Here is a 56380-nt window from a genome sequence, read left to right as displayed (position 1 = left end):
GGGTGGCGCTGCCCGGGTGCAGCTTGGCGGCCGGACTGGATGGACCGCTAGATCCACGTGGGCTTGGCGAAGACGGCTGCACGGATTCACTTGATTGCTGTTCTGATAAGGCGCTTCCAAAGGTGCCCGCAACGTCCTTTGCGACCTCCTTGAGGCCGTCCGAATTCAGCCCATGTTCCTCGGCGGCGCTTTTGAGCCGTTCGCCCGCCTTTGCTGTCGAGGACTTCAAGCGTTCCCCAGCTTTTTCAGCAGCATCCGTCAATCGCTCTCCTGCTGGGCCGAGCGTGCGCCTCTCGAGATCGCTGGCCGGCAAAGCAGCAGCTATAGCGGCACCAGCTGCGAAGCCGGCCAGAACAAAAGCCAATGGCTGTTCTTCCACCATGCGGCCAATCGTGTCTTGCAACGTTGATTGGGCTTGCTGCACCACGCGCCCTGACTTCTCGGATACGGAGCGACCGGCCTGTTCTGCGTATGACGCGGCGGATGATGCGTACTGACTTGCGGTTTCACTCACCTTCTCCCCAATGCCGGCTAAATTGTCGCGCATGGCCTCTGCTGTCTCGCTAGCCTCTTCCTGCGCTTTGGACGCCCCGCCGCTGGCGGTGCGTACGTGCGGAGCATTTTGGCGCCCGTCGGTTGCACGGGATTGCTCGCGATGCCCGGCACTTGAACTGCGGCTGCGCATTAGCAGCGCGCACCCTGCTGCGACGAGCAGAAGGCCTTCGGGATTGTTCCTAGCGGAGCTGAGAAGCCATTCTTTCGTTCCAAAATCCTGGACCTGTGAATTGCGGCTCATGTTAATTGCTCCTTGGTTGTCGCAATATCCTGCTTTATTTGGCTTATGGAGTGTGTCGGCAGAAGTTCTTTTTGCGCATCAGCGCGGCCCCGATAGTAGGCGAAAGCAGCGGCGAGGGCCGTTGCGGCCGCGACGATCAGACACGACCAGTGCAGGGCCATCCCTAAGCTGGCTATTCCAAGTACGAGGGCTTGCACTAGAAGCAGAGCGGCGACCACTCCCAGCACGCCAGCAGCAGACATCCACACACCTGCTTGGAGCTTCGTTGAGACGTTGGCGGACAGCTCCGCATGCGCCAGGCGCAACTCTTTTTGAAAGAGGTCCGCGACGTCCGCCAACACTGCCGACAGTGCTTGAGGGAGAGGCGAATTCTTCAGTTGTTCCTGTGCCATCAGATCAGTTCGCTCCCTGCCGCCTTCCCTTGTTGGACTCTGGTGCGGGAGGCGCGCTCTTCAGTGTGCGGAACGTCAAAAAGCCCGCTACGGCGGCCAGCCCAAACACCAAACCCGGCTTGCGCCTCGCCAAATCGGACGCTGCAAGAACCAGCTGATCGACGGACCTGTCTCGCAGGTCGTCTGCGTATCCATCAAGCCTATTCGCGAAGGTGCGCACGACCCCAGCGACTATCGGTGCGTTTGCGTCGAGGTCCTCGGCCGCACGCTTGGTCGAACTCGCCAGTTGGCCCATCACCTCGGCGCCGCTGCCGACCTGACGGTCCAACATCTCCTTCACCTGATTGGTCACGGTGGACGCGCCACCAACGGCCGCCCGTTTGGCGGTTTCCGCTGCCCCTTGCGCTATGTCGGACGCTTTGGATAACGTGCCGCTTACGGTCGCTCCTATGTCTTCCGAGGTACCGTCACCAGCTCTTACCGCAGTCGGGGGACGCCGTTCAGAATTCCGGTTGTTCATGGTTTCCTCCATTCGAGGAGCAAACGGAGGTAAGGCCCGTTGGTTCCCAATGAGTGACTATCTGGGGTGTCAAGTTGCGTTTGCGAACTCGTGGCGCGCATCGCGTGCTTTTGCATTGGGAATGATGGGTAGCTTGCGGGCGGGCGCAATGCGAATAGTCATCTTTTCCTTTCCTGTCTGAAGGCGCGGGGGGATCATATCTGGCGACGGTGAGCGCGATGAGGAAGAGGCTGGAGCGCGGACCTTTACGGCCGCCGCGCACCGGTCTTCGACCGCTGCGTCTGCCGCTGTCATTGGCGATCGGCGCCAAGCCCACGAGTTTGGCGATGGCCTTATTGGAAAGGTGTCAATCTCGGACAACTCGGCCATCAGGAGTACGCGGGGCCCTTGACCGAACCGAAGGCCTGATCGAGACAGGCCCACAGCGGATCGTCGTCGAGTAGCGAGGCGATCTCGCCCTTCAAGTCGGCGGCTCTGACGCTTGAGCAGAACAATGAACCTCGTCGAGGCTGGCGAGGTTTCGGCATCGGCGACGATGCTTTTGCGTTGCTTCTGGATGGTGAGACGCCAGTCACCTGGGCAAGCCGGGCGACCAGCGCCTTGAGCCGTTGCTCACGCTCGGCTGCAGCCGCTTGACGATGGCGTGCAAATTGATCTGCGCGCTACGCGTTGCGCTCGTCCAAACGCGACTGCTGGTCGGCGGCATCGGCCGGTCCGCCCAGTGTGTCGGCGACCGTGGCACCTCGCGCACCCATCGGCTGCTGCGCACCTGTGGTGGTGTCCATCGCTGTCTGATGCTCCATCTCGGAATTCAGCTCCGCACCTACAACCAGGATAATCACAGAAATCCAAGTCCACATCATCAAGCCGATGACTGCCCCAAGAGCTCCATACGTGGCGTTGTAGTTGGCGAAGTTTTCAAGATAATAGGAGAAGCCTATCGAGACTGCGATCCAGACCACAGCGGCGAGGAAGGCGCCCCATGTCGCCCATTGCCACTTTGCCCTTTCCCGGCTGGGTCCGTAGCGGTAAATCAGCGTGATCCCGACGCCCACCATGATCAGCATCATCGGCCACCGAAAGATCCGCACAAGGGCTTCGGTCCAGCCGCCGAGGTTCAGCAGCACAAGCATGGCCGGCACAATCCCCACCGAGATGATAAAGCCGATACCAATGAGGATGGCGCCAAGTGTGAAGCCCAAGGCCAGGAGATTCAGGTGGATGAAGCCGCGCTTTTCACTCTCCTCGTAGGCGATGTTCATGGCTTCGAATAGCGTCTTTATGCCGTTACTGGCGCTCCACAGTGCGACGGCAAGGCCGAAGATGAAGCCGAAGCTGAGCGCGCCAGCCTTCTGAGCGGCCAAGGACGCAAGCTGAGATCTGATAATATCCAGACCTCCCGAAGGCAGTACGCCGCCTAGGAACGCAATGTGCTCAGCGATGGTCTGAGGGTCGGCGACGAAACCATAGATGGACACGAACGCGGCAAGCGCTGGAAAGAGGGCAAGAAGCAGATAGAATGCAGCCCCCGCCGCGATCAGCATAACACGGTCCTCGGTTACCTCAGCAAAGACCCGCCACAGCACGTCCTTCCAGCCGCGGCTGGGAATCTCTGACGGCCATTCGGCATTGCGTCCGCGGCTCTCCCGTTCGGCCCGCCGCTCAAGTTGCACTTGACCTTCGTAAGCGTCCTCGGTTGGTTTCTTCGACATGGCCGCCGGTCCGGAGCATCTTCTTCGCGGGGCAAACGTATAATAGCGCCAAAGGATGCAGGTGCAGACCTGCGCTTACAAATAAACATCCGCCGGCTGCAGCAACACCTGCGCCATCCCCACTTGGCCCTTCGGCTCCCATGCCCATCGGCTGAGCGTGCATGTTGTCGGGACGACGCAGCCTGATCTAAATCCTCATTGCGCTGGATCACTTTAACGACACCCACGTTACCAGCCATGATCTCACTCGCGCCTGAACATCAGTTCGTCAACGCCGGAAGTATTCGGCTTCATGTCGTTCAGGCCGGGCCTGCCGAGGGTAAGCCGGTCATGCTCCTGCACGGCTTCCCGGACTTCTGGATCGGCTGGAGACGGCAGATCGGTACGCTCGCTTCCGCCGGATATCGGGTCATCGTTCCCGACCAGAGGGGCTACAACACCAGTGACAAGCCAGAGGGCATCCGCGAGTACACCCTCCCCAAGCTCCTCGGCGATGTCGTCGCCCTGGCCGACGCGCTCGGCATCGGAAGGTTTCACCTCGCCGGCCATGACTGGGGCGGCATCGTCGCTTGGGCCGCCGGGGCAAAGTTGCCTCATCGCCTGGACAAGCTCGTCATCCTGAATGCGCCCCATCCCGAGGTGCTGTTTACCCATGCCCTGCGATCTCCGACGCAGTTTCTGCGGAGCAGCTACGCGGTTTTCTTCCAGAGCCCCTTGCTGCCCGAAGCCGTTTTGGGTGCGCGCCGCTCGGCCTTGCTCGCACGAGCACTCAGGACATCCAGCCGGGAAGGCGCCTTCGAAGAAGAGGAGATTGCAGAATATCGGCAGGCTTGGGAGCGGCCGGGGGCGCTGACCAGCATGCTCAACTGGTATCGCGCCTTGCGCTTTCGCCCGAGCCTGAAGGAGCGGATCACGACGCCTACTCTTGTTATGTGGGGGATGCAGGACCAGGCTCTGGAATCCGGGCTGGCCAAGCGCAGTCTCGCCCTTTGCGACGATGGCCGCCTGCAGACTTTCGAGGAGGGGACGCATTGGGTTCAACGCGAAGAGAGCAACGCGGTGAATGCGGCGCTTCTGGCGTTCCTGGAGGGCTGAGGAACTCAAAAATGGATAGAAACTGGGGGCAGCGTCAGATGGAGCCGGAGGAGGCCTGCAGGGCATTCCTGGCTGCTGCAAAAGAGGAGGGGACATTACAACTAGCTAAGTTGGATTGCGGTATAAGGTTCTATTATCTCCGACCAACACCGCGCTTTGCGGAGCCCGCCGCCAGCAAGGAGAGGCGACGGACCCCCGCCACAGCGGCTGCACATCCGAAGAACGACCGCTGCAACCTCTAAACCCGCGAGGGGCCTACATCGTTCCCCTATCCGCGCCTACAGCTGGGTTGGTCAACGGGCTCTTCCCGCCTAAGTTCCCCCTCATGGCACTCCACTGGTTATCCCCTCCGGTCTACGTCAGGGCCAACCGACCTGGGCTCACCTACGGGGTGAGCCACGTCAAGGGAGCCGCCGAGGAACATGAAGTGGCCGAAGAGGGGACCGAAGTGGAAGCTGGCGATCCAGTCCTGCGCCGACGCATTTTAGGGGCGGCTGACCCCGGTGGAGGTCCGTCAGGCCTTCGAGGCTGCTGCCAAAGAGGCCAAGACGTTCCTTCCTGCTGATTAGCCATCGAGAACGATGCAGAGTGCCCCTCTTTGCGAATGCCGACGCCGGCACAGTCCCGGTTATCTTCGGTTCTCGTGCCGACCTGGCTGAACCATCTGACGGCCACCACCAGATTAGTTGCCACCGCCGCGACTTGGGTCCTGGCTGTCCCGGACGAAGCCAGGGCCTTCTCACGTCCAGGCTAATAGCCCGTTTGAGGCGTTTCGGCTGCCGCGGGAGAAGGCAGTATTTCGGGCTTCAAGTGGGGCGGCTCTTCAGTGTTAGCGAGGCCGGCATGACCTCACATCAGATCTTCAACCATCCGCGCAATTTTCCCCAGACCTGCGGTGGTCCCTCTTGTTCTAAGGAGTCCCTGTTCAGCCGCCGCCGCCTTGAAGGCCTCGAGCGCAGCTTGCTGGCTGCAATGCCCGGCGAGGGACTCCTCGACCATTCGGATCGCGTTGAGCCGCCCCGGCTTTCCCATTCTAGGCCATGGTTGCTGAAGCACCTTCATTGCGTCGGCTATGGACGCGACCACCGTCAGGTTGCGATTGAGGCAGATTGTAATTGGACTGAAGGCCCGCATTCTTGTCGCTCCCCACGATTGAACGCAGCTAAACGCGAAGACAAGGGCAGTGGTTGCATGAATGTGGATTACCGCGAATTCAAAGAACCGCTGGCCGATGCGATTGAGGCTGAGCAGGCTCTCCTTGGGCCCGGCTCTTTGCCTCGCCGGACCATCCTTCTCGTCGAACAACAGGACCCGACCGGCAAAAAGCATCTGTGCACCGTCCGACGCCGCGAACTATTTTTCGAGCTCGTCACGCCGCTTGCCCGACGGCTTCTCAAGCACACCGCGACGAATTCGACGGCTGTGAGGGAGGAGATGAAAAGATTATGGTCGTTTCGTTGGGCCGTCCTTTAGAGCAGGGGCTCCGAGGCGGTTTGTATCGAGCAGATGTCGCATCAGATCTTGACCTGGAGATCGGCTCCGGCAGCGGGATCGGCGCAGCGCGGCAAGGATGCCACGTTCCTTCGGCGGCTCACCGGCGATGGTCTGGCTGACGGCCCCGCGAAGGCGCGAAGCATCGAGGCCTTCTTCTGCCAGTCGGGCGAGCCAACTTTCTTTGGCTGGGAGGGCGGTGCAGTGCTTCGGCTCGGAACTGTTGACACATGCGCCAGACTGGCAGACCGGAAGCGGCGGCGTGCCCTGACGTCATGGAGACTAGCCTCGCTTCCGAAGCCGCAGATTGTGATCTCGTTGACTATGCAGAGCATCCAGCCGTCGTTTTGATCCGTTTCCGTCATCCAGAGCCAGCGACCATCCATGATCCGTCTCAACCGCTTAAAAGCCGGTCTTGCCCCGCCGCGACTGTGTGGAAATCAGCCATGTTTCAAAGTCGGAATGCTGGACGAACTCGCCAAGGAACTGGAGCGACGCAAGCACTGCTTCGTTCGCTACGCCGACGACTGCCCTCTATGTTCGCAGCGAGCGTGCGGGCGCACGGGTGATGGCCAGCGTCGAACACTTCCTCGACAGGCGTCTGAAGCTGCGGGTCAAGATACGGAAGAGCGCGGGTCAGCTTAGGCGAGGAGCGTTTCATAGTCTGGTGGGGCCTAATTCGCCTCGTAGTCCTAGTGGTCACCTATAGGCGCTCACCGGTCCCCTGAAGCGCCGGATAAACGCTCCGCTCACTGACCCCCAGTTCCTTTGGCTATCGCTGTTCTGGTCATGCCCTCGGCATCCAACTTCACGATCTTGTCGCGCTTCCCCATCGCTGCTGGCTTCCGTCCTGGGTACTTGGTCTTGTCGCCTTTGACGGCATCGATCCCGATCCGTTGGCGCTCCAGCATGACGCTACGCTAAAGGCCATCCGCCAGTATCTGGCGCCCTTCTACAAGTGGCGGCAGGCCGAGATCGTGGCGACGGCCGAGCCGCTGATGCCTGGCCCCCAGGCCTTTATGCGCATCATCAGCCGGCGCGATCAGGCCAGACCTTTGATACGCCTGTTCGTGGCCTCCACGCTCATATCGGCGCAGCGGGCGCTCGACATCACTAGAGCTCATTGGCAAGCAGCCCGCCGATATACACTGGCCGTGTCCAGGCGTGGGCGTGGCCTTTCCGCTTGGGTATAGGGTGCGGCCTGCCCGGTCGGCCGTCCCTCGATCGACCCTGAGTTGCTGATCCGCATGCGGATCGTCGGCAGCTCGTCCTCGACTCGATGCGCGAAGTCGTCGACGCCGTGCGCACCGGGAAGACAAGCCTGGAGCTGTAGCGGCCCCGCCTGTCCCGCCCCGGTGTCGTCGCTTCGCTGGCGCTAACGGTGAGACCGCATAGATCTGGTCCAGTATTTTCAGCATCAGAACGTTGAGCTGGCGGGAACTTGCTCGCCAGCCGAGTTGAGTTCAGGCGGTGGTCGGGGGAGATCAGCCAGCCACACGCTGGTGATTCCCAACCTGAGCCGATGTGCCAATCAGCAACCTTCGTCGGTCTTTTTCACCTGGCCCGGCGCGGCGGTGTTGGCTGTCGTGTCCTGCTGACCAGGCGCCGCCTGCTGAGCGCTGCCAGTCTGCTGGCCGGGCGCGCAGTCTCTGGCCGAGTTCGGATTTGTGGTGCCGCTGGTGGTGGTCGTGTCGGTGCCCTGATCGCCGGACATGTTGGTCCCGCTGCTCGTCGTGCCGGTGCCCTGATCCGTCGTGCTGGGCATGGTTGTGGTGGTCGAGGTTCCGCTCGAAGTTCCGCTCGTCGTCTGGGCAAAGGAAAGCCCGGCCGACACCGCCAGCACGGCCGAAGCCAAAAGGATGCGTTTCATCTTCTTTCTCCTGTCTGAATGCGCGGGATGCGCCTGGCAAATTGAACAGGCAGACAGAAGGAGTGTTCCCCGGTGAAGTTCAACTTTTGTAACTCTGGTCGTAGGTCAGCCTTAGGATGGCCGGCGTATATTAGAGGCCTCTTGAAGAAGACACTGCCCGCACCAGAATCCATGGCATGGCTCGGAGAATAGGCATTGGTGACCAGGTGGCGATTACGGCCAGGGTTCTGACGCGGGTAACAGAGGACCGCGTAAGGGTCTCGATCCCAGGTTACGACTTCCCACATTCCATCATCGACCACACCAAGGTGAACCGAGGCCAGCAAATCGACCTGAAAGGCGAGGTCACGCGCATCGACGAGGACACCGTGACTATCGGCCTCGGGCCGCTGGTCACGGTCGACCGTGACAAGGTCCGGCTAATGGAGAAATATCGGCCGCCAAAACGACGAAAGGCACTTGTCGTTGCCCCGGATTAGAACCGACAACATCGCGACAGGCTATGAGGGCAGGCCGCATGACGGGCCGGTAGAGGACGAGTCGAAGCACTTGGTCTACTGCCCAGTCTGCGGCCAAACGTTCGACGCGCGCGATCTTGGACAGGTGTTCCACCACGCTGAGCCGCAGCACGAGCCGCTTCCGGTCGAGCAATAGTCCAGCTAGTTGAGCTCCGGCGGCAGACCGACGTTGAGACCCTTCAGCGCGCCACCGACGTACGTTGGATGAGAAAAGGGTGCTGCGTGCACCGCGCCTTCCCCGCGCGCCGATGTTCCACCTGGACCGCAAAAAAGTCCCGCCGCACTGCCAGAACGGCGGGACCGATCAAACGCTTTGCACCAGGCGGGGGGATGCGGGGTGGGCTTGCCAAGTGAGCGCGGACCGTAACCAACCCTAAGCGCAACGGCGGCAACGCGTCCACCAACCGCCGGTTGGAGCGACAGGACGATTGAGCCGCCGGCAGGTCAGGTCATCCCGGGTCGCTATCGCTCGCAACCAGACGGTAGCGGAAATTGTTGCGGATGTGGTCGTTGAAATAGCGGCCCTTGGCGAACGCGGCCCGGAACGCGGCAAAGGTTTCCGGCGGTACCCCCTCAAACTCGTACCGCTTGCCGCTGGCGACGAACCACACCGAGAGGGTCCTTCTATCCAGATCATATTCCATCTTGCGGATCGAAGTAGATGGCATGAGCACCACAGGCCGAGGCCCGCGCCCTTGCGGGGAGCGCGGGCCGATCGGGATACCGATCTGCAGCAATACCTGGAGGGGAGGAATGGCTGCGTGCACCGAACTTGCGCGGCGGTCCCGTGTTCCAACCAGGATACACAAAAAGCTAGCCGCACCTTTCGGCATCATGCGGACGTTGGATTTCTGAGAAAGCGGGAGCGTCAATACCAACTTCTGGCGATGGAATTTTCCCGTGAGATAGGCACGCTCCACGGCGAAAGGAGTGCCCCGCCATGGCCGTCCTCGCCTATAACCTTGCCAATGACATCAAAGGATCGTGGAGGGTCGTCTTCGTGCCGGACGAACTGCATCTGTATGTGGAATTCAGCCAGCCAGACGCCGACACAAACCCGGCTGATTGGATGAGCGTTGATGATTTCCTTGCATGGCGGCCGAAAGGCGCACTCCACGAGCGAGCGCGCGACAGCTTGGTTTCGCTCATTTGCAAGGCGCTGACAGGGCGATGAGACACGGCAAACCCGCACCGAGATCGAGTGCGAGCGCCGCGAGTGGGCCTAGGGCCCCACCCGGCAAACCGCGGCGGGCGAGTGCCTCGGGGACACGATGGTAGATTGCCAATGCGTCCGCGTGTGGCCTTAAGTCGCAAACTATTGGCTTCAGAAGCAGGGCGTAGGGCTTCATTGATGGTGCTACCAACACCATATGGTGACCCATAGCCCTCCAAAACGAGAGAAGCTCGTCCCGACGGGTCGCACTGCGGCCGTCAGCTGGTAATTGCTACGAACTAGGAAACCATCATGCCTGAAAATCCTGAAAATATCAGACCAACTTCGAGAGACGTCCCCCTCATTCAGCTAGGCCTCTATCAGTGCCGCTTCCCGGTGAGCGAAGACGCTTCTGTACCTGGCGGTTATCGTTTTTGTGCTGGGCCAACTTCGCCGGATCGCGTCTACTGCGATCACCACCACAACATTGTGACCGCCGTGGACCCTCGTCGAGCCCGTTCGGGTCTTCACCTCGCTCAACGACGCGCCGCGTAAGCCTGACTGGCGGCGGCCTCCCGGCCAGGCGCTATGCGCTCCAAGGCCTTGGCTACGACCTTGCCGTCGGCTCGGTCTGGCCCATCCTGCCTTATGCCGTCTTCGCCGATGTATCCCCGTCGCCCGATTGAGAACGACGACTTCTCGCCGAGCCCTTCAGCTCGCTAATCGCACAAACGCGTCGGCTCCAAAGGTTTGTCTGTCAGCACATCTTCAATGTGCCCGCGCCTGAAGCCCCAACATCTTCTGCGACCAAACCGCGTACCTGGCACCGCCGATCGGTTGCTGCGGCGGATTTTTGCTGTTCGCAGCTGAACAATGCCTATCAACCTTGTCATCGCACCTAGTCGCACGTAGCGGCCGTTCGAATTCTCATCGCTCGGCGCGATGTTTGGTCCGTCTGCCCAGAAGAGCGGAGCAAGCCATTGACACCCACGAAGTTGCTGATTGGGCAGATCGCTGTCGTATTCGCAATTGTCATTCTTGGCGTGTGGACTGCAACCCAATGGTGCGCCCACATGCTCTCCTATCAGCCGCCACTGGGCGCGCCATGGTTTGTGACAGTCGGCTGGCCGATCTACCAGCCGTGGAAACTGTTCGAATGGTGGTTCCAATTTGACGCCTATGCGCCTGAAGTCTTCGACAAGGCTGGCATACTTGCCGGAGCCAGCGGGTTCCTGGGCTGTGCCGCCGCGATAGCTGGGTCCCTCTGGCGCGCACGGCAGCGGGGGTTGGTCACCACCTATGGGTCCTCACGATGGGCCATGAAGCTGGAAATCGAGAAGGCGGGGCTGTTTCAGCCGGCCGGCGTTTTCCTTGGCGGACTGAATTATCGCTATCTGCGCCATGACGGACCAGAACACGTCATGGCCTTTGCGCCGACACGTTCGGGCAAGGGCGTCGGACTCGTTGTTCCAACCCTTCTTTCCTGGACCGGCTCGGCCGTCATTCACGACATCAAAGGCGAGAACTGGCAGCTGACCTCTGGCTGGAGGTCGAAGTTCTCGCACTGTCTCTTGTTCAATCCGACCGATCCGAGATCGGCGCGGTACAACCCGCTGCTGGAAGTGCGCAAAGGTCCAGATGAGGTCCGCGACGTTCAGAATATCGCCGACATTCTCGTCGATCCGGAAGGCGCGCTGGAGCGGCGGAACCATTGGGAGAAGACCAGTCATTCACTCCTAGTTGGCGCCATCTTGCACGTGCTCTACGCCGAAGAGGAAAAGACACTCGCCCGTGTCGCCACCTTCCTGTCGGACCCGCAACGCTCATTCGCTGCGACACTGCAGCGGATGATGACCACAAACCACCTCGGCACGGTGGACAAGCCCCAGGTCCATCCGGTCGTGGCCTCGGCGGCTCGTGAGGTGCTGAACAAGTCAGAGAACGAGCGCTCAGGCGTTCTCTCGACCGCCATGTCGTTTCTCGGGCTCTATCGTGATCCAACGGTGGCCGCGGCAACATCGGCCTGCGACTGGCGCATTGCCGACCTTGTGGATGCCGAGCGACCGATGTCGCTGTATCTGGTCGTGCCGCCGTCGGATATCTCGCGCACTAAGCCCCTGGTGCGATTGGTGCTCAATCAAATCGGCCGGCGGCTGACCGAGCGCCTGGAGGGCGATCCAAAGAAGAGCCGCAAGCATCAGCTCCTGATGATGCTGGATGAATTTCCGGCGCTCGGTCGGCTCGACTTCTTCGAGACTGCGCTCGCCTTCATGGCAGGCTACGGCATCCGCGCTTATCTGATAGCGCAATCGTTGAACCAAATCTCCAAGGCCTATGGCGAGAACAACGCCATTCTCGACAATTGCCATGTGCGGATTGCCTTTTCCTCAAATGACGAGCGCACGGCCAAACGCATCTCGGACGCGCTCGGTACCGCGACGGAACTCAGATCGATGCGCAACTATGCCGGCCATCGGTTGGCGCCCTGGTTGTCCCACGTCATGGTAAGCCGCCAAGAGACCGCTCGCCCCCTGCTGACGCCGGGTGAGGTGATGCAGTTGCCGCAGGCTGACGAACTAATCCTGGTTTCGGGATTGCCGCCGATTCGCGCCAAGAAGTTGCGTTATTACCAGGATCCGAATTTCACGGAGCGAGTGCTGCCTTCGCCGGTGCTGCGCGACGGTGCCTACGCGGATCGGCCCACGTCGCGCCCGGACGATTGGAGCGGACAGGTGCGCGGCGTGGATCGGCGTCTTGCTGGCGATGACGACAGTGCCGGCGCGGCAATCGAAGACGGAGGTGTCCAGCAGCAGCGCCATCCGGGCCTGCGCGAAGAACGGACCCTCGTCGTCCAGGAGCCTGATCAGGGCGATCTGTTCACGCCCGCAGACGATGACTGCGAGACGCTCGCCGACAAGCGCGTCATGGATCGGATTTCCACCGCCGCACGTGCGTACGGCCTCAACGAGGGAATGGGCGACGACAAGGACATCGTGCCCGGCTTCTGAACGGCGCGCCATACGCGGGCGCATCTCAGCGTAGATAACGGCCGTAAGCGATTTCGAGGATCTCGACGATGCTCGTTCCCGTCGCCGGTGCATCAGCGCCGGTCAGAGGGAACGAGCAGCATGAAGCCCCACCGCATTCGTCACCAGTTTTTGCTTGAACCCGAGTTGAGCGAGAAGCTGGAGAACCTCAGCCGCAATCCATCGACCACCAAATCGGCCATTGTGGCGCACGCGGTCGAGATCTTTATCGAGCGGCGTGGGGAGAATGAACTCGACCAGCGCTACGGCAAGAGGCTCGACCGTCTTTCCCGCGACCTCGGACATGTCAGGCGCGATGTCGAGATGATCCTGGAGAGCCTGGCGCTCTTCATCCGCTTTTCGATCACGCTTCATGCTCACACGCCGGTGCCGGACAGGGCCACGCAAGCAATTGCCCAGGAGCGCTTCGACAAATTCGTCGAACAGGTCGGCCGCCAAATCGCTTCCGGGAAACGGTCACTTGGCACCGACGATCGCAGGGGAGGGGAAGGATGAGTTCTCATCCGGAAGCCGACCATCGCCGCCGCGTCATGCTGCGCACCGCCATGGGTCCGGCGATCACCGAAGCCCTTGCCGATCCGACCGTCATTGAGGTGATGGTCAATCCCGACGGTGCGCTGCGGCTCGACCGGTTGGGTGAAGGCCGGGTCGACACCGGCGTGCACATGCATCCTTCTGAGGCCGAACGCATCATCCGCCTGGTCGCCTCCCACGTGCGCGCCGAGGCGCATGCTGACAATCCGATTGTCAGCGCCGAATTGCCATCGGGCGAGCGCTTCGAGGGTCTGCTGCCGCCTGTCGTGCTGGGGCCATGCTTCGCCATCCGAAAGCCTGCGGCGAAACTCTACACGTTGGCCGACTATGTCGCCGACCGCGTCATGCTGCCGCTGCAGGCCGATGCGCTGAAGAAGGCGGTCCGCGAGCGGCGCAACATCCTGGTCGCCGGCGGCACGTCGTCGGGCAAGACAACACTTGCCAATGCGCTGCTGGCACAAGCCGCCGATTGCGACGAGCGGGTGATCCTGATCGAGGACACGCGCGAACTGCAATGCGCGGCGAAGGATTGCGTTGCCTTGAGGACGAGGCGGGGGTCGGTCACGCTCGCCGATCTCGTGCGCTCGACCCTGCGGCTCAGACCCGACCGCATCATCGTGGGCGAAGTCAGGGGCGCGGAAGCCCTGGACATGCTGAAGGCATGGAACACCGGGCATCCCGGCGGCATCGCGACGGTTCACGCCAATTCGGCGCGCTCCGCTCTCTACCGTATCGAGCAGCTCGCCCAGGAAGCCGTCGTCACCGTTCCCCGCCGCCTCATCGCTGATGCGGTAGATCTGATCGTCTTCATCGCTGGGCGCGGATCCTCGCGCCGCATTGACGCGATCGCTGAGGTCACCGGTCTCGACAGCAGCGGTGATTACGCCGTCACCCCGCTCACGCTTCCGCAACTCCAGCAGTTTTGAAAGGTCACCTCATGCTCAAGAAGCTTCGCTTCCTTTCGTCCACCGCGCTCGCGTTTCTTCTCACCGTCCCGGCCCACGCAGCGGGCTCCGGCATGCCTTGGGAACAGCCGCTGCAGCAGATCCTTGAGTCGGTGCAGGGACCGGTCGCCAAGATCGTCGCGGTGATCATCATCATCACCACCGGCCTGACCCTTGCTTTCGGTGACACGGCAGGCGGTTTTCGCCGGCTGATCCAGATTGTCTTCGGCCTGTCGATCGCCTTCGCGGCATCGAGCTTCTTTCTCTCCTTCTTCTCCTTCGGCGGCGGGGCACTCGTCTGATGGCCACCGGAGAGCAGCATGTCGAGGGTTTCGAAGTCCCCGTTCACAGGGCATTGACCGAGCCGATCCTGCTGGGCGGCGCGCCGCGAGCGGTGGCGATCCTCAACGGCACGGTGGCCGCGGCAATAGGCCTTGGCCTGCAGCAGTGGATCGCCGGACTGGCGCTCTGGATCGCCGGCCACACCCTCGCGGTCTTTGCCGCTCGCCGCGATCCGGACTTCGCCAGCGTGCTTGTCCGTCATCTTCGCCTGAAGGGGTGGCTTGCATGCTGAACCTTTCGGAGTATCGCGGCAAAGCCGATCGGCTTGCCGACCATCTGCCCTGGGCCGCTTTGGTCGCGCCCGGCATCGTGCTCAATAAAGACAGTAGCTTCCAGCGAACCTTCCGGTTCCGTGGCCCCGACCTTGAAAGCGCGACCGAAGCCGAGTTGGTCGGCATCTGCGCACGAGCCAACAATGCGCTACGAAGGTTGGGCTCCGGATGGGGGTTGTTTTTCGAGGCCGAGCGCGCTGAAGCGCTGGGCTATCCGAGCTCGGCTTTTCCCGATGCTGCCTCATGGCTGGTCGATGAGGAACGGCGCGCGGCCTTCGAGGGCAAGGTCGCGCACTTCGAGAGTCGCTATCATCTGACCTTGGTCTTCATGCCGGCGCCAGATGGCCAGGCGCGGGCGGAAAGCGCACTGGTCGACTCGCATCACTCGGGACGAGACTGGCGCCAGGAGGTGGCGTGGTTTCGCGACGAGACCGACCGCGTCCTGGATTTGCTGTCCGGCTTCATGCCGGAAGTGCGCGCCCTCGATGATGCCGAGACGCTAACCTATCTGCACGGCACAATCTCGACCTACCGCCATCCGGTCGCCATGCCGGAAACGCCAATGTATCTCGACGGTGTTCTGGTTGACGCGCCGCTTACCGGCGGCCTGGAGCCGATGCTGGGTGAGCAGCATCTGTGCACCCTCACCATCCTTGGTTTCCCGAACGTCACCCGGCCAGGGATCCTCGACGCGCTCAACCATCAGGATTTCGCCTATCGCTGGATGACGCGCTTCATCCCGCTCGACAAGACGGAAGCCACAAAGACACTGACCCGGTTGCGGCGGCAGTGGTTTGCCAAGCGCAAATCGATCGTCGCGATCCTCCGCGAGGTTGTGACCAACGAACCGGTCCCGCTCGTCGACAGCGATGCCGACAACAAGGCGCTTGATGCCGACGAAGCACTTCAGGCGTTGGGCGGCGATCATGTCGGCTTCGGCTATCTCACCACTACCGTGACGGTGTGGGACGAGGATCGCCAAGCCGCCGCGGAGAAACTTCGCGCGGTCGAGCGCATCGTCAACGGACTCGGCTTCACCACAATCCGTGAAAGCGTCAATGCGGTCGAGGCGTGGCTCGGCTCGTTGCCCGGCCATGTCTATGCCAACGTTCGCCAGCCGCTCATTCATACATTGAACCTTGCCCATCTCATGCCGCTATCGTCGGTTTGGGCCGGTCCGGCGACAAACGAGCATCTCGCGAAAGTCACCCGGATCGAAGCACCGTCGCTTCTTGTTGCCGAGACCAGCGGGTCGACCCCGTTTCGGCTTTCCACCCATGTCGACGATGTCGGTCACATGCTGATCGTTGGTCCAACTGGTGCCGGCAAGTCGGTTCTGCTTGCCCTCGTCGCTCTGCAGTTCCGCCGCTATGCCGGCGCACAGGTCTATGTCTTCGACAAGGGCAGCTCGGCTCGCGCGGCGACACTCGCCATGGGTGGAGAGCACCATGGGCTTGGTGCGGACGGTGCGCTTGCCTTCCAACCGCTGCGCAATGTCAACGACCGGGCTGTCCGCAGCTGGGCAGCCGAATGGATCGCCGGCCTCATCGCCCATGAGAATGTCACAGTCACGCCGGAGGTGAAGGAGGCAATCTGGTCGGCACTCACCAGCCTTGCCACCGCGCCGGCGCAGGAACGCACGCTGACGGGCCTGTCGGTTCTGCTTCAGTCCAATGGGCTCAAGGCCGCGTTGATGCCCTACACGCTCGACGGTCCCTTCGGCAAGCTGCTCGATGCCGATGAAGATCGGCTGGCTTTGTCGGATGTGCAGTGTTTCGAGACCGAAGAGCTGATGCACAGCCAAGGCGCTGTGCTGCCGGTGCTTACCTATCTCTTCCATCGCCTCGAGGAGCGGTTCGACGGCCGGCCAACATTGCTCATGCTCGACGAGGCTTGGGTCTATCTCGACAACCCGCTCTTTGCCGCCCGCATCCGCGAATGGCTGAAGGTGCTGCGAAAGAAGAACGTCTCCGTCATTTTCGCCACGCAGTCACTTGCAGACATCGCTGGCTCGTCGATCGCGCCGGCAATCATCGAGAGCTGCCCTCAGCGCATTTTTCTTCCCAATGACCGTGCCGTGGAACCGCAGGCGCGGGCAGCCTATGAGCGCTTCGGCCTGAACGAGCGGCAGATCGAATTGGTCGCCCGTGCCACACCGAAGCGCCAGTATTATCTGCAGTCGCGCCGCGGCAACCGCCTCTTCGAGCTCGGGCTCGGCCCGATCGCTCTTGCGCTCTGCGGCGCCTCTGATCCGGCCACGCAAGCTTTGATCGACACCGTCCTGTCAGAGCACGGGCAGGAGGGCTTTGCCTCCCGGTTCCTGAGTGCGCGCGGCCTCGATTGGGCTGCCGAGCTTCTCCAGCAATTCCCTCAACCAGACAAGGAGCAATCGTCATGATGCGGCGCCGCCTTCTCACAAGCCTGATCACCGTTTCCCTAATCGCAAAACCGATGGCCGACTACGTCCAGCCGGCCCACGCCCTAATCGTGTTCGATCCGTCGAATTATGCGCAGAACGTGCTGACAGCGGCACGTTCCCTGGAGCAGATAAACAACCAGATCCAGTCGCTTCAGAACCAGGCGACCATGCTGCAGAACATGGCGCGGAACCTTCAGCGCCTGGATTTTTCTTCCGTGGGCCAGCTCACAGGTTCGCTCCAACGGATCGACGGCCTGATGACCCAGGCCAGCGGCTTGAGCTTCGATCTCGACAAGCTTCAGAACCAGTGGCGTGTGCAATATCCGGAAAGCTACGACGCCACAATCGAGGTCAGCGATGTGGCGAGCGCCGCGCGCGAGCGCTGGCAAAACGCCATGCAGGCGTTCCGCCAAACCATGAGCGCGCAGTCACAGATCGTGGAGAACGTGCGGGCCGACGGCGACCTGCTTACCGATCTCGTCAACCGCAGTCAGGGCGCGGCAGGTGCCCTTGAGGCAAGCCAGGCCACCAATCAGCTGATCGCGCTTTCGACCAAGCAGCAGATGCAGATCCAGACGCTGCTCGCGACCCAGTTCCGGGCTGAAGCCGAAGATGCTGCCCGCAAGGCGCAGTCCGAGGAAGCCGCCCGCGAGACGACGAAGCGTTTCCTGGGCACCGGTACGGCCTATCCCGGCAACTGATCAGCAGTCTTCAAGACAACGAGGAAGACGGCGACATGAATGACCTCGGCGTCATCGATCGCTTTATGCAGACCTTCATCCGCTATATCGACAGCGGGTTCGGTCTGCTTTCGGGCGACGTCGCCTTTCTCACTACCATCCTGATCGGCATTGACATCGCGCTGGCGGGCCTGGTCTGGGCGTTCGGCGGCGAACCCAATATTCTCGGTCGGCTCGTCCGAAAGGTGCTCTATGTCGGCGCCTTCGCATTCATCCTGAACAATTTCAGAAGCCTTGCCGACATCATCTACCGCTCCTTTGCCGGGCTCGGCATCAACGCTTCGTCCGGCAATTTGTCCGCCGACAGTCTCCTGCGGCCAGGCCGCATTGCCGCGGCCGGCTTCGAGGGCGCCTGGCCGCTGCTCAATCAAGCGAGCCAGCTAGTCGGCTTCCCCGAGATCTTTGGCAACGCGCTGACCATCTTCGTGCTGCTTCTCGCCTGGTTCCTGGTCCTCATCGCCTTCTTCATCCTTTCCATCCAGCTTTTCATCACCATCCTGGAGTTCAAACTCACCACATTGGCCGGCTTTGTTCTGGTGCCCTTCGCGCTCTGGAACCGCTCGGCGTTTCTGGCCGAGCGCGTGCTCGGCAATGTGATCTCGTCGGGCATTAAGGTGATGGTGCTTGCCGTCATCGTCGGCATCGGCTCCACGCTCTTCGGCGAGTTCGCTTCCGCCCTGCAAGGCAAGGAGCCGGACTTGGCCGCGGCCATGTCACAGGTACTGGGCGCGTTGGCGCTGCTTGGGCTCGGCATTTTCGGGCCGGGAATTGCCTCAGGTCTTGTTTCCGGCGCGCCGCAGCTTGGCGCGGGAGCCGCACTCGGAACCACCGCGGCGGCCGCCGGATCAACGCTCGTTGCCGGAGGTGCGGCGCTTGCCGGCGCGCGCATGGCAACCGGCGGCGGTCTCGCCGCCGTTCGAGCCGGCACGGCCATGGGATCGGCTGCTTCCACAGCTTGGCAGATGGGGCGTGCAACATCGCCCGAGTCCGGCCTCTCCGGCGTAGCTGCTGGACTGCAGGGCGTTGCCGGCGCAGCTGGCGGCGCCGCGATGCGGGGAATGCGATCTGCAACAGAACCATTCCGGCGCAGCGCCGATGCCGGCCGCGATGCCGCCTGGACCGCGACGGGCGGCACCCCGACCGCATCAATGACCGGAAACCCTGCCGCGTCAGGTGCCAATGCCGCGCCGGCATGGGCGAGGCGCTTGCGTTCCGAACAGACCGCGCGCGCCCATCGCCACGCCGCCACGCAGGCCGTCCGCGATGGGGATCGGGGTGGAAGCGGGGCCAACCCCTCTCTCAACGATAAGGAAGACTAGATGCTCTTCAAGCGACCTGTTCAGCGTTACGGGAAGACGCCCCACCCCGTCACACCATACCAGAAGGCCGCCCAACTTTGGGACGAGCGCATCGGCACTGCGCGCGTGCAGGCAAGGAACTGGCGCCTGATGGCCTTTGGCTGCCTCGCTCTGGCCATCGGGCTCTCTGGTGGACTCTTGTGGCAGTCGATGCAGGGCCGCGTCGTGCCTTACGTTGTCGAGGTCGACCGCTTCGGTGAAACACGGGCTGTCGCGCCGGCAATCCAAACCTACGAGCCCGACGATGCCCAGATTGCCTGGCATCTCGGCCATTTCATCCAGAATGTCCGCTCCGTCTCCACCGATCCGGTGCTGGTGCGGCAGAATTGGCTCTCGGCCTACGACTTTGCCACCGACCGTGCAGCCCTCTTTCTCAACGAGTACGCTAAGGCCAATGATCCGTTCGGCAAGATCGGCACGCGCAGCGTCTCGGTGCAGGTGACGAGCGTGGTTCGAGCGTCCGACAGCTCCTTTCAAGTCAAATGGACCGAGCAGGTCTTTGAGCGCGGCAGCCTCGCCAGCACAACGCGTTGGACCGGGATCCTCACCATTGTGATCCGGCCGCCGAACAATACCGATCAGCTGCGCAAAAACCCGCTCGGCGTCTTCATCAATGCCATCGACTGGTCGCGCGAGCTCGACAGTGCCGCGCAGACTTCCGTTCCCCCAAAGGAGTCCGCCAATGATAAATAGACTCTCGTCGCTTCGCACTGCGCTGGTCCTGTCGACGTCGGCTGCGGTCATCTCCGCCTGTGCCTCGAAGCCGGTGCCGCCACCTCAGATTTCCTATGATGCTGCCAAATTCCAACCGGCGGCAATCGAGAAGGCGCCGGAGAAGCCCGTCAAGGTCGTGGAAGTGCCGAAACCGCTGCCGCTGCCCGGCCAGTTGCAGCCCGAGCCGGGCAAGGCTGCTGAAGACAAGCGCTCGCCTGAAGAACGTGTCGCCGATGCCAACAAGGCGGCGACGCAGCAACCCACCAAATATGGCTATGTGAATGCGGTGCAGGTTTACCCTTTTGCCGAAGGCGCGCTCTACCAGCTCTATGCCGCACCGGAGCGCGTCAGCGATATCGCTCTGCAGTCAGGCGAGAACCTCCAATCCGTGTCGGCCGGCGATACAGTGCGCTGGGTAATTGGCGACACCGTCAGTGGCTCCGGCGATAACCAGCGCACCCATGTGCTGGTGAAGCCCTTCGCGCCAGGACTTGCCACCAATCTGGTGATCACCACGGACCGGCGAAGCTATCACCTGCAGCTTCAAAGCACGAATAAGACCGCCATGGCGGCCATCTCCTGGACCTACAGCGAGGACCAGATCATCGCGCTACGCCGGCGCAATGCGCAGGCCGACGCCGCTATGCCAGTGGCGTCGAATGTGGCTCTCGAAAATATTCGCTTCCGCTATTCGATTACCGGCGACATGCCGCCCTGGAGGCCCACGCGCGCGTTCGATGATGGCAGCAAGGTCTGCATCGAGTTCCCGCGCCGCATCGATCAGGGCGAGGCCCCGCCGCTCTTCATCGTCGGTGCTGACGGGCACAACCAGCTCGTCAACTACCGCATACGGGGCAACTATTACATCGTCGATCGCCTCTTCGCCGCGGCCGAACTGCGCCTCGGCGCCAAGCAGCAGCAGGTGGTGCGCATCACGAGGACCGACGGCAGGCAAGCGCCGCGGCGGATATTGCTCTTTTCGCGTTCCAGCAGGTGAGGGACGGCCCATGACGGATACTTCCCGCTCCGATGCTCCACCGAAACTCGATCCAGAACAGCTGCAGCTGCGGGCCTCGCCTCGCCGCGCTGTGCGCTTCAAGCGCGGCATTATTGTCGCCATTGCTGCTGTTGGTTCCGGCAGCGTTCTAGGCGTCACCATGATGGCGCTGCAGGGACCGGCGCTGCGCATCAAAGAGCAGGCTGAAGAGCTTTACAACACTGAGCGGAAGCCAACCGCGGAGGCAATTGAAAGGCTGCCTAAGGACTATTCCGGGATCAAGCCCAAGCCTCCGGTGCTTGGACCACCGCTGCCCGGCGACCTCGGCCGCCCCATCCTTGAGCACCAACGCCAGCTGGGCATCGCGCCGGGCCAGGAGGTTTCGGCGGAGGAGCAGCGCCTTGCACAGCAGGCGATCGAGGCGCGCGAATCGCAAGTCTTCTTCCGGATCGAAAATCGACCCCGGCAAGCGGATGCCGCCGGCAACGGGCAGGGCGGGCGTCCACCCTTTGATGGAACGGCTCCACAATCCGATGCCGCACGCGATTCAGCTTCCGTTGCACCGGCCGAGGGCGACCAAAACAATCAACAGCGCAAGCTCGATTTTGTCAGCCAGCGGAACACAAGTGGAATCTACAATCTGCATGCACTGCAGACGCCGGCTTCGCCGTATCAGCTGATGGCCGGCAGCGTCATCGCAGCGAGCCTGATCACTGGCATCAATTCCGACTTGCCCGGCCTCGTCGTCGCACAGGTCACCGAGAATGTGCACGACACAGTCACCGGCAGCACCTTGCTCATTCCGCAAGGCTCTCGCCTGATTGGCACCTATGACAGCGTTGTTGCCTTTGGACAAAGGCGCGCGCTGCTGGTCTGGCAACGGATACTGCTGCCCGACGGCTCTTCGATCGAAATCGACAATCTGCCGGCGACGGACACCGCCGGCTATGCCGGGCTTGAGGACAAGGTGGATTTCCACACCTGGCAGCTGATGAAAGGCGTTGCGCTGGCCACGTTGCTAGGGGTCGGCACCGAGCTGAGCCTCGGGGAAGACGAAAGCGACCTGGTCAAAGCAATCCGCGAATCCGCTCAGCAGAACGTCAGTCAAGCTGGCCAGCGCATCACCGAGAAGAACCTCAATATTCAGCCCACGATCACCGTCCGCCCTGGTTGGCCACTGCGCGTCATCGTGCACAAGGATCTTGTGCTACGGCCGTACCCGAATTGACTGGAGTCATCATGACCAATCTGAAACTCGGCAAACTTCCGGATCGGACACCTTCGAAGATCACCATAAGCGTAAGTGCAGACCTGAACCAAGCACTGAAGGACTATGCGGCGCTTTATCGTCAGACCTATGGCGAGTCCGAATCGGTAGCGGAACTGATCCCGTTCATGCTGGCGGAGTTCCTGGAGAGCGATCGAGCGTTTGCCAAGGCCAGAAAGGAAGGGCTCCCTGTCGTCGACAAGTCAGAGAAATCGCGGCGGAAGGCAATTTCAGGGTCCGAATAAGTCACAGCGACCAGTGAGTCCGAGGGGGCACCTTTCTAGGCGGGCGAATGCATTCAAGCAACTTGCCGGCGGCAAGCCGAAACATAGGGCACAAAAGACGAGCTGATCTGCCCCGAACCAATGCCGGCTCTGCGCCTTTGACGGCCGTAAAGGTCCACTTCACAGCTTCTTAAAAGCAGACATCGCTGGCGATGCCCTCGAAGTCGACCATGCCCACTTCCGGACGTTGGCTTCTTGTTGGAAGCGGGCATTGGTTGGCAGGGCCAGAACTGCCGCTTGCGGCCCGTCGCGCTTGCTTTCATCAACCACAGATCGAGGCATTTGCGCCTCATGGCGCGCTCGCTTTGTCTGTCGCCTACTGACACCAACAAAACAGGCAGGCCGGGATCAGCCTGCCTGTTACGAGGGCTACTGCGGCGGCCCAAAGGAAGTGAACCGGGTCCAGACACGGCCCAGCGCAGACAGCACACGCTTCAGGAAGGACAGACGCGCGGGGTCGCCGTGCGCGTGGCGTTCGATCTGCTTGCGCATCACCGCTTGCGACGTGGCTGGATCGAAGGCGCGCAGCCACTCAACCTCGCCGACCGTAATGAAGTAATGCGAATTGCAGGGTGCATCGCAGACGGCAATCGAAGGGCGCACCGTCGCCATACCGCCTTGTTCAGTGACCTGGTGGCTGTCGGGCACCAGCAACGAAACACGATGACCACAGCCGCAAGCGCACAGCAGGGCCCCGATCTCGAACTCCTCGCTGTGATAGACGACGCCCGGCACCAAAGGCTTGGGCATGCGCTCGACCGCTTCATAGCGAAATCTCATCTAGACTCCCCCCGCCCGGTCCATTTCGAAGGTTACGGTATCGAAGATTATCGAGGTCGCATCACTCTCCCGGTCCAGCAACCCGAAATGCTGCTTGAACCGGATCACGGCCATGTTGGCATTCAGCGCATTGAGCTCGGGAATCTGCGCCTGCTTGCGATATTCGTCAGCCTTCGCGTTTTCGACCGGCAGACGCACCGTACCCCGATTGTTGTCGAAGGCGGCACGGTCGGTGCCCGTAATGCGCACGAAGCCGCTGAGCCCGACGGCCGAGCGGTTCAGGCCCATGCCGCAATCGACAAAGGGAATGTTGTTCGCACTCAGCCAGTCCACGATCAACAGGCGCGCCGGCCCCTCATCAACCGAGACGAAGACGAAATCGAACTCGCGGAGGCGAATAACATTGTCGGCCGTGATGCGTTCGGCGACCGGCACAATGCCCGCATGCCATTGATCATAGTGCATGGCAAGCGCCTCGACTTTCAGCTTGCCGATGGCGCCGGGGATAAAGCCCGGCCATCTGAAGATCGTGTGGAGATGGACCTTGTCATCATCGAACAGCGCAATCTGCTCAAGATGCGTACGAGCCACTGAATCGAGAATGAAGGAGCCAGTTCCGCCAAGGCCGACGATGGCGACCTTCTTGCCGCGCATGAGCGCTGAGAGATCATTGAGGTGATAGCGCGCGGACATGGTGTCGGGAAAGCGCAGCGGCGAACCCTGCGCGGCCGCCTTGACGGCGATCCCACGTAGGGGTGTAGCCTGAGGATAAGCATTGACCGCCGGCGTCGTGATCGTATCGATGTATGTCTGTACCTTTTCCTCGAACGACTGGTACGCGCGCAGCGCGCCCTGCTCATCCATCAACTTGTAAGAGAAGGAGCAGCTCATGACGAGATCAGGCGTCACCTCAACGGGATTGGGACCGCCGCCAAGCCTGAGCTCGCGTCCCTGCTGGTCGTGGGGTCGGCTGCCGCGCCACCAGGCTTGGTGATCGGCGGGGGGGCCGATGACCGGGCCGGTCAGACCAAGTGGGCAGGCCCAATCGCCGTGCTGCAAGCCGGCCTCGCTGTCGAGGTAGGGCAGACCGTATATAACGAAATAACCGCCCACGAAGTCGATCAGGTATCCCGTCTCGTCCAGATCACGAAGGAAGGGGTTATGATTCACCAGTTCCGGCAACTCGAAAGCGCATTCCATCCTTCACCTTCACCTTCTGACCCGGTGCGAGCGTGCCGCTCGGGTTCTCGACCGGACCGTGGGAGTATTTGACGAGATATTCGTTCGAGGGCTTTCCGCCCTGCCCGAGATAGAGATCGACCACGCGGGCGTAAGTGATCTGTTTGGTGTCGATCTCGTGGTCATCGCCATTAACCAGAATGTCGAAGACCTTCTGGCTGTAGAAATGCTGATCCTGCGTCAGATGGATCGGCGTGTCATCGCGCGGAATGCGCTCATCTTCCTCGTCGCCCGCGACCTCGCGGTAGAGCCTCTCGTGCTGCTTAATGTCGGCCAGCGCATAGAGCGCTTCACCGGTCGTTGGGTTGGGCGAATTGATCGCCACTCGATTGATGTGGATGCGCACGATGTGCGACGCAGCAATGTCCAGCATGACTTATATCCTTTCCCGCCTCTGGCGGCGCTTGCGTTTCGCCCCGACCGGTGGCATTTTGGTGTCCGGCCAGACAACAGAAGGGGTTCGAAAAAAGCCCTGGTCTAATTCACATCAGATCAGAGCCTGTTGTCCACACAGACAACAAATAGCGATTGAAAAAAATTTGTCAAGGAGGGCGAATGCCGGAAACAGCACTGGGTGTGTGGTTGAAAGGCCTAAGGGAAGAAAGAAAGCTGAGCCTAAGGGATCTCGGCCAGCGCAGCGAGGTCGATCACGCCTACATTCACCGGCTTGAAACGGGCGTAAAGGAAGCCCCATCCGAAGACGTTTTGGACAAGCTAGCGACTGCGCTGTCAGCCTCAAAGCGCGATCGCGAAGTTCTGCGCCACCTCGCGCGCCAGGAGAACGTTAATCCGAATATCTTGGAATTTGTCCGTCAGGATCAGAGTATCAGCGCCGAGGAGCTGCAGATGCTTTCCACCGTTGTGAATCGCGGCACGCGCGCGGATTACGCGACCTCGCTCGCGCGCATCAGGCGCATGATGATGGAAGACGATGATGGATGAGTTGTCAGTCGTTTCATCTGCACGGGCGTTTATCAGCAAATGCGGGCCGCTTGCGCAGCCGGTCTCAGTCGATATCTATGCGGCAGCAATCGACGGCACGATCAAAAAGGAAGCCTTGAACGACGGCGAAGATGGCTGGTCGTTCAAGACGCCCAAGGGCAAATACAAGATCTGCGTGAACTGCAATCAGAACAACAGGCGTCAGAGGTTTACCGTCTGCCACGAGGTTGCCCACGCGGTTTTAGACATCGCCCCCGATCATAGCCAGCCAAGCTGGAGTCTCAGCAAGCGGCCCCAAGGCGAGATTTTCTGCGACATTTTCGCCGCCGAGCTACTCCTACCATACAAGCTCTTCAAGCCGCAGGTTGACATGTCGGAAATGGGCATGGCGGCCGTCGGCACGCTGGCCGATGATTTCGATGCCTCGCTTCTTGCCGCCGGCTCGCGTTTCGCAACCTTCTCGAAAAATCTCTGCGCGTTCGTCGTCTCCGAAGGCGGCAAGGTTCGCTACAGCGCCCGCTCGGCAAGTCTACGTCAGGCAAAGGGCTGGGTCAGGCCCGGGGCGCTCCTGCCCGAGGGTTCCTACAGCGCACGAGCACGAGCGGGCGAGAAGCCATCAGGGCCTGAAGAAGCGGAGGCCGATGAGTGGTTCGAAGACTGGGACCGCGATGGCGGCCTATTCGAAGACGTCTTGCATGTTGGTCAATGGGATCAGACCATGACGCTGCTGTGGTACGAAGAGGACGACGCCCCGCCCGCGCGTCTCGAGCGCAAGCAATGGGAGGAACAGACCTACGGCCTGCGTGAGCTTGACGGCAATCTGCCCTGGCCGGGCGGCAGGAAGCGGCGATAGGTGGAGACCTGAGTTTGCTAGGCCAGCGGATCGATCGCCCAATATGCAGACCTTTTCAGCGTCCGGGCAGGATCGATTGTGTTGAAAAAGTCCGGGTTGCAGCAGTCCTGAAGCACTGATTCAATCTTCGTCGTAAGAGGAGATTGAGTCGATGATGGGCGAGCAAAGTGTGATGCAGGAGGAGCTGTTCTACGGCTTCAGCCTGGAGCGGCATGTGCCGGCGGATCACCTGCTCAGAGCGATCGACCACTTCGTCGACCTGTCCGCCATCCGCCAGCATCTGGCGCCCTTCTACAGCTCGATCGGCCGTCCCTCGATCGACCCTGAGCTGCTGATCCGCATGCTGATCGTCGGCTATTGCTTCGGCATCCGCTCGGAGCGCCGGCTGTGCGAGGAGGTACATCTGAACCTGGCCTATCGGTGGTTCTGCCGGCTTGGTCTCGAGGGTGATGTGCCTGACCACTCAACCTTCTCCAAGACCCGCCACGGCCGCTTCCGCGATGCCGACCTGCTGCGCGAACTGTTCGAGACCGTCGTCCGGCGCTGCATAGCTGAAGGGCTCGTCGGCGGCGAAGGCTTTGCGGTCGATGCCAGCATGATCGTCGCCGACGCCCATCGTCAGCGCGGGATCGAAACGGCCGAGGACCTCAATCCCAAAGCCAAGCGGGCCGTGGCTGAGTATCTCGCCACTCTGGATGACGCCGCCTTCGGGGCCGCCACGCCGGTAGAGCCAAAGTTCGTATCGCCTGTCGATCCTGCAGCACGCTGGACCGCCTCTTGGGGCGGCCCGGCCGTCTACGCCTATTGCACCAACTATCTGATCGACGTGGAGCACGCCGTCATCGTCGATGTGGAGCCCTCGACCGCGGTGCGCCAAGCCGAGGTGACGGCCGCCAAGACCATGATCGAGCGGGCGCACGACGAGCTCGGCCTGTGGCCGGAGCGGCTGATTGCCGACACCGGCTACGGCTCGGCCGAAATGCTGAACTGGTTGGTGCATGAGCGTGGGATCGAGCCGCATATCCCGGTGTTCGACAAGTCTAGGCGCAAGGATGGCACCTTCTCGCGCGACGACTTCACCTACGACCATAAGGCCGATGCCTATATTTGCCCGGGCGGAAAGACGCTCAGGCAGCGCCAGAAGACCTATCGGGTGCCACACCCTCTCGTCGACGAGAATGGCATGATGCGCTATCGCGCCAGCAAGCTGGATTGCGACGCCTGTGCGCTGAAGCCCCGCTGTTGCCCGAAGGAGCCGGCGCGCAAAGTGCTGCGCTCGATCTATGAGGGCGCGCGCGACATGGCCCGCGACATCGCCAAGACCGAGGCCTACCAAACCTCACGCTATCAACGGAAGAAGGTGGAGATGCTGTTCGCGCACCTCAAGCGCATCCTGAAGCTCGACAGACTGCGATTGCGCGGCCCCTGTGGTGCCCGCGATGAGTTCCACCTCGCAGCCATCGCCCAGAACCTCAGGAAATTGGCCAAGATCTGCACTATCCGGACACCAATCCCAGCCACTTAGGGCAAGGAGGCCGCCTCGACCCAATCGCAACTCGTCGCGGCGAAAAGAACGCCTGGCTTAATCACCGACTTCTTCAACACAATCGATCATTCCCAGACTTTTTGCGCTCCCAATCGAGCGGCCGATATCTTTCTTTCGAGAGAAAAAGCGGTCCGTCGGGTCACGGCCCCATTTTGACATTCAGTCAGACGGTCCCGCAATGCGCCGACGACAATTCTTTCTCTGAGATGCCTCAGTTGGCTCCACTTTGCATTCTGCTGGAGCTTCGTCGAAGAACATTCCTGCCGCTAACCCAAAGGTTATCGTGGAATTTTGCTAGCCACTTTCTTTGACAAGCGGCTTGGTTTCAATCGCTCCTTGAGGATAGGTTCTTCGCTTCAACTTTAGTTGGCGACGCTCTTGATGCCAGATGCGACCGCTGCGTTATCAGCGGATTGGGTTATGCTGTTGAAAAGGACACACGCACTTTCTTTTTTGCGGAAATTGAACCCTAAGCAGGATTTGTCGTTTGCACATTGCAGTATGCAGTCTGGATATCGGAGCGGAGAGGTCCAATAGGCGTTGCCAGAAATTTCCGTTTTTGTGGCGAACACCAAATTCGAGTAGCGCAAATTGCTCTCGACCACTTTTTTTGCGGCCATGATCGACTCTTCGCTTTTGACCAGTAGCGATGCGTCCCCTTTCATGAAACAAGCTCGAAATTTTGTGTTATAAGTAACCGCTAGACACCTGAAGTCGGTGTCGCAGGCGGTTTGACACTGCTCAGAACTCACGTTCCTAATTGGCATATCCGGCAGGTCGTTTCCGATCGCGTCCCACCCGGACACGACAACAAATCCACTATCTGGATCGACCTCTGTCGCAGGAGTTTCTGCGGGGACAGTTGCGGCCTGCTCTCGTGACGAGTCAGGAATGATGTCTGAAGACGCAAATGTGCGACCATCCAGCCACGCGCATCTTGTTGCAAGATCGACGGCGGATGAATCATTAAGGCCGACCAACTGAAGCGTCTGAGCAGCAGCGCCAGGCCCGGCTGGTGGCGCTGTCGGTGCAGAACGAGCTGCCAATGATACATTTACGTCTACGCCGTTCACACTCCGCCGAGAGTAACACCACGCTCGGTCCCAGGTTTGGTCGTTCTCATCCTTGAAGTGGTGACCTGTGATTAACTCCCAAGTGGTGCCTTGGAACTCGACGTTCTTGGTGGCGAACTTGTTGAAGTCGACGGTCACCACGTCAGGCTTGGTAGGGACGTCAGCCTGGGGCGCCTGCTCCTGAGTTGGCTTTGGAGTTGGAACAGGAATAGGCGGCTCATCTTTTGGGGAGGTGAGATCGCTTGGCTGCTCTATGGTCGGCAAAGCCGCCGGTTCCGGCAAGGTTTTGTCCCATAGACCAAGATTGATGCCCAGCCCAATCCCGACCGCCGCCACTGCAATGGCTCCGCCAGTCGCCATTCGGCGAAAGGCGGTCGCTCGGGCTGTCTTCTCTTGGGCCGCGGCTTGAGCCTGCAAGGTTGGAATCGCTGACCTTTTGACGGCGAGATCGACGGCTTGCTCAAGCAGGGTGGTATTATGCCGGACGAGCACTTTTGCGACCCTTCATTGATACCGTCACGAGGTCTGAGACCTCAGGCGGCAAATCCTGGTCGAGGGCCTTGCGAAGGACTTCGGGATCATCGGTGAAGAGCGGAACATAGAGGATCTCTTTGACCACCTTTTCCACAGGCACCTCAACCCGCTTCTCAACCTCTTTCTCGACCATAACTTCGACTGGTACCTTAATCGTTCGAATTCGGCGCCACCGCCAACTCAGAAGCATTCTGCGGAGCAGCCTGGAAGTCTTGCTGTCTGAATTGTCCTCTTCTCGGGCGGCAATGCGCTGGAGCGCTAGAGCGACCATTGCCGTAATTGGTCCCGCGAGCGCGGCGATGAGCGCGAGCGAGCCGAACCAAATCACAGAGATTATTCCGGCCTGTGCCTCAGTCACCAGTTCAGGTTTGCTGCCGTACCACCGTGAGGCAATACGGCGGACCTGATCTGTCCGCGCCATTGGGATCCGCTCCTTGGCCAAGGCGCTGAGGGCTTTGGCAATCTGGTCCTGTCTGACCTGGTTTTGCGCCGAGGTGTTTGCCTTGTTGGCTTCTGCCGCCTGGGCATCTGCGAGCCGTTTGCCCGCTTCATCCAATCGACGCTGCCAAGCCGCGGCATCACTATCGCGCGTTTGCTCCAGAGACGAACGCCTATCGACAAGCTTCTGCCTCTGGTCAGTAGTCATAGGAGGGCTATTTGCCCGCAAACGATCGAAATTTTCGCGCAGCGCAGCAATCTCTTGATCGAGCGGCTCAATCCGAGTGTCGAACTTGGTGATAATTTTCGTGCGGGGGTTGGCAAGTTTAGCCACTTCCGATTCTAGCCTGCGTGCCGAGTCGCTGTCGCCTGAATCGCGCGCCATCTTGATACGTTCAACAAAGCTGTCGCGTTGGCGCTCAAACTGATCGACAGCGTCTTTAACTTCGCGATCACGCTGTTGAATCAGCGCCGATCGAACAGCATTTTTCTCATCCACTTGATCGCGAACACGCGAGGCCTCTGGAGTAAGGGCTGTCGTTCCCTCCAATTCCGCATTGGCCTCGGCAATTTGCGACTGAGAGGTCGCACGCGATTTTTCTGCAAGAGAGGTCAGCTGCTCAATTTCGGAACGGGCTTGATCGACCTGATCGGCTCTTCGACCAAGTTCGTCAGCAGAGGCGAGCTTTGTCGCTTCCTGCTCAAGGGCATCAATCTTGTTTACGAGCTCCTCATAACGCAGCTGACGCAATGCGCCTGCCCTCTCCATCCCCATAAAGACAGTTTCGAAAGTGATGCCTGCAAGAACCAGGAGGAAGACCAAGATTATGGGCTTCCAGAGCCAAGACGCGCTGAAAAGCAGTGTAGCTATCGGTATCTTGGTGAGCTCCGCGATTGCCACCATGAGAAAGGGTGCACTGGCGAGCGTCAAATCCATTGCAGTGACAGACTCGCTTGCAGAAAACGCTTGTACGCCTAATGCTACACCTGTCGTAAGACCAATCGCTGCGGCCGCAATCTCTAGGGCCCAGGCACCACGGTAGGTCCACTGGCCATAGCTTGCCAGCTTTTGACTCATCACAGTCTGCATTTTACTCGCCCCCCCGACAGGGCAACATCACGCCTTGATCGCCTGCCAGCATACATTTAACGGTTTTGAAAGTCTTAGTTAAGGCGTCTCTTCTCTCTATTGTCGCAATAACTTTTTCTGCCCTTCAGATATAGAATACCTCGTCAAAAAAATGGGGTTAGCAGACCGCGTCGCCCATGCATGGTTTTCGTTGGATCGGTGTAAGCGGAAAGCCGAACAGGCCGTAGCGCGCTTACTCCGTTACATTTCAGCTAGCAGAGTGTTTCGCATGCGATCCCATCCTTGTCGCGATCGAGTTTTCCGCCCCATGAGCAGTTTTGCAGGTACCAGTTGGCTTCGTCGCAGGAACCGATCTGCTTGCACGTTCTCCGCGGCTCGCAAGAATAGCCGCTCTGCGCGACCAGCTTACGGCTGATGATGCCCAGCGGGCGACTCGACGGCGCCGCGCCGTCGGCGTGCGCAGCGCGCCATTCCCAGGGTGCCTGAAACGTCCCGGCCCACAGGCCGATCTTTGAGGCTTGGGCTTGCGCCTGCTGCCCCCCATAGGCGCCCTGGCTGTAGTGAGGCCAATCCAGCGCCTGGCCGTGCTTGACCATCCAGGCGGCCACGCCCGCGCCGTCGGCGCGCCGACAATCGCCGACAAAGCGGTGGTAGCGGTCCCACGTCACGAATGTGCATTCGAGCGGCCTCGACGCGGCCAGGAAAGTGTCCAGCGCTTCGGCCGATCGCCGGCCGCAAGGATACTCGGCGCCATTCGCATCGCGGCACAGCTGCCGGCCCTCTGGCGCGTCGATGCCGTTGAAGCGGACGCGCTGGCCGTGGATTTCGATCGTATCGCCGTCAATGACGGAAGCGACACCGGTAAGCGAGGCGGGCGCCGCCCTTTGTGGGCTGGCCTTTGATGCATCGTCGCTACGTTGCGCGCCCGACGGCGCCAGGAAGGCGGCCACCGCCGCCGCTGCCGTAAGACCGAGCATTGCCGGCACGCTCGCAAGTTGGCGCCGCCACAGCTTGGCACCGGTGGGTCTCTGCCACCGATTGGATCGATATTTGCGGTATGGCCTGCTCATCCGCTACGCCGACCAGCCCGGCCATGCGCTGTCGACCATGGGCAGGCCGGCGCAATAGTAATCGTCAACGAACCGCCCGGTGGACCGGTCGCGGCAGCGCCAGATAACGCTGTAGTTCTGGCCATAGAATTGGTCCCACGCGACGCCATAGGTTTGTGGTGGCGGTGGCCGGTAATATGTTCCGCCTCCATAGCCGTTGTTGGCAGCGACACCCACAGCTGCGCCGCCGACAGCCGCGATCGCTATGCCTGTCGCGACAGCATTGTCGGTTTGCACAAGCCTGGTGCACCTCTCTGCTGTTGCGCCCCTGCGCACTAGAAGGGCCGCTACCCTGCTACGATACTGTTCGTCCGTGCTGCTGGCGAGAACGTGACATAGCGCAACGGTATTCATTGCCGTGAGATCGCTGTCCGACACGACAGCGGTCGTAGAGCAGCCGCTGACGCACAGGGCTGCACTTGCGATGAGTGCTCCAATTTTCATGTGAATCCCCCAAACAAATATTGGGGCGAGTCCGACCTCGAAGTCCAGAGTTTTGTTTTTCACTTTGCTACGATTCACAGCATGCTGCGGCTAGCTGGCATCCACTGCAACCAACCCTTCCGCCGGTCGTTGACTGATGCTGGGTTGATCTCAGCCACTCCAGAACTTGCCCGCTGGCTCAAAACCGGCGGGCTTTTTTTCCGCGACGCCGGAAGGCTCTATCTCGCCGTATGTTGTGGTACATCGGCACGCCGTCATCGGGCCGTGCCGTTGACCGAGGTGGTCCCTCCGCCATGGTCGGCCGGCGCAGCCTTGACCGTCCGCGCGGGCCATCCCAATCAAGCCCGCTGGCTTCGGTCGGCGGCTTTTTATTTGATGCCCGGCGCCGTCGGCTTGGATCTAGATCCTCGCCAGTGCCGGATTGAAGGTAAGCTGCGGCGGTATGATCGCACTTCGCGCGGGACGGACCATTGGTGTGCAGCAAGAGCGCCGAGTTCATTCGGCCAAGATTCTGCACTAGGCCGAGGTAGGTGAAGGCAGATAGCTATCCGGTAATCGCTGAGATATTGGAGATAATGTTCCCCCATGGAGGTGTGTACCAGTATTATAAGTTTCCAAACTTCATGTACGAACGCCGTGGACGAGCTGCTGTGTGCGCTTGCCGTAAATCGCTTCCGCGAGTTCACAGTCGGAGGTTGGCTAGGACCCTAACGCGAGAGCTTCAACGGCCCCCTTCGCGATGAACTCCTCAACGAGACGCGGTTCACGTCCCTGGCCCAGGCCCGCGCGAGGCTCAATGTATGGCGCGCCGATTACAACGGCGCGCGTCCGCACTCGCACATCGGATGGCAGACACCCAACGAATGTGCATCGACCTTCAACCCGCGACGGTCGCTCGCGCTGCGCAACGTGAAACGCTCCGCGCCAGCACCCGTCGCGTCCACCGGCCATCAGGGCAAATCCACCCCCGGAAACGAACTCACGACTGGATAGAATTGGGGGAAACGTCAGGGCGGCCATAACTTTGCAGTCTTCAGACGCGAGGCGGCCTACAACAGCGCTGCCCACCATGCTTGTGGCCCGCGACCCACACGGCTTTTCCCTTCAGATCGTATATTATGCTTCCTTCATGATTACCGATGTCTGCATGACCTTGAGGTCTTCCCGCACCATTTCCGCGGCGAGCTCGCGCACGGATGTCTCATGCACCCAGCCGAGCTTCTCCTTCGCCTTGGTGGCATCGCCCAGGAGAAGATCGACTTCCGTGGGGCGGAAGTAGCGTGGGTCTACCTGGACTAGGCATCTGCCGGTCTCGACATCATAGCCCTTTTCGTCGACTCCCTCACCACGCCATTCGAGCGCGACGCCGACATCTTCGAAAACCCATTCGACGAATTGGCGGACAGGGGTCGTCTTGCCCGTCGCCAGCACGTAATCATCCGGTTGATCCTGCTGCATCATCATCCACATACCACGCACGTACTCACGCGCATGGCCCCAATCGCGTTGAGCATCCAGATTGCCGAGATAAAGCTTGTCCTGCTTGCCGAGGTAGATAGCAGCGGCGGCGCGGGTGATCTTGCGCGTCACAAAAGTTTCGCCGCGCAGTGGGCTTTCATGATTGAAGAGAATGCCGTTGGAAGCATGGATACCATAGGCCTCGCGATAGTTGACCACGATCCAGTAGGCGTAGAGCTTGGCGGCGGCGTAAGGGCTGCGCGGATAAAAGGGCGTTGTTTCGTTCTGCGGTACGGATTGCACGAGGCCGTAGAGCTCTGAAGTCGAGGCCTGATAGAAGCGGGTCTTGTCCTTCAGACCGAGGAGGCGGATCGCCTCAAGAAGTCGCAATGTTCCGATACCGTCGGCGTTTGCTGTGTATTCCGGCGTTTCGAACGACACCTGGACATGGCTCTGAGCGGCCAAGTTGTAAATCTCGTCTGGCTGGGATTCCTGAACTACTCGGATGAGATTAGTCGCATCAGTGAGGTCACCGTAATGCAAAATTAGGCGCGGATCGGGATCGTGCGGGTCTTGGTAGATGTCTTCGATGCGACCCGTGTTGAAGGAAGAGGAACGTCGCTTAATCCCATGAACGACGTAGCCTTTTTCCAGCAGAAGACGGGTAAGATAGGCACCATCCTGTCCCGTTATGCCCGTAACCAGAGCAACTTTCCTGTTCTCGCCCATTTTCTTCCTGCTCTATTATAGTTGAAGTTTCGACTCCGGCTCGCCACACCGCCAGCAAACTGCGGCCCGCCCCATACCCTATGGTAGGATTTCGACAGATGCGGCGCGGAGCTCGTCATTGACAGTGTCAGCCAGCGAGCACACCTGCTCCTGCTTGGAGGCATAGCAAAACAGAGTCTCGCCGCTAACCTGCCTAAGTCGCACATGCGGCCTGAGTGCCGAACTCAGCTCACGGGGTGAGCGACATAGATTTCAATCACGTCGCACCCGATTTGCTCATCAATCAGCGAGTGAGGACGCACGTCCGTTCTCAAGCACGCAGGTCGGTTGCATAGCCGCTCCGCTTCTTCCACGAAGTGGGTGGCCAGTAGAATCGTCTTGCCCTGCGCCAACAGGGCACGTAGCCATTCCCAGATAAAATGGCGGGCATGTGGGTCCAAGCCGACAACTCCACCTTACCGCTCTCTTGCGCTAACCAAGTAATCTTAATCATTGCCTGCTTCAGCGTCTTCTAATGGAAATTGTTTTGATCAGTGAAATCGATTGTTTGGATGAGGTGCATCCATAAAATGGATTGTTTGACAGGGCAGCGCGGCACATCGGCGGCACAAAGTCGTGGGCGCGAGGTTTCGCTCCGCGCGAAGACAAAGTTCGTGGCAGTCGGGGGCTTTGGGCGAACCGCACATTTGAGACGGCGGCGAAAAGCCGGGTAGGGCATTACGTATTGACCTCCAAGGAATTTCGGGCGCGCTAGCCCGAAAACGGTAGCTGGGCTTCAACGATGGGGGGACGAGGCGACCATCAAACTGTGTTTCATACTGTAGGCGATCGCAGTGCGGCGAATTTGAACGGCCGCCTTTGCCAGCCCTCGCCATCGCATCCGGCTACAGGTGCCGAAGATCTTCTCGATCCGAGTACAAATTCTGTGGATCGGTTGGTTCCAGGCGTCGAGCTTTCGGCCTCGTCGCGCCCCCACAGCGGTTGCGACGATGCGCGGCCTTCCACCCTTGGCGCGCACCGCGTCGCCGAGATGATTGCCTCGGTAGGCGCTGTCGGCAAACACTTCGCCGGGATTGTCGGGCAGAGCATCAGGAACGGCGTTGCCGTCCTCGGTGTGGGCGCCGTGACGGCGATCTCCTCGACAAGGGCCGTATCGGCGTAGGCACCGAAATGGGCTTTGAAGCAATGAAACGCTGGTCGGCGCTTGTACTTGACCCAATGGCCCTCTTCATCATCTTCGCTGGCCGAGGCGATGATCGCCGCATCGACAGGCGTGCCGATCTTCACCTGGATCGCTGAACTGGCGGGTGATCTCGGCGAACAACAGGGTCATGAACCTCAAGGGCCTGTCGAAAACGGACGAGAGCGGGTTCGCACAGGTGTCGGCTCCGACACCGAGAACCCGCAGAACCGTCGGAACGATCCTCCACATGGCTGCAGACGCCAAAATTCCTCTCTCGGCCGTCGTCGCACAGCATCGCGTGCCAGTCGCTCAGTCCGGCCGGATCGAAAGCTATCCGGTCGACACGAGTTGCGCCATGTTGGCGCACTTGAAAGCGTCAGAGGGCGCTGTGTCGCATCTTTCGATGGGACCGGACGCCATGATGGCCATAAATGACGTGGATGGCCTGCGCCTGACATTCGACGGCTGGCGGGTCCTGCACATCCGTCCTTCAGGAAACGCCCGCAAATGACATGTTACGTTGAGGCAGTTAAGAATTGGACTTGAAAAAGGGACTTTGTGGACTGCCTCGAACGGCTGTTTCGCTTAGCAAAGCGCGGCCTCGCGTCAGCAGAGGCCCATCGTCAAGGAATGCCTTAGTATCCAACACATGGATGGGCCACATCCACGCAATCAATTTTACAGATGTCGCCCGGCGCATTAGAGAACGCTGAATTTAACCGGAAGCGGGAGTACCCGGCGTCAAGATTTGCGAGCGTCACAGAGATAAGGATAGGCAGTGCAGAGGGAGCTCTTCTGCCCCACGCGCAGCCTCTACCAAATCGCCCGGCGTAACGGTCGACTAGTATCGATTAAGAGATCCCAAGCCAGATGCAACCTCGTCTCTGAAACGAAATTTCCGAAAATGCAGGTCAGTGGATTGGTAAAGCGCAGGTTCGTCGTCTCTCAGAGGCGTACGGGGTTCGGTGATTGTCTATGGTCGCTGGCGGCCGCTTGGCGCTACGCTCAGCGGTCGGGACGAACGCTAGCCGTCGACTGGCGCGGGTCCTGCTATCTCGACCAACCCTTCACAAATGCCTTTCCGGTGTTCTTCGAACCGATCAATGACATCGCTGGCGTACCGGCTATTTGCGACGACCGGATCAACGACTTTTCCTTCCCGGGTCCATTCTTCCCGGAGTGGTGGAATAGGCCAGCGATCGACTGCCTTTACCGCCCAGATGAGCAGATTTTCCAAGAGCGCGACGAGTTGGGCGAGCTCTTTCAGGCCGAACACGATGTCGAAGCGAACACAGTAGTGTGTGACGCTTGCTTGATGTGGCGCTGCGATGAGGATGCCGAGCGGCAGGTCTTCCAGAGTGTCAAGCCTCGGTCTGAAATTCAAACACGCATAAATGCCATTTACCAAGAATGTTTTGAGGGGCACAGCATCATCGGGGTTCATGTTCGACATGGTAACGGTGAAGACATCATGGACCATGCGCCCTACTGGGCCGATCCGGAGTTCGCCGTTCGACAAGTGTGCACTGCGGTTGATAAGGCTAAAGCGTTACCGCACCCCAAGCCTGTGCGGCTGTTCTTGTGCACGGACAGCGCGCAAATCCTGGATCACCTGTCGGCCAGGTTTCCCGATCTTCTCACCGTCCCCAAGCATTTCCGATCCGATCAAGACGGCCCCTTACACACTGCAGCACTTGGGATGGACGGCGCAATTTCCGCCCTCGTTGAGATGTATCTTCTCGGGCGCTGCGATACTGTAATTCGGTTTCCTCCGACGAGCGCCTTTACACGATATGCACGCCTTTTCGTACCACGCGTAATTGAGTTCGATCTGAAGGAGCCAAGTCGTTTGATTTTGATAGAAGACAGCCAAAGAATCTCTGGTCTCAGTTAAGACCCGTCACCTGCACAATTCGGCGGATGCAACCAACAGACATAGTTGAATGTCCATTTCTCATCGAGGCCATGGAAGCGTCGTACGATACCGATAGCGTCGTCATCTGAGGCCGTTCGGCAACGCGCCAGAACTTCGCTGTTACTCGGAGGCCGCAGACCAAGCCAGAGCGACGGCGATCGTGACGCTAACGCTCGAAAGGGCGCGGGCAATCACTCCAGAGACGAAATCGAGGTTGTTATATGAAAGTGGTTCCCGTCATCATCAGCGGCGGAGCCGGATCGCGGCTATGGCCCGCCTCAAGGCAATCGCACCCTAAACCTTTCCTCAAAGTGGCAGACGGGCATTCACTGATGCAGCACACTGTGTTGCGCGCCGGTTCGATAAAGGGCGTAGTGGAACTCGTCGCCGTGACATCTGGGGAACACCTCTTCCTTACCAAGGACGACTTCGACGAACTAGAGTCCGTGGTCCTGCCACGCACCTTTCTGCTCGAGCCTGAAGGCCGGGATACGGCCGCAGCCGTTGCGGCAGCCGCCATCCATGCCAAGGCGACGCAAGGCCCTGACGCGATTCTATGCGTCTTCCCAGCCGATCACATGGTTGGCAACCTGCCTGCATTTTTAGACGTCATGTGCCGGGCCATCGAACATGCGAAGCTCGGGCGGATCGCCACATTGGGCATCACCCCAACCAGACCGGACACGGCATTCGGCTATATCGAAGCGGATGGTGAGAAAGTCGTCCGTTTCGTTGAAAAACCGGATCTGGACACAGCCAAAGCCTATGTCGCGTCCAAGCGCTTCTTTTGGAACGCCGGCATTTTCTGCTTTAGCGCACAAACCATGCTCGACGAGATGGCATCGCATTGCCCCGCGGTGATCCAGGCCGTCTCCGACAGCTACGAGAACGGCCGCTTCAGTCAAGGCGAAGGCTTTGCCAAGATCGAACTCGCGCCTGAGCATTTCGGCTCCGCCCCGCGAATCTCGCTCGACTACGCTGTCATGGAGAAGACGAACAAACTTGCCGTGGTTGCCTGCGACATGGATTGGAACGACATCGGATCCTGGAACGCAATGGCCGATTTGATCGCCCCCGACGAAAGCGGGAACAGGATACGCGGCGATGTGCATATGGTCGACACGACCGGCAGCTATGTGAGCTCCGACAAGCGCGTCATCGGCACGGTCGGCGTCAGCGATCTGGTGATCGTCGATTCCCCGGACGCTTTGCTTGTCGCATCCCGCGACCGCGTTCAGGACGTCAAGAAGCTGTTCGAGGGCCTCAAGGCTTCAGGACATGAAGCTCACCTGGTCCATAGCACGGTACACCGGCCGTGGGGTACCTACACGGTTCTTGAGGAAGGCGAGCGCTTCAAGATCAAACGCATCGAGGTGAAGCCCGGTCGGCGGCTGAGCCTGCAGATGCACTATCATCGTTCGGAGCACTGGGTCGTGGTCAGCGGCTCCGCGAAAATCGTCAATGGCGAGCAGGAGTTGTTCCTGGCGACAAACGAATCAGCCTACATCCCCTGCGGCCATAAGCATCGGCTGGAGAACCCAGGCAGAATTGACCTGGTGATCATTGAAGTGCAGAGCGGCGATTATCTCGGCGAGGATGATATCGTTCGCTTCGACGACGTATATGGTCGAACGTAGATTTCACCCGCGTGACGAGAACGGTCAACGTGTCGCTGACTAATTACCACTAGGAAGCCCGTCTGCCCACTCAGGACCGGATGCTTGTGGAATCGGGAATTGACCAAGGCAGCGGCGAATGACCGCAATCGGCATCAGGGGTGGGACAAATCAACCGGAAAAGACCGGAGAGCATAGTAACGCAACACAGTCCCACTGTCGAATAGCCTTTGATATTTCTGACTTTCCAAGCACCCTCAGGGCCCACCAAAATTATATCAATGGCTTATGGCCGACTTCGCTCTGAAGTGGGCCAAATCGACCTCGCTATCCCCGCAGCACTCAGTTCGATTGTTTTCGCATAAAACGAGCAAGGACAGGGGGAGGGCGATCTTGTGCTGGCTTCTATGTCCAATCTTGCTCCTGTTCGTCATCAGGTTGTGTGCAGCCACATAGCGCGGCTATCGCGAGGCTGGAAGGCCTCCGATCGATAGGTGCGGCGAACGGCGGCAACGAGGTGCGAATAGGATGGCTGAGCGTATGATCGAGAATACCGCAGTTGCGGTCTAGCGCGAAATGCAGCGTCTGTGACTCATCGGTCATTGCAGCGGGAATCATGACCCTAAGCCGCCCTTCATCAGCCCACCAGCGCCCAGAAGAAGGCGAAGATCCGTCACAATGCCTACCTGTACCAAGGCTTCAAGCAGTTCACCGCGAATGGGAAGACCGCCAGCCATTGCTTCTTCATTTTCGGCCATTCGCTCGCTACGAATGACGACCACATCCTTAACCGCATAGCGCGTGGCAAGTTTCTGGCACCTATGGTGAACCAGCATCCGCGGATAACCAGCGGATCATGAACCACGCGAACGAGCTAGCGGTGCAGCGCAACGAAAAATCGCCGCTTGATGTCGTCTTTTATGATGCTGCTACAGTTCATGTCTGGGGTTTAGGCTTAGAAGCGGAATGACTGCCAACCAGGTCATCGAGCCGGAAACTGACCGGCCGGTGGGCCCAAAAATGACATTCAGTTGCCTCCAGCCTTTCGACACGAGCCACTTCACGATCTCGCGATTGCCAGCTAGCGGCTTGTTGCTCGAGCTGCGCGATCCTAGTCTGTGGTCGCTATGCCTCAGCAAGAAGAGTCCGGTTCCTAGCCGGGCGGAGGCGCAACGAGATAGCCAGCTCAGGACAAGGAGAGCAAGCCATGGTCGCTTTTACCCTCAATGGCGAGGCGCGAACACTCGACGTCGATCCAGAGATGCCGCTGCTCTGGGCGATCCGTGACGGCATCGGACTCACAGGAACGAAATTCGGTTGCGGCCTTGCCCAGTGCGGCGCTTGCACGGTTCACGTTAACGGCATGCCGACGCGCTCGTGCCAGACCGCAGTCGGCGACATCGAAGGAGCCTCGATCACCACCATTGAGGGCGTGTCGGGCAAGATCGGCGAAACGGTCCAGGCCGTGTGGGCCGAGTTCGACGTACCTCAATGCGGCTATTGCCAGTCTGGCCAGATCATGTCGGCCGTGGCCCTCCTGACAGAGACGCCGAAGCCGACGGACGATGATATTGATTCGGCGATGAGCGGCAATCTCTGCCGCTGCGCCACCTATCATCGCATCCGCGCGGCCATCCACGAGACCGCCAACCGGCTGGAGACTTGAGGCATGTTGCAGTTTCTCCCGAAGCATAATGCCGTGGGGCCCACGCGGCGCCAGTTCCTCCTCGGCACGGCCGTCACCACCGCGGGCTTCGCCGTGGGCTACCGGCTAATGATGGCCGCGCCCGCCAACGCACAAACGACGCCTGCAGCGGTCCAGGCGAACCCCTTCCAGACCTATGTCGAGATCACACCGGAGAACCGAATCGTCATCCACTCGTCGCAGTTCGAGATGGGACAAGGCTCCTATTTCGGCATCGCCACCCTGGTTATGGAAGAGCTCGACGGCGCCTGGGCGCAGGTCCACGTGGTCGGCGGATATGGCAATACCGCGCTCTACGGCAATCTCGCCTGGGGCGGGGCCGCGCAGGGAACCGGTGGCTCCACGTCGATGAGCTCGTCGTGGGAGCGCTACCGCAAGGCGGGTGCTGCCGCACGGGCCATGCTGGTGGCGGCCGCGGCGCAGCGGTGGGACGTGCCAGCCGGCGAGATCACAGTCGCTTCCGGGGTCGTGTCGCACGCCTCAGGGATGCAGGCGCGCTTCGGTGACCTGGCTAAAGCCGCAGCGGGAATGCCGGTTCCCGACGACGTGCCGCTAAAGCCGCGCGACAAGTGGGCCCAGATCGGATCGGACAGCCTCAAGCGCTACGATTCCGCCGGCAAGACCAATGGCGCGCAGACCTACACGATCGACCTCAAGATAGATGGACTCAATACGGCCGTTATGATCCATCCGCCGAAGTTCGGCGCTGAGATCGAGAGCTTCGACGCCTCCAAGGCCAAGGCACTCGACGGCATTGTCGATGTCGTCCAGACGCCGCGCGGCATTGCCGTGGTCGGCAGGGACATGTGGACGGCGCTCAAGGGCCGCGATCTCGTGGAGGTGACCTGGAACGAAGAGAAGGCCGAAAGGCGCGGCACGGCCGAGATCATGGCCGAATACACTAAGGCAGCAGACGATCCGGGCGCGGCCACCGCGCGCGACGACGGTAACACTCCCGCAGCGTTGGCCAGTGCTGAGAAAGTCATCCAAGGGCACTACGAATTCCCCTATCTTGTCCATGCTTCGATCGAGCCACTCAACGCGGCCGCCCGAATCAACGAAGACGGCACCATCGACGTCTGGGGCGGACACCAGATGCCCGATCTTTATCAGGCGGCTGCCGCTCAAGTAGGCGGCACCACGCCGGACAAGGTGAGGCTGCACGTGATGAAGACCGGCGGCAGCTTCGGCCGCCGAGCGGTCTCGGACGCAGATCTCATTATCGAAGCTGTTTCCACAGCGCGTGCACTGGGACCCGGCAAGCCAGTGAAGGTGCAGTGGACCCGCGAGAACGACATGCGGGGTGGGCGGTACCGGCCGGTCTATGTGCACGCAGTCAAGGCGGGGCTCGACAAGGAAGGCAATGTCGTCGCTCTCCATGACCACATCGTGGGCCAATCGATCGCGGGCGGTTCGCCCTTTGCGGCGATGATCGAGAACGGCATCGATCCGACCTCCGTGGAGGGCGCCACCAACCTGCCCTATGCGATCCCGAACCTGAAGGTCGAGCTGACCACGACGGACGTGAACATCCCAGTGCTGTGGTGGCGTTCGGTAGGCTCCACCCACACCGCTTACGCAATGGAAACCCTGATTGATGAGCTCGCCGCCGCTGCGAACCGTGATCCGGTCGATTTCCGCTTGTCGATGCTCGGTCACCATCCACGGCATGCCGGCGTGCTGAAATTGGCTGCTGAGAAGGCAGGCTGGGACAAGCCTCTGCCGGAAGGCCGTTTCCGCGGCGTGGCCCTGCATGAAAGCCTCTCGACCTATGTCGCCGAGGTGGTGGAGATCACCTTCAACGATGCAAATGATTTCAAAGTCGACCGCGTCGTCTGCGCGGTAGATTGCGGCACCGCGATAAATCCTGACCAGATCCGCGCTCAGATGGAGGGCGGTATCGGCTTCGGGCTAGGCGCGATCCTCCAGGAGGAGCTGACCCTGACGGGCGGTGTCATAGACCAAGAGAACTACGACACCTATACGCCGCTCAGGATCGAGCAGATGCCGCGCGTCGAGGTGCACATTATGCCGTCCGACGAGCCGCCCACGGGCGTTGGCGAGCCCGGTGTGCCGCCGATCGGCCCGGCCGTCGCCAACGCGCTACGGGCGGCGACGGGCAAGACGATCCGCAAGCTGCCGATCATAAAGAACTTGTCAGCATAGCCGGGAATGACACCATGAAAACGGCCGCGATGAAGATCGCGGTCGTAGGTCGTTTTTGAACGCCTCCTGACAGGCGATCACCTCCATTCGATCAATTTCCGGCGGCTGCCCGGTCCAATATCCGGTTTAGAGACGGTAACCCGTGTTCTGAACGACCGCAGACGGTCGTTGGTGCTGGTAGCACTGAAGAACCCCTTTCGAGACGCAAATGCCGCACGCAAATGTCTCGAAAGGGTCACACTAGAGACTTTTGTACCACCTATTGCATGTCTGCTATCGCTTTCTGGGCGCGAGAAGCGGCCGGTCCTCTGACGGCCCCATAACAGGACATTGATGTCTTCGCGCTGAGCGTCAGCAGTTGGCTCTACCGCGACCTTTCTCAGGAAGGCTGCACACCGACGCGATCTTCCTTTCACCTTGCGCAAACCTCCCTTCCGAGTGAGGCGTTCAGTGCGTCGGCTTGGTGGACTGAGGCACTTCTGAGTGGGACAACAACATTGAAAAATATTGGAAAAGATTTGAATGCTCTGAAGTCCCACTGATCTCTTACCAATTGATTTTTATGGCTTTCTGAATACCCTCCGGGCCCACCATAACTATTGATTTTATTGAGGAAAATACGCCTCGGCCCAAAACGTTTTTGGGCCTATTATGGGCCCAAAAAAGGGCGGCCGATGTGCCACCCTCCGCTTGGTCGGGTTGATTCACTCATTTGATGACGCGCAGAGGTATCCGTTGCTTCATGGCGTCGCGTTTGGCTTCCCGCTCGTTGATGGCGCGGGCGATATCGACAGCCATCCGTTTCTTATTGGCCTCTCGCACATAGTGGTCTGTTACCGTCATTGAAGAATGCCCCATCGCCTCCATGATAGCGCGGGCTTGGATGTTGCATTCGGCGAGATACGTGCCGAAGGTACGGCGCAGCCCGTGCAGGGTGTAGCCCTCCGGGATGCCGGCCTGCTTGTTCCAAGGTGCCATCATGCCAGTGAGGCTCTTTTTGGAGAACGGACGCCCATAGGCGTGCTTCAATACCGTCCCACCCTTAGAGCGATCTAATGGCACTAAAGCTTGCGCCAGCTTGTCCACAACAGGGATGAACATCTCGCGCCCGCCATGACGGTTGCGATTTTTCTGCTGTCGGAAGTCGAAGGCTTCGATTGTTTCCAAGGAGCCATCGAACAATTCGATCTCCTCGAGGACCAAATCGTCCCATTCCAGTGAGGCGATATCGCCGCGTCGGTTCCCGAGCCAGAAACCGAGCGCATAGCAGGTGCGCGGCGCTGATCCGATTGGATGGTGCGCCTCGAACTTTTCACGAATGGCGATCGGCCAGGCGGGATTGGCAGTCGATTTTGGAATGCGGACGCGGATCGACAGCGAGGGATCGTCCTGCGGCTTGATCCATTTCTCAACTTCGATCGCCACTCATAGGAGCTTCTTGATTGCCACCAGCAGGTGCTTGGCAACCGTCCGGTTGGTGGCAAAGACATTTCGATAATCGCACGCAAATGGTCGGCATCGAGATGTTCCACCGGCGTGTTGCGCCAAGTCAGCGGATAGGCAGGATCGACCTGCATCTGAAGGAAGCGCTCAATAAGCCGGGCATTCTTCTGCTGCGTCGCTTCGTCGAAGTCCAGCCATTCCATCGTCGCTTCAAGTCGGCGCGCAGCATGACCAAATGTCTTTGGCAACGCCAGACCGGGCAAGTCAATGATGACGGCCTTTTGACCTTGGCCTTGCGTTGCCTGTTCATAGGCGGCTTCGAACTCAGGATCGCCTGGTCTGCCAGGAAGCCGAATTTCGGGCATTCCTTTGCCGCGATAGCGATAGACGAGCTTTCCGTTCTTGATGCGCGACGAAACGCCGGGGTAGCGGACATCTTTGAATGGTCTGGCCATTAGATCTCACTTTGAGTTTTCCGCTGCCGTTGCTTCACAGGCGAGGAATCCTCCAGCATTGCCTGAAGCGAAAGGGTCTTGCTTTCTATAGCAACGCGCAGAAGTACCGGGTAAGGGAAGCCCCGACCTTGCTCTATACCTTCAAGAGTGCGTTTCGGTATTCCCAAGACGTTGGCTGCACTCTCGGCGGTGAATCCTCCCTTCGCCCGCCAGGCTTTCACTTCTCGCGCGAGCTTTTCATTGTCGTTCACATCATCTCATCCGCTCAGGCGGTGACTGTACTACGCCTGCAGCGTATACGCAATGTGCGTAGTTGCTTATCTCCTTGTCGGCTCTCGTTTGCTCCGCTCCAATAGTTGTTGCAGACCATTGTCTTTGTCTGGCAGGGCGGAGAAAGCGATATCGAGCGCCACACGATCCCAGATCGCGCGACTGTTGACGTGCTTAGGCCTCGGCATGCGGCCGTCAGCAACCATGTCGTCGAATAGTGTCGATCCGACACCGACATAGCGCGCTGCTTCCTCACGAGAGAGGCCGCGGGGTGGGTACGAAAGCGTGTCACTCTTCATAGACGCGGCCTCGACAACGTCGGCATCGAAACAGCACAACGATATCAAATCCAGACGGTTGACTGTTTCGACAAGCCTCAGTCCCGATAAACGGGGCCATATTGCAGTCGGCACAACAAATCCACATCCCGCACCATCCGGTAATGAAGAGATCGTGTTGCCCTAGATAAGAGATGTTGCGTGGTGCGGAAGCTGCCTCGCCGGCTCGTTCGGGAAAGGCGAGTAGCGACCTGCAAATCGGACAGGGTAAGATGCGGCAGAATGTTCCGGTGCAGATGTCGGGGGTTCAAGTCGCTAGACCGCTACATCGCGACACCCACTATCGAGGATGCCTTCTTCTACTATTGGCGTCACGCCACTTAGCCGCAAGTCCCGATTCTTGAGGACCAGGAGTTTTGGCCTAAGCCTGGTGCCTTTGAAGCGCTCACCCACGCAGAAAGCATATTGGAAAGTAGAGGTAAGTAATAAAGCTGATAATTTCACAAAAGTGATGCCAGGATTATATATTGTTTGCACTGATTGATAATGCAATGCTGGCATTCTGTCGAACCACAAAATGGCAGATACCTCGATCGAGGAATGGCGAAGGGTCAACATAGTCAACGTAGAAGCCGCATTCCTTCTCGCCCAGATATTTCTTCCAGGGATGCGCTCGAAACGGTGGGGTCGGGTGATCAATATTTCCTCCTATGCCGCCAAAAGCGGAGGCTTGACCGCAGGGACGGCGTATTCAGTTTCGAAGAGCGCGATGATCGGGCTGACCTTTTCAATTGCCCGCGAGACCGCTGGCCAGGGCGTGACCTCGAATGCAATTGCGCCCGCCTACGTAATGTCGCCGATGGTTTCCGAACAGCTCAACGACGAACAGCGCGCGGCCCAGCTTGCTCAAATCCCGGTCGGGAGATTTTGCGAACCTCAAGAAGTCGCCCACACCGTTTCATTCCTCGCGTCTCCTCTAGCCGGTTTCATCACGGGCGAGGTTATCGATATGAACGGTGGTCTCCATTTCGAACTGAGCTGCATACAATGGAAAATCGTCTTTCTCACGCCAATTTGGCGCTCGCATCAGCCGGTGTCCAAATTCCTCGGTACGATCGACGGAGTGTGACGCCCGGAATCGTGCATCTCGGTATCGGCAACTGGCACAGGGCCCATCAGGCAATCTATACGGATGATTGCCTGGCCGCGGGACAACTCGATTGGGGCATGATTGCAGCCTGCTCCGGAGTTCGGACACGCGGGACGCGCTTGCTCCCCAAGATGGTTTGTACACAGTTGTCAGTCGTCAAGATGAACAGACGAGCCTTCGGATAGTCGGTTCTATCGGCCATATTCTTGTCGCACCGGCGGGCCCCGCTCAGCTGCTGGAGGCGCTTTTGGACCCGCGGATCAGGATCGTGACTTTGACAGTCACCGAGAAGGGCTACACGGTCATCTCGGGCGGCGGCTCCGGCCACGAGCCGGCCCATGCCGGTTTTGACGGTACGACGGCTTCACTGTTGCCCGCAGCCGCCCGGTAGTTTGTTCGCGTCTGCTTGGCGGGCCTGCGTCACGCCCCGCCGTCCAGTGGGCTATCGAGTTCGTGCCTTCAAGACGCGTTAACTAGAAGCTGAACGTCTGCACGACGCGGGTCGCGTCCCCACAGGTGGTGTAGCTCGGCGGTAGCCGCTCGCGGGCGCGCCCTCGATAGCGCTGTAGCGAGCGAGCGGCTTTGCGGTGGTCATCGACAGTTCGCCGGTAAGGTCGGGTTGCTGACACCAACCTGATTCGAAGGAACCATCGATGACCGACGACATGATGAACCTGCGCGCGCTCGTGGAGAAGACTCCGGATTCCGATCTCTTGCGCGAGATGATCGGCTTTGCCGCCGAGCGGCTGATGGAGCTGGAGGTTGGCGCCGCCACCGGCGCCGCCTATGGCGAGAAGAGCCCGTTGCGCACGGCCCAGCGCAACGGCTATCGCGAGCGCGACTGGGACACGCGCGCCGGCACCGTCGAGCTGCGCATCCCCAAGCTCAGGAAGGGCTCCTACTTCCCCGGTTTCCTCGAACCGCGCCGCATGGCCGAGAAGGCGCTGACCGCCGTCATCCAGGAGGCCTACGTCCAGGGGATCTCGACCCGCTCGGTCGACGACCTGGTCAAGGCCATGGGCATGAGCGGCATCTCCAAAAAGCCAGGTCAGCCGGCTGTGCGAAGAGATCGACGGCAAGGTCAAAGCGTTCCTTGAAAGTCCCATCGAGGGCGACTGGCCATATCTGTGGATCGACGCCACCTACCTGAAGGTGCGCCGCGGCGGCCGCATCGTCTCGGTCGTCGTCATCATCGCTGTCGGCGTCAACGCGGACGCGCGAGGTGCTGGGCATGGAGGTCGGCACGTCTGAGGCCGAGCCGATCTGGACGGAGTTCCTGCGCAAGCTGACCCGCCGTGGCCTGCGCGGCGTCAAGCTCGTCGTCTCCGATGCCCATGAAGGTATCAAGGCGGCCGTCACCAAGGTGCTGTGCGCGACATGGCAGAGGTGCCGCGTCCACTTCATGAGGAACGTGCTGGCCCATGCCGGCAAGAGCGGGCGCCGCGTCGTCTCGGCTTTCATCGCCACCGCCTTCGCCCAGGAAACCCCCGGGGCCGCAAGCACGCAATGGCGCGCCGTCGCCGACCAGATCCGGCCGAAGGTGCCGAAGCTGGCGACAATCATGGACGACGCCGAGCCCGACGTGCTTGCCTACATGACTTTCCCAAGGAGCACCGCGCCAAGCTGCACTCGACCAACCCGATCGAGCGCCTCAACGGCGAGATCAAGCGGCGCACCGAGGTCGTCGGCATCTTCCCAAATGATGACGCCATCGTGCGCATTGGTTGGCGCAATCCTGCTCGAACAGAACGATGAATGGGCCGTGCAGCGCGCCAGAGTATATGACCCTGGAAACGATCAGCCAGATGAGCGCTGATCCCCTGATCAGCCTGCCAGCCGTGGCGCGCTGATCAGCCCGGCCCATGCCCGAGAGCACGGCCACCAATGCCGCCAGCTACACCACTCCAGTGGGCACGATTCAGGCGGCGGCCCGGTTCGGGGTTGGGATAGCGACTGCGATCGTTGGATCGCGCGCGCCAAGATCGGCGAGCGAATGCCTCAACCGCAGGGTTGGCGGCGGGGTTAACGTGCCGTTCCCTCCACCGGCATTACTCGGCTTCAAGGGTATTATGACCCTGTCCGATACCCGCCGGCACCGCCGCTCTTTGGGTGCGTTGAGACCGCTACCCTCATGCCGAGCGGGTCTCCCCCGTTACCGCATCACCCTTCCGACGTGCCGTGCCCACTACCCCGGCGGATCGAACGGGTGCACATCTCGATTACTTCCCCGTTCACGCGGCCTTCCCCGAAATTCAGGGGGTCGGCATCCGCATGGTCACTTTCGAGGCCTGCTCAGGCTTCACTCGCATTAGCATAGGATTGCTCAACCGCCCAAGGCGGCCTTTGCCACGAGGCTCCGACCCGGCCAGTTACCCGACCGAACCGCTCGTCAGCTACCAGACCAATCGACTACTATTTGGGTGGAACCTTCCTCCACTGGCGATACGCGCCACCGGGCCGCACTGAATAGGACGGGCTAGTGGCTCATGGCTGGCGCAGTGACCGCGATCTCTCGATAGTCGCCAAGGTTCTTGCCCATTTAATCCAGCCACCGCCCCGAAGATGCAGGTGAAGAAAAAGTCTCGGCCCAACCAGTGTCACAAGTCTCAATTTTCTGTAAGAATCCGCGCTTCTTGCCCGTCTTGGCAGGCAGATCGTGACGCAGGCATGACGTCTTTGGATGTCGCTTTTTACAATTCGATAATTCCGAGTTCTACGGCTTTTATGGCAGCGACGGTTCTGCGACCAACATCAAATTTTTGCTTTATGTTTTTTATATGAAAATTCACAGTATTCACCGATATACCTAAAATCTTTCCGATTTCCCACGACGATTTACCTCTCGCCGCCCACAAAATACACTCCCTCTCTCTTAGAGAAAGTTTAGGAACTTCCCCGACGCCACTCGAATTCTCGAACTGCGCGACCCTCAGGTGGAAATGAAACGCCGCAAGTTGCAAGTAGGTGACTGTTCTATTTTGGAACTCACGGTCCCAGGGTTGAGCAAAGCTCATGATCGCAAGGCTGCCATGGGGGCCGTGCAATGGAACGCTAATGCCTGATCTTAACCCGAACGTCGCAGCCTCATCGAAAACGCGCCGTTCGTCTTCAGTCGTGCTTGCGTCATTGTATACGTCACTCCATCGAAAGGCGCCGGCCCGCTTTCGACCGGTCTTGATGATGGGGTCTATCCTGTCATAGCCCATTTTGAAATAGCGCTCCTGCCATTCATCAGGATAGTTCAGCAGGACCGCCGGATCGCGTCGCACCGACTTTAAAAATCTTTGGTCGGGTGTAAGAGAGCCGTAGGCGATCCACGGACAATCAAAATTCAGGGTAAAAGCAGATAACAGGTCGAACAACTGCTCGGCTTGAGCAATACCATCAGTATGGTCGAGAAATCGGTCGAAATCGACCGCAAACGCCTCCATGGCTGCCTTCGGGAAATGCACCGACGAGACAACGGAAAATTGGTCGGACACTCTCGGTGCCAGTCCTTGAAGTTGAGAGACCGCAGTTATCGGCGGGCGCTCCATGGTCTTTCCTCCGCAGCCATTTGCTGGATGTTGTCACTGTTGCACAGTGCACAAAGCTACCGGCCCTGTAAGCCTGCGGCTCTGCGGGCCGTTATCGGCAGGCCGGCATCGCCCAAGCTCTATCACGTCACCGCAACGCATAACGCTATTTTAAGTTAAGAGTAGGTTACGCGAGCTTTCCTTAAAGTTTAACGTCGTAATAAATGTTCAATGTCTAAAATGTTTCGTCAGCGGACTTCGAGGATCATATCAACATCTGCGGGCGTTCTCCAGACTAGTCAATTAGCCGGCGTGCCGCCGCTAAGAGGCCGTTTTGAAAATCGGCTTGTTGGGGTTTCGTCTGAGGCTGGGTATGATTCAAGTCGTGGATGTGGACAAAGCAGAGCCGTGGCCGGATGGCCCAGTTTGCCAAGAAGACCAATCGCCGGGGGGAGCTCTTCTTCACGGTCGCCGTCGGCTATGTGAAAATGGGCCCTGACAAGATCGAAATGGATCCCGACCTGCGCGTGCGCGAGGCGATTGGCTTGGTCTTCAGCCGCTTTGCCGAAATGCAAAGCATCCATCAGGTCTTCTTATCGCTTCACAGTGACCAGATCGCGCTTCCGTACATCAACCCCAGGATCTCGGGACAGCAGCAGGTGCTGTGGAAGCTTCCGGTCTACACGACGGTGAGCAACCTTCTCACCAATCCTGTTTATGCCGGTGCTTACGCTTTGGCCGAACCGGAAGTCGGACGATAATCGAGAATGGCCGCAAGCGAATCGTGCGCGGCCGACGCCAAGATCGCTTAGATTGGGCAGTCTTGCTCGTTGATCATCACGAAGGCTATTTGTCCTGGGCAGACTTTGAAAGGAACCAACGGCTGATCGCTGACAATGCCAACGGGGCCAGATCGAATTGGCGCTCGAACAGGCGGGATATGAGGCCACCAGGGCGGGCCGACAATATGACACGGTCGACCCCGAGAATCGTCTGGTTGCTGGCGAACTCGAGCGGCGGTGGAATCGGGCCCTCACGAGCGTACGCGCACTTGAGGAAGAACTGGAGGCTCTGCTCCGGCCAGCGACCGACAGCTTTGAGCGACGAGGAGCTCAGCGCCTATTGCAAATGGGTGCCGATCTGGAGGCCGCCTGGCATCATCCGGCGACCACTGCCGTCACGCGTAAGCGTATCGTCCGGGTCGTGTTGCGCGAGGTCTGGCACAGGTGAGGATGTCCAGATTCATTTGCTGTTGCATTGGCAGGGGGGCGATCATACCCGCCGGACGGTGGGAAAGAACCGACGGGGTCAAACGCGGTGGTCCGTCGAGCCTGAGATGGTGGAGCTGATCTGCGCCTGTGCACGACTGATGCCGGACAAGGCCATTGCCGGACTACTCAACGGGGCAGGAAAGCGGACAGGTCGATCGAATGGATGGACGCAGTCGCGCGTGCGGGGCTTCCGCAACACGCACGACATCGCGGTCTACAAGGATGGCGGATTGGCCGCGCGCGGCGAAGTCACGTTGACTGAAGCCGCCGGGATGCTCAATCTGAGCTCCGCGACGGTCCTTCGCCGGATTCGTGCCGGCATCATCCCCGCCGAGCAAAATTGCAACGCACCTTGGGTCATCAAAAGACAGGATATCGAACAGTCGCATCTGATCGAGCACGCCGACACGTGCCCCAACGGGTCGCCTTCATCAAATCTGGATCAAAAGACCTTTGTCTTTCAATGACGTAGCGAGATGGCATTATGACGTGGGACCAGGAGCGGATGTCGCGCTGTCGTTCAAATCCGGCATCGATGATCCGGCTCGCTTCCGACGCTCACGCTATGTCGGGCCGCATTTCGGGCTCACGCCGCGGCGATACTCTTCCGGAGAGGTCGATCTATCTGGTCACATTAGCAAGATGGGCGACCGGCACGTCCGACATATGCTCTACGTCGCCGCCCAGATCACTTTAAGGCGCGACCAGGGGCTCTGGTCGTCCATGAAAGCATGGGCGATGAATGTTGCGAAGAAGCGTGGCTTGGCAAAGGCGCGTATAGGATTGCAGTCACGTTGCACAAAATGTGGCTAACCGGAGAGCCGTTCCGCTGGCAAAGGCCAGCAGCTGCGGCAGTGTAATTTACGAACGCGACCTCACGCCTCTGCAACAGCCGAGGTCCCGGCAAGGGACGGGTGAAGGTGAGAGCGACCGTCCGTTTGGTGCGCCGTCGGCCGGCCAAGGAACGCTGCCAATAAGATAGCTCCGCCTCCGCTCACAGATGACACCATCCTGTGTCGGTCATGCGCCGAGCACGAAGAGAAGACTGTTCCAATGCCGGGCCATCTCGACAGTTCGCGGATCACTTCGATGGGGCCAAAAATGGCTTGACCGCCTACGCTTGACAAACGCCGGGACCGAGAAGACCGACCGCAATAACGCCCGCGCGCTGGCGCAGATCATGCGCACTGGCTGGTATCGGCAGGTGTCAAGAGCAGGCAGTGCCGGCTGTGGCGTTCGCTGCTGGTTGCCCGCCGCACGGTGCTGAACGAGAAGCGTTCGATCGAGAACGTAGTGCGGGCGATCCTGCGCGAGGCTGGCGTCAAGCTGGGCCTGCCGTCGCGCAGCGCGTTTGCCGGCCGCGTGCGTGAGTTGACAGGCACTGACGCCGAGGTGATGGCAATAGTCGAGCCGCTGCTTGCAATCCTCGGTTTCATGTTGAAAGAGTTCGCCCGCCTGACGAAGCGACGAAGCAGGTTCTCAACATCGTCCGCAATGAAGAAATCTGCCGGCGGCTGAAGAGCGCGCCGGCGTCGGGCCGATCCCCGCGCTCGCCTCCGCCCCACGATCGACCGGCCTGAGCGGTTCGGCTCGTCACAGGCGGTGGGGGGGCATCTGGGACTGACGCCGGCACGCTACCAGTCCGGCGAAACCGACATCCAGGGAAAGGTCAGCCGATGCGGCGACGAACTTGCACGCACGGCACTTTATGAGGCGGCCCACACTGCTGGTGCGATCGAAGAAGTGGCGTTCTGATCGGAACCGACTTGCGAATATGGGTGTAGCCCGAGCGTTCGGCAACTTCTCATAAAGCGCGATCGCCGTGGCGTTGTCCGTTTGCGTCTGCCAGTACACGCACGATGATCCAGCAGTTGCCGCCGCTGCACAGACATGGGCGATCAGTGCCCGGCCGTAACCTTTGCCGCGCACCGTGGCCGCGACAAATAGATCCTGTAAATTAAAAGGAATCGCTGAGGCTCCGCGTCGAGCGGCGGAAGATGTAGTGCACGAAGCCCACCGCCTCACCGCCAGCTAAGGCCAGCGCACCATGCATCGGTTCGGCTTCGTTCAAGAGGAGTGCCCAGGTGCGATCATGTACGGTGGCATCAAGTGTGAACCCGTTGAAGTCGAGATATTGTACCCACAGCGCGCGCCATTGCGCTTGGTCGTCGTCTTGCAGATCATTACGTTCCTCGATCCCATCGATTTTGCAGGATGTGTTGCCATCATAACGCAAGCAAACGCTTGGCCGCTCGATTGAATATGAAATCGGACTTGTCTGCCAAAGTGGGGAGTTCGCCCGCACGGGCATGAGGTGCAACTACACTGTTTTCTCTTGCTCGTTTCCCTTGCTCGGAATTGGGTGAGTACTAAAGAATGGCCAGTGATGGAACCTACCATCCTGGGTAGGCGCACGGGCCGAGGTTGCCGTTTAAAACCGAGGAGCCACCGCCAGAGTTCCTATAAGCGGCTGGCTTACGAACATAGACCGAGATAGTACCGATTAATTCAAGAGTATGGCGCGGTGCTCTAGAGACATAGTCTGGTTGAGGAAAGAACATGCATCAAGATAATAGCTCAAACTCGCTATTTGCCTTCGAAAAACTCGAATCTAACGTGCGGTCATATTCGAGATCCTTTCCTGTTGTGTTCAGGAAAGCTGCTGGTGCCATTCTCGAGGACGAGAATGGTTTCGAGTTTATCGATTTTCTCTCCGGCGCGGGCGTCCTCAACTACGGTCACAACGATCCCGATTTCCTAAACGATGCAATGAAATACTTAAAGTCGAACGGGATCATCCATGGGTTAGACATGGCCACAACAGCCAAACGAGAGTTTATGGAGTGTTTTGACGCGACAATATTGGAGCCACGTGGTCTGACACATAAGTTTCAGTTTCCCGGTCCAACCGGCGCCAATGCTGTGGAAGCCGCTTTGAAACTCGCACGTAAGGTCACTGGTCGGCACAGTATAATTTCATTCACGAACGGGTTTCATGGGGTGAGCCTGGGCGCGCTTGCTGCAACAGGTAGTCGATACTACCGAGATGCGGCAGGTCTTCCTGCATCCGGCGCAGTGTTCATGCCCTATGACGGGTATTTGGGAGCCGATAACGACACTTCGGAATATCTGGACAAGGTGCTTGCTGATGCAAGCAGTGGCGTCGATATACCGGCAGCCATCATTCTGGAAACCGTCCAAGGCGAGGGGGGCATCAAACCAGCGAGCAAGGACTGGCTGCAGTCGACCGAGCGGCTTTGCAGAAAGAACGGCATCCTCCTGATTGTTGATGACATTCAAGCAGGTTGTGGACGAACGGGCAATTTCTTCAGTTTCGAGTTTGCAGATTTATCGCCGGATATCATTGTTTTGTCGAAGTCCCTCAGTGGCTGTGGACTGCCGCTGTCCCTTTTGCTGCTCAAACCCGAACTGGACGTTTGGCGGCCCGGTGAACACAACGGGACTTTCAGAGGCAACAACCTTGCGTTTGTGACCGGGACTGCTGCGTTGCGAAAGTATTGGACGAATGAAAAGCTGTCTGAGGGTGTTGCGGAAACAGGAAACATCATGAGCGACCGCCTTCGGCAGGTCGCTCAAAGCGGCCGGGATCAAGGCCTTTTGGTGCGCGGAAGGGGCATGATGCTGGGGCTTGATTGCAATACCGGTAAACTGGCCGAGAGAATCGTCCGCAAGGCCTTTGAGGATGGGCTTGTGGTGGAGCGATGCGGCGCGGAGGACCAAGTTATCAAGCTTCTTCCTCCTTTGACGATTGACGGGCAGACGCTTCAACGCGGTCTGGACATTTTGGACAGTTCTGTACGCGCAAGCGCCTAAAGCGGATCGGGCCTGTGATGATGGCGAGGCCAAGCGCGAGGACATCAACCCAAACACACTCCTAAATTAGGAGCAGACTCGACTTACTCAGGGTCATAACCGGCTGCCTCGAAATAATGCCTGCATTCCTCGGCTGTGAAGACTGCGAGGCAGTTGGCCACGACCGACCAGAGTTCGTCGATGGTTCGGGCTGCAGCCTTTCTCAGGAGGGCCTTGGGTTCGAGAAAGCCATCTCGATCGGGTTGAAGTCAGGCGGAGTATGGCAGGAACAGGAGCCGCGCGCCAACCTTCTCGATCGCCTCGCGCACGCTGCTGATCTTGTGGGCCGGCAGATTGTCCATGACCACGATGTCGCCGGGGCGAAGCTCGGGTGCGAGAACCTGCTCCGCATAGGCGAGGAAGGCAGAACCATTCATAGGGCCATCGAGCAGCATCGGTGCCGCCATGCCGTTCAACCGCAGGCCGGCCGTGAAGGTGGTGGTCTTCCAATGGCCGTGAGGAACGGCCGCCCGGCATCGTTCGCCGCGCAGGCTGCGTCCGCGCAGCCGCGCCATCTTTGTGGATGCCGTGGTCTCGTCGATGAAGATCAGCCTCTCGGGGTCGAGATCGAGCTGGCCATCGAACCAGGCTCTGCGGCGGCGCAGGACATCGGGGCGCTGCTGTTCGGCGGCGTGCGCCGTCTTTTATAGAACGTGATGCCGCGACGGTCGAGGAACAGCCAGACCGTGGTGTCAAGCGAAGTGAGGATTTGACCCCTTGGGCGAAACGAAGAACTGACCCCCTCATTGTTTTGCGGTTTCGTTGGTGTCCAGCGTCGTTACCGGCATATGGAAAAGGGCGGGAACCAGCGTTTAGCGAAGCCCGGTAGTGTAAACCCGG

General features: G+C 59.8%; 53 protein-coding genes and 8 pseudogenes (1 of these 61 cut by a window edge). 36 read left to right on the top strand and 25 right to left on the bottom strand.

Annotated elements, in window-relative coordinates; all coding sequences use genetic code 11:
* The 5 genes and pseudogenes from NKI01_RS24510 to NKI01_RS24490 all read right to left on the bottom strand — a co-directional run.
* Positions 1–796, bottom strand: partial view of a hypothetical protein gene (locus tag NKI01_RS24510; RefSeq protein WP_352884877.1) — the 5' portion only. 89 nt of this gene lie to the left of the window's left edge; the window shows 796 of its 885 coding nt (coding positions 1–796); the start codon lies at positions 794–796; its stop codon lies beyond the left edge, outside the window.
* Positions 793–1188: a phage holin family protein gene (locus NKI01_RS24505; RefSeq protein ID WP_352457931.1), complete on the bottom strand. Its 396-nt coding sequence runs from the start codon at positions 1186–1188 to the stop codon at positions 793–795. The genes NKI01_RS24510 and NKI01_RS24505 overlap by 4 nt, the downstream gene beginning before the upstream one ends.
* A 4-nt stretch (positions 1189–1192) precedes the next feature.
* Entirely contained in the window at positions 1193–1540 is a 348-nt protein-coding gene (locus NKI01_RS24500) for a hypothetical protein (protein ID WP_352457932.1), read from the bottom strand.
* Positions 1541–1777: 237 nt separating this feature from the next.
* Positions 1778–2322 (bottom strand): annotated as a pseudogene (locus NKI01_RS30885) (transposase); the annotation flags it as partial.
* Between the two features lie 48 nt (positions 2323–2370).
* Positions 2371–3420 (bottom strand): YihY/virulence factor BrkB family protein, encoded by a 1050-nt coding sequence (locus NKI01_RS24490; protein WP_352473691.1) that lies wholly within the window; start codon positions 3418–3420, stop codon positions 2371–2373.
* Positions 3421–3657: 237 nt separating this feature from the next.
* Here NKI01_RS24490 and NKI01_RS24485 point away from each other — a divergent pair, with 237 nt between their 5' ends.
* Entirely contained in the window at positions 3658–4515 is an 858-nt protein-coding gene (locus tag NKI01_RS24485; protein WP_352457935.1) for an alpha/beta fold hydrolase, read from the top strand.
* Positions 4516–5364: 849 nt separating this feature from the next.
* On the opposite strand, the gene NKI01_RS24480 is transcribed toward NKI01_RS24485, so the two are convergent.
* The 3 genes from NKI01_RS24480 to NKI01_RS24470 all read right to left on the bottom strand — a co-directional run bounded on the left by NKI01_RS24480 (position 5365) and on the right by NKI01_RS24470 (position 7876).
* Positions 5365–5844, bottom strand: coding sequence for a DUF982 domain-containing protein (locus tag NKI01_RS24480; protein ID WP_352457936.1), 480 nt, complete (start codon positions 5842–5844; stop codon positions 5365–5367).
* 114 nt (positions 5845–5958) lie between these two features.
* Entirely contained in the window at positions 5959–6171 is a 213-nt protein-coding gene (locus NKI01_RS30880; RefSeq protein WP_502895030.1) for a hypothetical protein, read from the bottom strand.
* A gap of 1366 nt (positions 6172–7537) precedes the next feature.
* The gene (locus tag NKI01_RS24470) at positions 7538–7876 is read right to left on the bottom strand and encodes a hypothetical protein (RefSeq protein WP_352457937.1); all 339 of its coding nucleotides are present in this window, start codon (positions 7874–7876) and stop codon (positions 7538–7540) included.
* Positions 7877–8052: 176 nt separating this feature from the next.
* Between NKI01_RS24470 and NKI01_RS24465 the strand changes: the two genes are divergently transcribed.
* A complete protein-coding gene (locus NKI01_RS24465; protein ID WP_352752448.1) occupies positions 8053–8355 on the top strand; it encodes a hypothetical protein in 303 nt (100 codons plus the stop codon).
* Between the two features lie 488 nt (positions 8356–8843).
* Here NKI01_RS24465 and NKI01_RS24460 read toward each other — a convergent pair whose 3' ends face one another.
* The gene (locus NKI01_RS24460; RefSeq protein ID WP_352457939.1) at positions 8844–9314 is read right to left on the bottom strand and encodes a KTSC domain-containing protein; all 471 of its coding nucleotides are present in this window, start codon (positions 9312–9314) and stop codon (positions 8844–8846) included.
* Between the two features lie 20 nt (positions 9315–9334).
* On the opposite strand from NKI01_RS24460, the gene NKI01_RS24455 reads away from it, so the two are divergent.
* The 14 genes from NKI01_RS24455 to NKI01_RS24390 all read left to right on the top strand — a co-directional run bounded on the left by NKI01_RS24455 (position 9335) and on the right by NKI01_RS24390 (position 22426).
* On the top strand, positions 9335–9568 hold the full coding sequence (locus NKI01_RS24455) for a hypothetical protein (RefSeq protein ID WP_352457940.1): 234 nt from the start codon (positions 9335–9337) through the stop codon (positions 9566–9568).
* A gap of 291 nt (positions 9569–9859) precedes the next feature.
* Positions 9860–10102, top strand: coding sequence for a GcrA family cell cycle regulator (locus NKI01_RS24450; RefSeq protein WP_352473685.1), 243 nt, complete (start codon positions 9860–9862; stop codon positions 10100–10102).
* Positions 10103–10527: 425 nt separating this feature from the next.
* Complete coding sequence (locus tag NKI01_RS24445) at positions 10528–12555, top strand: conjugal transfer protein TraG (protein ID WP_352495884.1); 2028 nt, start codon at positions 10528–10530, stop codon at positions 12553–12555.
* A 120-nt stretch (positions 12556–12675) separates the two neighbouring features.
* Positions 12676–13089: a CopG family transcriptional regulator gene (locus NKI01_RS24440; protein ID WP_352884996.1), complete on the top strand. Its 414-nt coding sequence runs from the start codon at positions 12676–12678 to the stop codon at positions 13087–13089.
* Positions 13086–14054, top strand: coding sequence for a P-type conjugative transfer ATPase TrbB (gene trbB / locus NKI01_RS24435; protein WP_352467841.1), 969 nt, complete (start codon positions 13086–13088; stop codon positions 14052–14054). Before NKI01_RS24440 ends, trbB begins: the two co-directional genes overlap by 4 nt.
* Positions 14055–14065: 11 nt before the next feature.
* Complete coding sequence (locus tag NKI01_RS24430; RefSeq protein ID WP_023680310.1) at positions 14066–14374, top strand: TrbC/VirB2 family type IV secretion system protein; 309 nt, start codon at positions 14066–14068, stop codon at positions 14372–14374.
* A complete protein-coding gene (locus tag NKI01_RS24425) occupies positions 14374–14646 on the top strand; it encodes a VirB3 family type IV secretion system protein (RefSeq protein WP_352571685.1) in 273 nt (90 codons plus the stop codon). The genes NKI01_RS24430 and NKI01_RS24425 overlap by 1 nt, the downstream gene beginning before the upstream one ends.
* A complete protein-coding gene (gene trbE / locus NKI01_RS24420; RefSeq protein WP_352884998.1) occupies positions 14640–17084 on the top strand; it encodes a conjugal transfer protein TrbE in 2445 nt (814 codons plus the stop codon). Before NKI01_RS24425 ends, trbE begins: the two co-directional genes overlap by 7 nt.
* On the top strand, positions 17081–17806 hold the full coding sequence (gene trbJ, locus NKI01_RS24415) for a P-type conjugative transfer protein TrbJ (RefSeq protein ID WP_352578199.1): 726 nt from the start codon (positions 17081–17083) through the stop codon (positions 17804–17806). The genes trbE and trbJ overlap by 4 nt, the downstream gene beginning before the upstream one ends.
* Before the next feature lie 35 nt (positions 17807–17841).
* A complete protein-coding gene (trbL, locus tag NKI01_RS24410) occupies positions 17842–19164 on the top strand; it encodes a P-type conjugative transfer protein TrbL (protein ID WP_352964997.1) in 1323 nt (440 codons plus the stop codon).
* Positions 19165–19896, top strand: a complete 732-nt coding sequence (trbF, locus tag NKI01_RS24405; protein ID WP_352752438.1) for a conjugal transfer protein TrbF — start codon at positions 19165–19167, stop codon at positions 19894–19896.
* The gene (gene trbG, locus NKI01_RS24400; RefSeq protein WP_352964995.1) at positions 19886–20914 is read left to right on the top strand and encodes a P-type conjugative transfer protein TrbG; all 1029 of its coding nucleotides are present in this window, start codon (positions 19886–19888) and stop codon (positions 20912–20914) included. Before trbF ends, trbG begins: the two co-directional genes overlap by 11 nt.
* Positions 20915–20924: 10 nt before the next feature.
* Complete coding sequence (locus tag NKI01_RS24395) at positions 20925–22142, top strand: TraB/TrbI/VirB10 family type IV secretion system protein (protein ID WP_352885005.1); 1218 nt, start codon at positions 20925–20927, stop codon at positions 22140–22142.
* A gap of 11 nt (positions 22143–22153) precedes the next feature.
* Positions 22154–22426, top strand: a complete 273-nt coding sequence (locus NKI01_RS24390) for a DUF2274 domain-containing protein (RefSeq protein WP_352473672.1) — start codon at positions 22154–22156, stop codon at positions 22424–22426.
* Positions 22427–22834: 408 nt separating this feature from the next.
* Here the strand turns inward: NKI01_RS24390 and NKI01_RS24385 are convergent, their stop codons facing one another.
* Genes NKI01_RS24385 through NKI01_RS24375 form a run of 3 tightly spaced genes read right to left on the bottom strand, consistent with a single transcriptional unit; the run spans position 22835 to position 24857 of the window.
* Positions 22835–23245 (bottom strand): ubiquitination-like system serine protease family protein, encoded by a 411-nt coding sequence (locus tag NKI01_RS24385; RefSeq protein ID WP_352467836.1) that lies wholly within the window; start codon positions 23243–23245, stop codon positions 22835–22837.
* Entirely contained in the window at positions 23246–24427 is a 1182-nt protein-coding gene (locus NKI01_RS24380) for a ThiF family adenylyltransferase (RefSeq protein WP_352467835.1), read from the bottom strand.
* Positions 24405–24857, bottom strand: a complete 453-nt coding sequence (locus NKI01_RS24375; RefSeq protein WP_352467834.1) for a multiubiquitin domain-containing protein — start codon at positions 24855–24857, stop codon at positions 24405–24407. Before NKI01_RS24375 ends, NKI01_RS24380 begins: the two co-directional genes overlap by 23 nt.
* A 182-nt stretch (positions 24858–25039) precedes the next feature.
* On the opposite strand from NKI01_RS24375, the gene NKI01_RS24370 reads away from it, so the two are divergent.
* The 3 genes from NKI01_RS24370 to NKI01_RS24360 all read left to right on the top strand — a co-directional run bounded on the left by NKI01_RS24370 (position 25040) and on the right by NKI01_RS24360 (position 27804).
* The gene (locus tag NKI01_RS24370; RefSeq protein ID WP_352467833.1) at positions 25040–25426 is read left to right on the top strand and encodes a helix-turn-helix domain-containing protein; all 387 of its coding nucleotides are present in this window, start codon (positions 25040–25042) and stop codon (positions 25424–25426) included.
* Positions 25416–26279, top strand: coding sequence for an ImmA/IrrE family metallo-endopeptidase (locus NKI01_RS24365; RefSeq protein ID WP_352473670.1), 864 nt, complete (start codon positions 25416–25418; stop codon positions 26277–26279). The genes NKI01_RS24370 and NKI01_RS24365 overlap by 11 nt, the downstream gene beginning before the upstream one ends.
* Positions 26280–26430: 151 nt before the next feature.
* Positions 26431–27804 carry a transposase gene (locus tag NKI01_RS24360; protein ID WP_352682176.1) on the top strand — a complete coding sequence of 458 codons (1374 nt, stop codon included), beginning with the start codon at positions 26431–26433 and terminating at the stop codon, positions 27802–27804.
* 383 nt (positions 27805–28187) lie between these two features.
* Here NKI01_RS24360 and NKI01_RS24355 read toward each other — a convergent pair whose 3' ends face one another.
* From NKI01_RS24355 to NKI01_RS24340, 4 genes are all read right to left on the bottom strand, one after another.
* The gene (locus NKI01_RS24355; RefSeq protein ID WP_023680065.1) at positions 28188–29390 is read right to left on the bottom strand and encodes a PAN domain-containing protein; all 1203 of its coding nucleotides are present in this window, start codon (positions 29388–29390) and stop codon (positions 28188–28190) included.
* Positions 29374–30960, bottom strand: coding sequence for a hypothetical protein (locus NKI01_RS24350; RefSeq protein ID WP_352474457.1), 1587 nt, complete (start codon positions 30958–30960; stop codon positions 29374–29376). Before NKI01_RS24350 ends, NKI01_RS24355 begins: the two co-directional genes overlap by 17 nt.
* 251 nt (positions 30961–31211) lie before the next feature.
* Positions 31212–31910: a thermonuclease family protein gene (locus NKI01_RS24345; RefSeq protein WP_352467051.1), complete on the bottom strand. Its 699-nt coding sequence runs from the start codon at positions 31908–31910 to the stop codon at positions 31212–31214.
* Between the two features lie 123 nt (positions 31911–32033).
* Complete coding sequence (locus NKI01_RS24340; protein WP_352467052.1) at positions 32034–32306, bottom strand: hypothetical protein; 273 nt, start codon at positions 32304–32306, stop codon at positions 32034–32036.
* A gap of 921 nt (positions 32307–33227) precedes the next feature.
* Here NKI01_RS24340 and NKI01_RS24335 point away from each other — a divergent pair.
* Positions 33228–33506 (top strand): annotated as a pseudogene (locus NKI01_RS24335) (integrase core domain-containing protein); the annotation flags it as partial.
* A gap of 123 nt (positions 33507–33629) precedes the next feature.
* Here the strand turns inward: NKI01_RS24335 and gmd are convergent.
* Positions 33630–34700: a GDP-mannose 4,6-dehydratase gene (gmd, locus tag NKI01_RS24330; RefSeq protein ID WP_352474458.1), complete on the bottom strand. Its 1071-nt coding sequence runs from the start codon at positions 34698–34700 to the stop codon at positions 33630–33632.
* A gap of 141 nt (positions 34701–34841) precedes the next feature.
* Positions 34842–35143 (bottom strand): annotated as a pseudogene (locus tag NKI01_RS24325) (nodulation factor ABC transporter ATP-binding protein NodI); the annotation flags it as partial.
* A gap of 888 nt (positions 35144–36031) precedes the next feature.
* Between NKI01_RS24325 and NKI01_RS24320 the strand changes: the two are divergent.
* The 6 genes from NKI01_RS24320 to NKI01_RS24295 all read left to right on the top strand — a co-directional run bounded on the left by NKI01_RS24320 (position 36032) and on the right by NKI01_RS24295 (position 43285).
* Positions 36032–36394, top strand: coding sequence for a hypothetical protein (locus tag NKI01_RS24320; protein WP_156937465.1), 363 nt, complete (start codon positions 36032–36034; stop codon positions 36392–36394).
* A gap of 393 nt (positions 36395–36787) precedes the next feature.
* Positions 36788–37777 (top strand): nodulation protein NodZ, encoded by a 990-nt coding sequence (locus NKI01_RS24315; RefSeq protein ID WP_023680057.1) that lies wholly within the window; start codon positions 36788–36790, stop codon positions 37775–37777.
* Positions 37778–38019: 242 nt separating this feature from the next.
* Positions 38020–39435, top strand: a complete 1416-nt coding sequence (locus NKI01_RS24310) for a mannose-1-phosphate guanylyltransferase/mannose-6-phosphate isomerase (RefSeq protein ID WP_031212902.1) — start codon at positions 38020–38022, stop codon at positions 39433–39435.
* A gap of 647 nt (positions 39436–40082) precedes the next feature.
* On the top strand, positions 40083–40274 hold the full coding sequence (locus NKI01_RS24305) for a hypothetical protein (protein WP_352565414.1): 192 nt from the start codon (positions 40083–40085) through the stop codon (positions 40272–40274).
* A 347-nt stretch (positions 40275–40621) separates the two neighbouring features.
* The gene (locus NKI01_RS24300; RefSeq protein WP_352467057.1) at positions 40622–41080 is read left to right on the top strand and encodes a (2Fe-2S)-binding protein; all 459 of its coding nucleotides are present in this window, start codon (positions 40622–40624) and stop codon (positions 41078–41080) included.
* Between the two features lie 3 nt (positions 41081–41083).
* Positions 41084–43285 carry a xanthine dehydrogenase family protein molybdopterin-binding subunit gene (locus tag NKI01_RS24295; protein WP_352474459.1) on the top strand — a complete coding sequence of 734 codons (2202 nt, stop codon included), beginning with the start codon at positions 41084–41086 and terminating at the stop codon, positions 43283–43285.
* Positions 43286–43993: 708 nt separating this feature from the next.
* On the opposite strand, the gene NKI01_RS24290 is transcribed toward NKI01_RS24295, so the two are convergent.
* Complete coding sequence (locus NKI01_RS24290; protein WP_352964993.1) at positions 43994–44710, bottom strand: tyrosine-type recombinase/integrase; 717 nt, start codon at positions 44708–44710, stop codon at positions 43994–43996.
* Positions 44711–44793: 83 nt separating this feature from the next.
* Here NKI01_RS24290 and NKI01_RS24285 point away from each other — a divergent pair, with 83 nt between their 5' ends.
* Positions 44794–45186: a hypothetical protein gene (locus tag NKI01_RS24285; protein WP_352964990.1), complete on the top strand. Its 393-nt coding sequence runs from the start codon at positions 44794–44796 to the stop codon at positions 45184–45186.
* On the opposite strand, the gene NKI01_RS24280 is transcribed toward NKI01_RS24285, so the two are convergent.
* Positions 45183–45434 (bottom strand): helix-turn-helix domain-containing protein, encoded by a 252-nt coding sequence (locus NKI01_RS24280; RefSeq protein ID WP_023718689.1) that lies wholly within the window; start codon positions 45432–45434, stop codon positions 45183–45185. The genes NKI01_RS24285 and NKI01_RS24280 overlap by 4 nt on opposite strands.
* Positions 45435–45500: 66 nt before the next feature.
* Entirely contained in the window at positions 45501–45752 is a 252-nt protein-coding gene (locus tag NKI01_RS24275; RefSeq protein WP_031193920.1) for a hypothetical protein, read from the bottom strand.
* A 538-nt stretch (positions 45753–46290) separates the two neighbouring features.
* Here NKI01_RS24275 and NKI01_RS24270 point away from each other — a divergent pair.
* From NKI01_RS24270 to NKI01_RS24245, 4 genes and pseudogenes are all read left to right on the top strand, one after another.
* Positions 46291–46860 (top strand): SDR family NAD(P)-dependent oxidoreductase, encoded by a 570-nt coding sequence (locus NKI01_RS24270; protein ID WP_352965004.1) that lies wholly within the window; start codon positions 46291–46293, stop codon positions 46858–46860.
* Positions 46861–47149: 289 nt separating this feature from the next.
* Positions 47150–47272 carry a hypothetical protein gene (locus tag NKI01_RS24255; RefSeq protein WP_352495923.1) on the top strand — a complete coding sequence of 41 codons (123 nt, stop codon included), beginning with the start codon at positions 47150–47152 and terminating at the stop codon, positions 47270–47272.
* Positions 47273–47534: 262 nt separating this feature from the next.
* Positions 47535–48731, top strand: a pseudogene (locus NKI01_RS24250) (IS256 family transposase).
* A 69-nt stretch (positions 48732–48800) separates the two neighbouring features.
* Positions 48801–48901: pseudogene (locus NKI01_RS24245) on the top strand (IS630 family transposase); the annotation flags it as partial.
* Positions 48902–49571: 670 nt separating this feature from the next.
* On the opposite strand, the gene NKI01_RS24240 reads toward NKI01_RS24245, so the two are convergent.
* Entirely contained in the window at positions 49572–50417 is an 846-nt protein-coding gene (locus NKI01_RS24240; protein ID WP_352964988.1) for a LuxR family transcriptional regulator, read from the bottom strand.
* Positions 50418–50812: 395 nt separating this feature from the next.
* On the opposite strand from NKI01_RS24240, the gene NKI01_RS24235 reads away from it, so the two are divergent.
* From NKI01_RS24235 to NKI01_RS24220, 4 genes and pseudogenes are all read left to right on the top strand, one after another.
* Positions 50813–51157, top strand: coding sequence for a hypothetical protein (locus tag NKI01_RS24235; RefSeq protein WP_352964986.1), 345 nt, complete (start codon positions 50813–50815; stop codon positions 51155–51157).
* A gap of 575 nt (positions 51158–51732) precedes the next feature.
* Complete coding sequence (locus NKI01_RS24230; protein ID WP_352964983.1) at positions 51733–52134, top strand: helix-turn-helix domain-containing protein; 402 nt, start codon at positions 51733–51735, stop codon at positions 52132–52134.
* 22 nt (positions 52135–52156) lie between these two features.
* Positions 52157–52480, top strand: a complete 324-nt coding sequence (locus tag NKI01_RS24225; protein ID WP_352965002.1) for a transposase — start codon at positions 52157–52159, stop codon at positions 52478–52480.
* Between the two features lie 328 nt (positions 52481–52808).
* Positions 52809–53465 (top strand): annotated as a pseudogene (locus NKI01_RS24220) (transposase); the annotation flags it as partial.
* Between the two features lie 59 nt (positions 53466–53524).
* On the opposite strand, the pseudogene NKI01_RS24215 reads toward NKI01_RS24220, so the two are convergent.
* Together NKI01_RS24215 and NKI01_RS24210 are read right to left on the bottom strand one after the other, a co-directional pair.
* A pseudogene (locus tag NKI01_RS24215) lies at positions 53525–53596 on the bottom strand (GNAT family N-acetyltransferase); the annotation flags it as partial.
* Between the two features lie 28 nt (positions 53597–53624).
* Positions 53625–53903 (bottom strand): hypothetical protein, encoded by a 279-nt coding sequence (locus tag NKI01_RS24210; protein WP_352964981.1) that lies wholly within the window; start codon positions 53901–53903, stop codon positions 53625–53627.
* A 323-nt stretch (positions 53904–54226) separates the two neighbouring features.
* Here NKI01_RS24210 and ectB point away from each other — a divergent pair, with 323 nt between their 5' ends.
* Positions 54227–55501, top strand: coding sequence for a diaminobutyrate--2-oxoglutarate transaminase (gene ectB / locus NKI01_RS24205; protein WP_352964979.1), 1275 nt, complete (start codon positions 54227–54229; stop codon positions 55499–55501).
* Between the two features lie 83 nt (positions 55502–55584).
* Here the strand turns inward: ectB and NKI01_RS24200 are convergent.
* A pseudogene (locus NKI01_RS24200) lies at positions 55585–56184 on the bottom strand (IS630 family transposase); the annotation flags it as partial.
* Positions 56185–56380 lie beyond the last annotated feature (196 nt).

The sequence above is a fragment of the Mesorhizobium sp. M0815 genome (assembly GCF_040319995.1).
Classification (GTDB): domain Bacteria; phylum Pseudomonadota; class Alphaproteobacteria; order Rhizobiales; family Rhizobiaceae; genus Mesorhizobium.
Note: the sequence above shows the minus strand (reverse complement) of the source record. Positions and strands in the feature narration are given on the sequence as shown.

Excerpts from the sequence above, each read along its gene's own strand:
- NKI01_RS24315 (WP_023680057.1), top strand. The coding sequence starts at position 36,788 with ATGCAGGTCAGTGGATTGGTAAAGCGCAGGTTCGTCGTCTCTCAGAGG.
- NKI01_RS24395 (WP_352885005.1), top strand. The coding sequence starts at position 20,925 with ATGACGGATACTTCCCGCTCCGATGCTCCACCGAAACTCGATCCAGAA.
- NKI01_RS24310 (WP_031212902.1), top strand. The coding sequence starts at position 38,020 with ATGAAAGTGGTTCCCGTCATCATCAGCGGCGGAGCCGGATCGCGGCTA.
- NKI01_RS24235 (WP_352964986.1), top strand. The coding sequence starts at position 50,813 with ATGGCCCAGTTTGCCAAGAAGACCAATCGCCGGGGGGAGCTCTTCTTC.
- NKI01_RS24230 (WP_352964983.1), top strand. The coding sequence starts at position 51,733 with ATGGTGGAGCTGATCTGCGCCTGTGCACGACTGATGCCGGACAAGGCC.
- NKI01_RS24240 (WP_352964988.1), bottom strand. The coding sequence starts at position 50,417 with ATGGAGCGCCCGCCGATAACTGCGGTCTCTCAACTTCAAGGACTGGCA.
- trbG (WP_352964995.1), top strand. The coding sequence starts at position 19,886 with ATGATAAATAGACTCTCGTCGCTTCGCACTGCGCTGGTCCTGTCGACG.
- NKI01_RS24470 (WP_352457937.1), bottom strand. The coding sequence starts at position 7,876 with ATGAAACGCATCCTTTTGGCTTCGGCCGTGCTGGCGGTGTCGGCCGGG.
- trbB (WP_352467841.1), top strand. The coding sequence starts at position 13,086 with ATGAGTTCTCATCCGGAAGCCGACCATCGCCGCCGCGTCATGCTGCGC.
- NKI01_RS24300 (WP_352467057.1), top strand. The coding sequence starts at position 40,622 with ATGGTCGCTTTTACCCTCAATGGCGAGGCGCGAACACTCGACGTCGAT.
- trbL (WP_352964997.1), top strand. The coding sequence starts at position 17,842 with ATGAATGACCTCGGCGTCATCGATCGCTTTATGCAGACCTTCATCCGC.
- NKI01_RS24295 (WP_352474459.1), top strand. The coding sequence starts at position 41,084 with ATGTTGCAGTTTCTCCCGAAGCATAATGCCGTGGGGCCCACGCGGCGC.
- NKI01_RS24485 (WP_352457935.1), top strand. The coding sequence starts at position 3,658 with ATGATCTCACTCGCGCCTGAACATCAGTTCGTCAACGCCGGAAGTATT.
- NKI01_RS24450 (WP_352473685.1), top strand. The coding sequence starts at position 9,860 with ATGCCTGAAAATCCTGAAAATATCAGACCAACTTCGAGAGACGTCCCC.
- NKI01_RS24390 (WP_352473672.1), top strand. The coding sequence starts at position 22,154 with ATGACCAATCTGAAACTCGGCAAACTTCCGGATCGGACACCTTCGAAG.
- NKI01_RS24365 (WP_352473670.1), top strand. The coding sequence starts at position 25,416 with ATGATGGATGAGTTGTCAGTCGTTTCATCTGCACGGGCGTTTATCAGC.
- NKI01_RS24370 (WP_352467833.1), top strand. The coding sequence starts at position 25,040 with ATGCCGGAAACAGCACTGGGTGTGTGGTTGAAAGGCCTAAGGGAAGAA.
- trbF (WP_352752438.1), top strand. The coding sequence starts at position 19,165 with ATGCTCTTCAAGCGACCTGTTCAGCGTTACGGGAAGACGCCCCACCCC.
- NKI01_RS24350 (WP_352474457.1), bottom strand. The coding sequence starts at position 30,960 with ATGCAGACTGTGATGAGTCAAAAGCTGGCAAGCTATGGCCAGTGGACC.
- NKI01_RS24360 (WP_352682176.1), top strand. The coding sequence starts at position 26,431 with ATGATGGGCGAGCAAAGTGTGATGCAGGAGGAGCTGTTCTACGGCTTC.
- NKI01_RS24430 (WP_023680310.1), top strand. The coding sequence starts at position 14,066 with ATGCTCAAGAAGCTTCGCTTCCTTTCGTCCACCGCGCTCGCGTTTCTT.
- NKI01_RS24375 (WP_352467834.1), bottom strand. The coding sequence starts at position 24,857 with ATGCTGGACATTGCTGCGTCGCACATCGTGCGCATCCACATCAATCGA.
- NKI01_RS24440 (WP_352884996.1), top strand. The coding sequence starts at position 12,676 with ATGAAGCCCCACCGCATTCGTCACCAGTTTTTGCTTGAACCCGAGTTG.
- NKI01_RS24425 (WP_352571685.1), top strand. The coding sequence starts at position 14,374 with ATGGCCACCGGAGAGCAGCATGTCGAGGGTTTCGAAGTCCCCGTTCAC.
- ectB (WP_352964979.1), top strand. The coding sequence starts at position 54,227 with ATGCATCAAGATAATAGCTCAAACTCGCTATTTGCCTTCGAAAAACTC.
- NKI01_RS24285 (WP_352964990.1), top strand. The coding sequence starts at position 44,794 with ATGGTCGGCATCGAGATGTTCCACCGGCGTGTTGCGCCAAGTCAGCGG.
- trbJ (WP_352578199.1), top strand. The coding sequence starts at position 17,081 with ATGATGCGGCGCCGCCTTCTCACAAGCCTGATCACCGTTTCCCTAATC.
- NKI01_RS24320 (WP_156937465.1), top strand. The coding sequence starts at position 36,032 with ATGAACCTCAAGGGCCTGTCGAAAACGGACGAGAGCGGGTTCGCACAG.
- NKI01_RS24480 (WP_352457936.1), bottom strand. The coding sequence starts at position 5,844 with ATGCTTTTTGCCGGTCGGGTCCTGTTGTTCGACGAGAAGGATGGTCCG.
- trbE (WP_352884998.1), top strand. The coding sequence starts at position 14,640 with ATGCTGAACCTTTCGGAGTATCGCGGCAAAGCCGATCGGCTTGCCGAC.
- gmd (WP_352474458.1), bottom strand. The coding sequence starts at position 34,700 with ATGGGCGAGAACAGGAAAGTTGCTCTGGTTACGGGCATAACGGGACAG.
- NKI01_RS24275 (WP_031193920.1), bottom strand. The coding sequence starts at position 45,752 with ATGAAGAGTGACACGCTTTCGTACCCACCCCGCGGCCTCTCTCGTGAG.
- NKI01_RS24465 (WP_352752448.1), top strand. The coding sequence starts at position 8,053 with ATGGCTCGGAGAATAGGCATTGGTGACCAGGTGGCGATTACGGCCAGG.
- NKI01_RS24385 (WP_352467836.1), bottom strand. The coding sequence starts at position 23,245 with ATGAGATTTCGCTATGAAGCGGTCGAGCGCATGCCCAAGCCTTTGGTG.
- NKI01_RS24490 (WP_352473691.1), bottom strand. The coding sequence starts at position 3,420 with ATGTCGAAGAAACCAACCGAGGACGCTTACGAAGGTCAAGTGCAACTT.
- NKI01_RS24505 (WP_352457931.1), bottom strand. The coding sequence starts at position 1,188 with ATGGCACAGGAACAACTGAAGAATTCGCCTCTCCCTCAAGCACTGTCG.
- NKI01_RS24455 (WP_352457940.1), top strand. The coding sequence starts at position 9,335 with ATGGCCGTCCTCGCCTATAACCTTGCCAATGACATCAAAGGATCGTGG.